Annotated in this window: 64 protein-coding genes and 1 tRNA gene (2 of these 65 running past the window's edge); 33 read left to right on the forward strand and 32 right to left on the reverse strand. The window is 70.6% G+C overall.

The features are described 5' to 3' along the window. Positions 1–594 carry the 5' portion of a site-specific integrase gene (locus PH203_RS18270; protein WP_289921137.1) on the reverse strand. 576 nt of this gene lie to the left of the window's left edge, so only the first 594 of its 1,170 coding nucleotides appear in the window; it begins with the start codon at positions 592–594; the stop codon falls past the left edge of the window. Then, complete coding sequence (locus tag PH203_RS18275) at positions 587–1,138, reverse strand: helix-turn-helix transcriptional regulator (protein ID WP_289921139.1); 552 nt, start codon at positions 1,136–1,138, stop codon at positions 587–589. Before PH203_RS18275 ends, PH203_RS18270 begins: the two co-directional genes overlap by 8 nt. 130 nt (positions 1,139–1,268) lie before the next feature. Between PH203_RS18275 and PH203_RS18280 the strand changes: the two genes are divergently transcribed. The 7 genes from PH203_RS18280 (at position 1,269) to PH203_RS18310 (ending at position 5,625) form a co-directional block, all read left to right on the forward strand. After that, complete coding sequence (locus tag PH203_RS18280) at positions 1,269–1,472, forward strand: DNA-binding protein (protein WP_289921140.1); 204 nt, start codon at positions 1,269–1,271, stop codon at positions 1,470–1,472. A 322-nt stretch (positions 1,473–1,794) separates the two neighbouring features. Beyond that, positions 1,795–2,271: a hypothetical protein gene (locus PH203_RS18285; protein ID WP_289921141.1), complete on the forward strand. Its 477-nt coding sequence runs from the start codon at positions 1,795–1,797 to the stop codon at positions 2,269–2,271. After that, positions 2,261–3,397 (forward strand): AAA family ATPase, encoded by a 1,137-nt coding sequence (locus PH203_RS18290; RefSeq protein WP_289921142.1) that lies wholly within the window; start codon positions 2,261–2,263, stop codon positions 3,395–3,397. The genes PH203_RS18285 and PH203_RS18290 overlap by 11 nt, the downstream gene beginning before the upstream one ends. 121 nt (positions 3,398–3,518) lie before the next feature. Further along, positions 3,519–4,034 carry a hypothetical protein gene (locus PH203_RS18295; protein WP_289921143.1) on the forward strand — a complete coding sequence of 172 codons (516 nt, stop codon included), beginning with the start codon at positions 3,519–3,521 and terminating at the stop codon, positions 4,032–4,034. Continuing rightward, positions 4,034–4,693 carry a hypothetical protein gene (locus PH203_RS18300; RefSeq protein WP_289921144.1) on the forward strand — a complete coding sequence of 220 codons (660 nt, stop codon included), beginning with the start codon at positions 4,034–4,036 and terminating at the stop codon, positions 4,691–4,693. The genes PH203_RS18295 and PH203_RS18300 overlap by 1 nt, the downstream gene beginning before the upstream one ends. A gap of 192 nt (positions 4,694–4,885) precedes the next feature. Beyond that, on the forward strand, positions 4,886–5,260 hold the full coding sequence (locus tag PH203_RS18305) for a hypothetical protein (RefSeq protein ID WP_289921145.1): 375 nt from the start codon (positions 4,886–4,888) through the stop codon (positions 5,258–5,260). After that, positions 5,257–5,625 (forward strand): HNH endonuclease signature motif containing protein, encoded by a 369-nt coding sequence (locus PH203_RS18310; RefSeq protein WP_289921147.1) that lies wholly within the window; start codon positions 5,257–5,259, stop codon positions 5,623–5,625. The genes PH203_RS18305 and PH203_RS18310 overlap by 4 nt, the downstream gene beginning before the upstream one ends. Before the next feature lie 234 nt (positions 5,626–5,859). Here PH203_RS18310 and PH203_RS18315 read toward each other — a convergent pair whose 3' ends face one another. Beyond that, entirely contained in the window at positions 5,860–6,612 is a 753-nt protein-coding gene (locus tag PH203_RS18315) for a GntR family transcriptional regulator (protein ID WP_289921148.1), read from the reverse strand. A gap of 105 nt (positions 6,613–6,717) precedes the next feature. Here PH203_RS18315 and PH203_RS18320 point away from each other — a divergent pair, with 105 nt between their 5' ends. Then, positions 6,718–7,026 (forward strand): hypothetical protein, encoded by a 309-nt coding sequence (locus PH203_RS18320; RefSeq protein WP_289921150.1) that lies wholly within the window; start codon positions 6,718–6,720, stop codon positions 7,024–7,026. Positions 7,027–7,042: 16 nt separating this feature from the next. Further along, the gene (locus PH203_RS18325; RefSeq protein ID WP_289921151.1) at positions 7,043–7,633 is read left to right on the forward strand and encodes a hypothetical protein; all 591 of its coding nucleotides are present in this window, start codon (positions 7,043–7,045) and stop codon (positions 7,631–7,633) included. Between the two features lie 65 nt (positions 7,634–7,698). Here PH203_RS18325 and PH203_RS18330 read toward each other — a convergent pair whose 3' ends face one another. The 7 genes from PH203_RS18330 to PH203_RS18360 all read right to left on the reverse strand — a co-directional run bounded on the left by PH203_RS18330 (position 7,699) and on the right by PH203_RS18360 (position 11,121). Beyond that, on the reverse strand, positions 7,699–7,953 hold the full coding sequence (locus PH203_RS18330; protein WP_289921152.1) for a hypothetical protein: 255 nt from the start codon (positions 7,951–7,953) through the stop codon (positions 7,699–7,701). 184 nt (positions 7,954–8,137) lie between these two features. Next, positions 8,138–8,425 carry a hypothetical protein gene (locus tag PH203_RS18335; RefSeq protein ID WP_289921153.1) on the reverse strand — a complete coding sequence of 96 codons (288 nt, stop codon included), beginning with the start codon at positions 8,423–8,425 and terminating at the stop codon, positions 8,138–8,140. Next, a complete protein-coding gene (locus tag PH203_RS18340) occupies positions 8,422–8,679 on the reverse strand; it encodes a hypothetical protein (protein WP_289921154.1) in 258 nt (85 codons plus the stop codon). Before PH203_RS18340 ends, PH203_RS18335 begins: the two co-directional genes overlap by 4 nt. Next, on the reverse strand, positions 8,676–9,047 hold the full coding sequence (locus tag PH203_RS18345; protein WP_289921156.1) for a hypothetical protein: 372 nt from the start codon (positions 9,045–9,047) through the stop codon (positions 8,676–8,678). Before PH203_RS18345 ends, PH203_RS18340 begins: the two co-directional genes overlap by 4 nt. Before the next feature lie 428 nt (positions 9,048–9,475). Beyond that, positions 9,476–9,661 (reverse strand): hypothetical protein, encoded by a 186-nt coding sequence (locus PH203_RS18350; RefSeq protein ID WP_289921157.1) that lies wholly within the window; start codon positions 9,659–9,661, stop codon positions 9,476–9,478. A gap of 231 nt (positions 9,662–9,892) precedes the next feature. Continuing rightward, positions 9,893–10,417, reverse strand: a complete 525-nt coding sequence (locus PH203_RS18355; protein ID WP_289921158.1) for a hypothetical protein — start codon at positions 10,415–10,417, stop codon at positions 9,893–9,895. Positions 10,418–10,638: 221 nt separating this feature from the next. After that, positions 10,639–11,121 carry a MarR family transcriptional regulator gene (locus PH203_RS18360; RefSeq protein ID WP_289921159.1) on the reverse strand — a complete coding sequence of 161 codons (483 nt, stop codon included), beginning with the start codon at positions 11,119–11,121 and terminating at the stop codon, positions 10,639–10,641. A 100-nt stretch (positions 11,122–11,221) separates the two neighbouring features. On the opposite strand from PH203_RS18360, the gene PH203_RS18365 reads away from it, so the two are divergent. The 10 genes from PH203_RS18365 (at position 11,222) to PH203_RS18410 (ending at position 22,448) form a co-directional block, all read left to right on the forward strand. Next, a complete protein-coding gene (locus tag PH203_RS18365; RefSeq protein WP_289921160.1) occupies positions 11,222–11,614 on the forward strand; it encodes an HGxxPAAW family protein in 393 nt (130 codons plus the stop codon). A 105-nt stretch (positions 11,615–11,719) separates the two neighbouring features. After that, positions 11,720–12,601 carry a DUF2797 domain-containing protein gene (locus tag PH203_RS18370; RefSeq protein ID WP_289921161.1) on the forward strand — a complete coding sequence of 294 codons (882 nt, stop codon included), beginning with the start codon at positions 11,720–11,722 and terminating at the stop codon, positions 12,599–12,601. 140 nt (positions 12,602–12,741) lie between these two features. Beyond that, entirely contained in the window at positions 12,742–13,149 is a 408-nt protein-coding gene (locus PH203_RS18375) for an antibiotic biosynthesis monooxygenase (protein WP_289921162.1), read from the forward strand. Positions 13,150–13,251: 102 nt separating this feature from the next. After that, the gene (locus PH203_RS18380; protein WP_289921163.1) at positions 13,252–13,992 is read left to right on the forward strand and encodes a response regulator transcription factor; all 741 of its coding nucleotides are present in this window, start codon (positions 13,252–13,254) and stop codon (positions 13,990–13,992) included. Further along, entirely contained in the window at positions 13,989–15,587 is a 1,599-nt protein-coding gene (locus tag PH203_RS18385; protein WP_289921164.1) for a HAMP domain-containing sensor histidine kinase, read from the forward strand. Before PH203_RS18380 ends, PH203_RS18385 begins: the two co-directional genes overlap by 4 nt. 14 nt (positions 15,588–15,601) lie before the next feature. Continuing rightward, positions 15,602–17,074: a bifunctional glycosyltransferase family 2/GtrA family protein gene (locus tag PH203_RS18390; RefSeq protein WP_289921165.1), complete on the forward strand. Its 1,473-nt coding sequence runs from the start codon at positions 15,602–15,604 to the stop codon at positions 17,072–17,074. Continuing rightward, positions 17,071–19,257, forward strand: a complete 2,187-nt coding sequence (locus PH203_RS18395) for a glycosyltransferase family 39 protein (protein ID WP_289921166.1) — start codon at positions 17,071–17,073, stop codon at positions 19,255–19,257. Before PH203_RS18390 ends, PH203_RS18395 begins: the two co-directional genes overlap by 4 nt. 126 nt (positions 19,258–19,383) lie before the next feature. Beyond that, positions 19,384–20,871: an MFS transporter gene (locus PH203_RS18400; RefSeq protein ID WP_289921167.1), complete on the forward strand. Its 1,488-nt coding sequence runs from the start codon at positions 19,384–19,386 to the stop codon at positions 20,869–20,871. 89 nt (positions 20,872–20,960) lie between these two features. Beyond that, positions 20,961–21,725 carry a TetR/AcrR family transcriptional regulator gene (locus PH203_RS18405; RefSeq protein ID WP_289921169.1) on the forward strand — a complete coding sequence of 255 codons (765 nt, stop codon included), beginning with the start codon at positions 20,961–20,963 and terminating at the stop codon, positions 21,723–21,725. A gap of 198 nt (positions 21,726–21,923) precedes the next feature. Then, positions 21,924–22,448 (forward strand): hypothetical protein, encoded by a 525-nt coding sequence (locus PH203_RS18410; RefSeq protein ID WP_289921171.1) that lies wholly within the window; start codon positions 21,924–21,926, stop codon positions 22,446–22,448. A 24-nt stretch (positions 22,449–22,472) separates the two neighbouring features. Here the strand turns inward: PH203_RS18410 and PH203_RS18415 are convergent, their stop codons facing one another. From PH203_RS18415 to PH203_RS18430, 4 genes are all read right to left on the reverse strand, one after another. Beyond that, positions 22,473–22,946 (reverse strand): PPOX class F420-dependent oxidoreductase, encoded by a 474-nt coding sequence (locus PH203_RS18415; protein WP_289921172.1) that lies wholly within the window; start codon positions 22,944–22,946, stop codon positions 22,473–22,475. Positions 22,947–22,955: 9 nt separating this feature from the next. After that, the gene (locus PH203_RS18420) at positions 22,956–23,798 is read right to left on the reverse strand and encodes a YceI family protein (RefSeq protein WP_289921175.1); all 843 of its coding nucleotides are present in this window, start codon (positions 23,796–23,798) and stop codon (positions 22,956–22,958) included. A gap of 144 nt (positions 23,799–23,942) precedes the next feature. Next, positions 23,943–26,498 (reverse strand): MFS transporter, encoded by a 2,556-nt coding sequence (locus tag PH203_RS18425; protein WP_289921177.1) that lies wholly within the window; start codon positions 26,496–26,498, stop codon positions 23,943–23,945. 13 nt (positions 26,499–26,511) lie between these two features. Beyond that, a complete protein-coding gene (locus PH203_RS18430) occupies positions 26,512–27,006 on the reverse strand; it encodes a MarR family transcriptional regulator (protein ID WP_289921178.1) in 495 nt (164 codons plus the stop codon). Positions 27,007–27,270: 264 nt separating this feature from the next. On the opposite strand from PH203_RS18430, the gene PH203_RS18435 reads away from it, so the two are divergent. After that, entirely contained in the window at positions 27,271–27,465 is a 195-nt protein-coding gene (locus tag PH203_RS18435) for a hypothetical protein (protein ID WP_289921179.1), read from the forward strand. Positions 27,466–27,477: 12 nt separating this feature from the next. Here PH203_RS18435 and PH203_RS18440 read toward each other — a convergent pair whose 3' ends face one another. The 9 genes from PH203_RS18440 to PH203_RS18480 all read right to left on the reverse strand — a co-directional run bounded on the left by PH203_RS18440 (position 27,478) and on the right by PH203_RS18480 (position 32,860). Next, positions 27,478–28,233, reverse strand: a complete 756-nt coding sequence (locus tag PH203_RS18440) for a hypothetical protein (RefSeq protein ID WP_289921181.1) — start codon at positions 28,231–28,233, stop codon at positions 27,478–27,480. A 69-nt stretch (positions 28,234–28,302) separates the two neighbouring features. Continuing rightward, positions 28,303–29,190 (reverse strand): RNA polymerase sigma factor SigF, encoded by an 888-nt coding sequence (locus PH203_RS18445; RefSeq protein ID WP_289921182.1) that lies wholly within the window; start codon positions 29,188–29,190, stop codon positions 28,303–28,305. Positions 29,191–29,552: 362 nt separating this feature from the next. Continuing rightward, positions 29,553–30,446 (reverse strand): RNA polymerase sigma factor SigF, encoded by an 894-nt coding sequence (locus tag PH203_RS18450; RefSeq protein ID WP_289921183.1) that lies wholly within the window; start codon positions 30,444–30,446, stop codon positions 29,553–29,555. A 91-nt stretch (positions 30,447–30,537) separates the two neighbouring features. Next, on the reverse strand, positions 30,538–30,831 hold the full coding sequence (locus PH203_RS18455; RefSeq protein ID WP_289921184.1) for a Dabb family protein: 294 nt from the start codon (positions 30,829–30,831) through the stop codon (positions 30,538–30,540). A 27-nt stretch (positions 30,832–30,858) separates the two neighbouring features. After that, entirely contained in the window at positions 30,859–31,035 is a 177-nt protein-coding gene (locus PH203_RS18460) for a hypothetical protein (protein WP_289921185.1), read from the reverse strand. 232 nt (positions 31,036–31,267) lie between these two features. Continuing rightward, a tRNA-Ser gene (locus tag PH203_RS18465) sits at positions 31,268–31,352 on the reverse strand. A 44-nt stretch (positions 31,353–31,396) separates the two neighbouring features. Next, a complete protein-coding gene (gene tadA / locus PH203_RS18470; RefSeq protein ID WP_289921186.1) occupies positions 31,397–31,822 on the reverse strand; it encodes a tRNA adenosine(34) deaminase TadA in 426 nt (141 codons plus the stop codon). 56 nt (positions 31,823–31,878) lie between these two features. Then, positions 31,879–32,412, reverse strand: a complete 534-nt coding sequence (locus PH203_RS18475) for a hypothetical protein (protein WP_289921311.1) — start codon at positions 32,410–32,412, stop codon at positions 31,879–31,881. 253 nt (positions 32,413–32,665) lie between these two features. Then, positions 32,666–32,860 (reverse strand): hypothetical protein, encoded by a 195-nt coding sequence (locus PH203_RS18480; RefSeq protein ID WP_289921188.1) that lies wholly within the window; start codon positions 32,858–32,860, stop codon positions 32,666–32,668. Between the two features lie 129 nt (positions 32,861–32,989). Between PH203_RS18480 and upp the strand changes: the two genes are divergently transcribed. After that, positions 32,990–33,625, forward strand: a complete 636-nt coding sequence (upp, locus tag PH203_RS18485) for a uracil phosphoribosyltransferase (protein ID WP_289921189.1) — start codon at positions 32,990–32,992, stop codon at positions 33,623–33,625. Positions 33,626–33,695: 70 nt separating this feature from the next. Here the strand turns inward: upp and PH203_RS18490 are convergent, their stop codons facing one another. Together PH203_RS18490 and PH203_RS18495 are read right to left on the reverse strand one after the other, a co-directional pair. Further along, on the reverse strand, positions 33,696–34,349 hold the full coding sequence (locus PH203_RS18490; RefSeq protein ID WP_289921191.1) for a LytR C-terminal domain-containing protein: 654 nt from the start codon (positions 34,347–34,349) through the stop codon (positions 33,696–33,698). A gap of 99 nt (positions 34,350–34,448) precedes the next feature. Next, on the reverse strand, positions 34,449–34,745 hold the full coding sequence (locus PH203_RS18495; RefSeq protein WP_289921192.1) for a type II toxin-antitoxin system VapB family antitoxin: 297 nt from the start codon (positions 34,743–34,745) through the stop codon (positions 34,449–34,451). Positions 34,746–34,849: 104 nt separating this feature from the next. On the opposite strand from PH203_RS18495, the gene PH203_RS18500 reads away from it, so the two are divergent. Further along, the gene (locus PH203_RS18500; protein ID WP_289921193.1) at positions 34,850–36,457 is read left to right on the forward strand and encodes a helicase HerA-like domain-containing protein; all 1,608 of its coding nucleotides are present in this window, start codon (positions 34,850–34,852) and stop codon (positions 36,455–36,457) included. A gap of 29 nt (positions 36,458–36,486) precedes the next feature. Here the strand turns inward: PH203_RS18500 and PH203_RS18505 are convergent, their stop codons facing one another. The 6 genes from PH203_RS18505 to PH203_RS18530 form a co-directional block, all read right to left on the reverse strand. Next, on the reverse strand, positions 36,487–36,651 hold the full coding sequence (locus PH203_RS18505; protein WP_289921194.1) for a hypothetical protein: 165 nt from the start codon (positions 36,649–36,651) through the stop codon (positions 36,487–36,489). 69 nt (positions 36,652–36,720) lie between these two features. Then, on the reverse strand, positions 36,721–37,023 hold the full coding sequence (locus PH203_RS18510; protein WP_289921195.1) for a hypothetical protein: 303 nt from the start codon (positions 37,021–37,023) through the stop codon (positions 36,721–36,723). A 69-nt stretch (positions 37,024–37,092) separates the two neighbouring features. Then, positions 37,093–37,749, reverse strand: a complete 657-nt coding sequence (locus PH203_RS18515) for an HdeD family acid-resistance protein (RefSeq protein WP_289921196.1) — start codon at positions 37,747–37,749, stop codon at positions 37,093–37,095. 55 nt (positions 37,750–37,804) lie between these two features. After that, the gene (locus tag PH203_RS18520; RefSeq protein ID WP_289921198.1) at positions 37,805–38,407 is read right to left on the reverse strand and encodes an HhH-GPD-type base excision DNA repair protein; all 603 of its coding nucleotides are present in this window, start codon (positions 38,405–38,407) and stop codon (positions 37,805–37,807) included. A 25-nt stretch (positions 38,408–38,432) separates the two neighbouring features. Continuing rightward, positions 38,433–39,917, reverse strand: a complete 1,485-nt coding sequence (locus PH203_RS18525) for an FG-GAP-like repeat-containing protein (protein ID WP_289921201.1) — start codon at positions 39,915–39,917, stop codon at positions 38,433–38,435. Between the two features lie 73 nt (positions 39,918–39,990). Beyond that, a complete protein-coding gene (locus tag PH203_RS18530) occupies positions 39,991–40,695 on the reverse strand; it encodes a siderophore-interacting protein (RefSeq protein ID WP_289921203.1) in 705 nt (234 codons plus the stop codon). 78 nt (positions 40,696–40,773) lie between these two features. Here PH203_RS18530 and PH203_RS18535 point away from each other — a divergent pair, with 78 nt between their 5' ends. The 11 genes from PH203_RS18535 (at position 40,774) to PH203_RS18585 (ending at position 53,613) form a co-directional block, all read left to right on the forward strand. Beyond that, complete coding sequence (locus tag PH203_RS18535; RefSeq protein ID WP_289921204.1) at positions 40,774–42,831, forward strand: penicillin acylase family protein; 2,058 nt, start codon at positions 40,774–40,776, stop codon at positions 42,829–42,831. Then, a complete protein-coding gene (locus tag PH203_RS18540; RefSeq protein WP_289921206.1) occupies positions 42,824–43,429 on the forward strand; it encodes a GNAT family N-acetyltransferase in 606 nt (201 codons plus the stop codon). Before PH203_RS18535 ends, PH203_RS18540 begins: the two co-directional genes overlap by 8 nt. Beyond that, positions 43,426–43,893, forward strand: a complete 468-nt coding sequence (locus tag PH203_RS18545) for a cupin domain-containing protein (RefSeq protein ID WP_289921207.1) — start codon at positions 43,426–43,428, stop codon at positions 43,891–43,893. The genes PH203_RS18540 and PH203_RS18545 overlap by 4 nt, the downstream gene beginning before the upstream one ends. After that, positions 43,890–44,642, forward strand: coding sequence for an SDR family NAD(P)-dependent oxidoreductase (locus tag PH203_RS18550; RefSeq protein WP_289921208.1), 753 nt, complete (start codon positions 43,890–43,892; stop codon positions 44,640–44,642). The genes PH203_RS18545 and PH203_RS18550 overlap by 4 nt, the downstream gene beginning before the upstream one ends. Before the next feature lie 99 nt (positions 44,643–44,741). Then, entirely contained in the window at positions 44,742–46,649 is a 1,908-nt protein-coding gene (locus tag PH203_RS18555) for a copper resistance protein CopC (protein WP_289921312.1), read from the forward strand. A gap of 184 nt (positions 46,650–46,833) precedes the next feature. Further along, the gene (locus tag PH203_RS18560) at positions 46,834–48,132 is read left to right on the forward strand and encodes an ABC transporter substrate-binding protein (RefSeq protein ID WP_289921209.1); all 1,299 of its coding nucleotides are present in this window, start codon (positions 46,834–46,836) and stop codon (positions 48,130–48,132) included. A 12-nt stretch (positions 48,133–48,144) separates the two neighbouring features. Further along, positions 48,145–49,119, forward strand: coding sequence for a sugar ABC transporter permease (locus PH203_RS18565; protein ID WP_289921210.1), 975 nt, complete (start codon positions 48,145–48,147; stop codon positions 49,117–49,119). Continuing rightward, positions 49,116–50,000: a carbohydrate ABC transporter permease gene (locus PH203_RS18570; RefSeq protein ID WP_289921211.1), complete on the forward strand. Its 885-nt coding sequence runs from the start codon at positions 49,116–49,118 to the stop codon at positions 49,998–50,000. Before PH203_RS18565 ends, PH203_RS18570 begins: the two co-directional genes overlap by 4 nt. Positions 50,001–50,027: 27 nt before the next feature. Further along, positions 50,028–51,350, forward strand: a complete 1,323-nt coding sequence (locus tag PH203_RS18575; protein WP_289921212.1) for a glycoside hydrolase family 36 protein — start codon at positions 50,028–50,030, stop codon at positions 51,348–51,350. Then, the gene (locus PH203_RS18580) at positions 51,347–53,347 is read left to right on the forward strand and encodes a beta-galactosidase (RefSeq protein ID WP_289921213.1); all 2,001 of its coding nucleotides are present in this window, start codon (positions 51,347–51,349) and stop codon (positions 53,345–53,347) included. The genes PH203_RS18575 and PH203_RS18580 overlap by 4 nt, the downstream gene beginning before the upstream one ends. Positions 53,348–53,406: 59 nt before the next feature. Next, positions 53,407–53,613 (forward strand): DUF4287 domain-containing protein, encoded by a 207-nt coding sequence (locus tag PH203_RS18585; protein ID WP_289921214.1) that lies wholly within the window; start codon positions 53,407–53,409, stop codon positions 53,611–53,613. 36 nt (positions 53,614–53,649) lie between these two features. Here the strand turns inward: PH203_RS18585 and PH203_RS18590 are convergent, their stop codons facing one another. Next, positions 53,650–54,299: the 3' portion of a winged helix-turn-helix domain-containing protein gene (locus tag PH203_RS18590; protein ID WP_289921215.1), read on the reverse strand. 337 nt of this gene lie beyond the right edge of the window; 650 of the gene's 987 nt are visible here — the last part of the coding sequence; its start codon lies beyond the right edge, outside the window; its stop codon occupies positions 53,650–53,652.

Genomic DNA, 54,299 nt, shown 5'->3' on the forward strand with positions numbered 1-54,299 from the left:
CGCCTTCACCTCGTCCTCGTTCCACGGCTTCCGTGCGCGTCGGCGCGCCTTGTCCTCCTTGCGGGCCTGCCTCGGGACCTTCGCGTAGTCGGCGACGTTCCGCACCACCAGGCGGTCACGTATCGCCATGTTCAGCGCCGCCCGCAACCGTCCCAAGGTGAGGTCAACCGTGCGCACGGACAGGCCCGTTCCCGGCTTCCCGCCGATCCGCCGCGCGCTCGTCAGCATCCACTCGATGAGCTCTTGGACGTCCGCGGTCGTCACCTCCTGCACCGGCTTGTCGCCGAGCCTGGTCCGTACGTACCGCATCGCGTCCTCGTATGAACGCTTCGTGGCCGCCTCCACGTCAACGGTGGCCTCCTTCAGCCACGCGTTGACGAGGTGCGCCATCGTCATCTTCGACGGCACCACCAGCGTTCCCGCCGCGCGCTCGTGACGCAGACGCGCGTACTCGTTCTTGGCCTCCGTCACCGTGTCGAAGGTGCCCGTCACCTGCTTGCGCTTGCCCGTATCCGGGTTCAGCCCGACATCGATGACGAACCGGTACCGCACCTTCCCGCTCGCCAGCGTGATCTTCTTGATCGGATCAGCCATCGGTGCCGCCGTCCGGATCACGCCTGAGTACGATCACCGGCAGCCCCGTAGCAGGGTCCGTCTCGATCTGCCCCGGGAAGTCCGCCGACACCCGCTCGTGCAGCTCGGTGCGGTAGCTGCGCAGCCACTGAGGCATGCCGAACAACTGATGCTCGAGCAGTTCCGTCTGCTCTTTGCCGGGCGTCAGCTTCAGTGGACGCTGTCCGTTCGCCCACTGCCACGCATCGACAGCAGGCACCTCACCAGCGCCCGTGACGTCGACGGACGCGGTCGGCTCATCGGCGAGCGGTACCAGGAGCGCCGATGGCGAGACGCCCAAGACGGCAGCGAGCGCGGCGAGATCGTCGGCCGTGACGACCCGCTCCCCCTTCTCCATCCTGGTGATGCCCGATGGCGGGATGGGGCGCCCGACGCGCTCCAAGGCTCCGGACAGTTGGCGCGTGGTGAGGCCGCGCCGATCACGCAGACGGGCCAGGTTCACCGCCACAGTCTTGCCCGTGGGCCCTACCTCGATGGCGCGCCGGCCCTTCTGCTGCTCAGTCATGGGAGCCAGGGTAAGGAGCAAAGATCTCCTTGTAATCCCGTCACTGGCCCTTATCATCTTGGTCATGGGTCTATCTAACAACAGATGATGCTAACGTGCAACACATGTTCCGAGAAGAGGAGCGTGGCTCATGCCCGACGAACTACTGAAGCCCACACAGGTGCAAGCCGAGTACGGCTTGAACGTGCAGCTTCTCGCCAACTGGCGGTGGGCGGGCACTGGCCCCGACTACATCAAGACGTCTCCCGCCAAAGCCGGACGCGTCTTGTACCGCCGTGCCGCCATCGAGCGGTTCTTGCAGGAGCGCACCGTCAGCCAAGGCGGTGCGGCATGACGGGGGGCGAAGCAAGGCCGACGCTCGCTGAGGTCCAGTCTTGGCCGGCCACTGTGCGCGTGCCTCAGGCAGCCCTCGCGTTGGGGTGCAGTCGGTCGGAGCTGTACGAGCAGATCAAGCGCGGTACGGCGCCCATACGGACCCTCGAGTTCGGGCGACGCCGCGTCGTGATCACTGCCGACCTCGTACGCCTGTTGTCGGGGGAAGGGCAGCCAGCGGCATGACCTGGAACGCAGAGAAGGGCCTGCGGCAAACAGGCCCTTCTCGGGAAGTCCTCGCGGCGAGCGGTGGGACTGCGACGGTCAGCGTAGCGCCGTCCGGGGTGTCTCCGGGCGATGTCGCCGAACTGTGGGCGCAAGCCCAGGTGTCGAGCCTTCTCGGCTGTGTGGACGGCGAACCGCCGGCCTACGGCTCCCTCGTGTGGCTGCGCCTGGCCCCGGGCGACCCCCGGAAGGTCGCAGCGATCATCACGGCCGCCGAGGCGTATCGGCGGCAGGTCGACGAGGAGGCCCGGTTGGACAGGCTCGCCGAGGAGGACCCCGAGGCATACCGCCGTGAGATCTACGCCGAGGCGAACGCGTACGCGTCCAGCATCGCGCGGGACATCGCCCTCAGGCCCACCGCCGAGGAGATCCGCCGCCGCGCCGTACGTGGCCCCGCGCGCGAGGTGACTGCCACCGCCGGTTGGCCGCCGGTCGCCATCCCCGGGCGCCCCGGCTGGTACCGGCACCTCGTCGACGGCCACCAGGTCGACCGCCCCACCAACGCCCCGCAGAACGGCCCCGCTCGTGACCACTGACCCCACCGTCCACGGCCTGGCGAACGGACTCCCCGAACTGCCCGCGCCACGCCGTATCAAGCTCACCCCCGCCGCGGCGATCGAGCCCGAACCCGTCATCTGGGCATGGGAGCCCGAGCCGGGCGCCGGACGCATCCCCGCCGGCGCACTCACCCTCGCCGCAGGCCGCGAAGGCACCGGTAAGTCGTCGTTCGGTATCTGGCTTGCCGCGAGGCTCTCGCGCGGGCAGCTCCCGGGTACCTTCCACGGCCGCCCCCGGAACGTCTTCTACGCGGCCGTCGAGGACTCGTGGTCCCGCACCCTCGTACCGCGTCTCATCGCGGCAGACGCCGATCTCGAGCGCGTCTACCGCGTCGACGTCGAGACGACCCGGTTCGAGGACGGACGGCTGATCACCGGAGAGACGATGATCTGCCTGCCCGCGGACATCGAGCCTCTGGCCCTCGCCATCGATGAGTACGACGTTGCCGCGCTCATCGTCGACCCGCTCATGTCCACCCTGGGCAGCCGGGTCGACGCCCACCGCTCCCAGGACGTGCGCCAAGCCCTCGAGCCCCTCGTGCGAATGGCGGAGCGGACCAAGGCCCTGACGCTGGGCATCGCGCACTTCAACAAGGGAACGAGCACGGATGCCTCGCAGCTCATCACCGGCTCAGGCGCCTTCAAGGATCTCGCCCGTGCCGTCCTGGCGTTCGCGCGCGACGGCGAGAGCGACATGCAGGTGATGACGCAGACGAAGAACAGCCTCGGGCGCCTCGACCTGCCCTCCCTCGCCTACCGCATCGAGGGCTACGACGTGCCCACCCCGAAGGGCATGGCCAACGTCGGTCGCCTCACCTTCACCGGAGTGTCTCAGCGCACCGTCGAGGACACCTTGGCCGCGCCCGTCGACCGCGAGGAGATCAGCGAGCGGGACGAGGCTGCCGAGTGGCTGCGCGGCTACCTCACCGACGCCGGCGGCGAGGCAGCAACGCGCGATGTCTTCAGGGACGCCGAGCGCGACGGCATCGCCAAGCGCACGCTCCAACGCGCCCGGTCCCGTCTCGGGGTGACCTCCCGACAGTCCGGATTCGGCGAGAAGAAGGCTTGGGTCTGGACACTCAGCGTGACTGAAGGCGACCCGTGAACCCCCTCTCGCGCCCTCTCGTGCCTCTCGCGCCAACCCCTGAGTGCTGGCGCGAGAGGCACGAGAGGCGCAAGAGCGCGGCATCTGAGAACAGAGAGTGACGATCGAAAGGAAGATCACCATGAGTACCCCTGAACCCTCGCTCGCCGAGCGAATCGCCACGGCCGAGCAGGCCGGCGACTGGCGAGAGGCCGGACGGCTGAAGGCCGCGATGCTGCTCGAGCGGTCGGCCCGTACCGACCACAACGGCCGGTACCGGCCCGAGCCCGAGGCGGTACCGGCCGCCGTCGCCGAGCCCACCGCACAGGGCGCCGAGCCGTCCCCGGGGCAGACCTACCCGGGGCGTCCCCGCGAAGCCCTGCGCCCCGCCGCGATGCCCACCGCGCCCGTTGACCCGGGCCCCGGCATCGTCGGCATGCTCAACGCCCCGCAGCCCCCCGCGCAGGACGCCCCCGCAGCGGCCGCCGGTACGCCGGTTGAGCAGCTGCACGCGCCCGGGCAACTCCTCGCGCCGCCCGAGCCGACCATCCCGCAGCAGATCGCCGCCGCCGAGAAGGCAGGCGACTGGGGACGTGCCGGACGCCTCAAGGCCGCCCAACTGCACCAGATCCACGACGAAATGAACGGACTCGCCTGATGACCACCACGACGAACACGCAGCTTCCCAAGCCCGCAGGCCCCCGCCGCCTGATCCCCGCCTTCCTCGACACCTCGCCCGCGGCCCCCCTCATCGACGAGTACCGCACGATGCTCACCACCTACAACGAGCGCGTGGCCGAGCACACCGCCGCAGAGAAGGCCGTGACCACCGCAGCCGAGACGGACATCCAGGCCCGCGCCGCCGCCCTCCGGGCCGGACGCACGGACCCCGGCCCCCAGGGCGAGGCCACGGCCCGCGAAGCACTCCAAGACGCGCACAGCAACGCCCTGGTGGCCGCCGAAGCACTCGCACAGGTGTGGTCCGACCTCCGCCGGCGCCTCGCCCAACCGGACATGCAGGAGTGGGCTCAGACCCGCGGCCACGACGTACGCCAGGACGCAGGCGAGCGGCTCGCCGCCGCCCTGGCCGACGCCAGCACCGCGATCGCCGAACTCGCCCAGCATGCCGGGGAGGACGAGTGGCTCAAGCGGGCCCTGGCCTACGCCCGCGGTGAAGCCTCCGCCGGCCACAGCGTCATGTGGCCACAAGGCGGCGTCCGCCAGGACCTCATCAGGATCAACGTGCAGGGCAACGAGATGAACCCCGCCGACATCCTGTCCCTGCTCGCCCACGCGGCCAGGGAAGCCACCGCCTGACAGACCCCCGGGCAGGGGCGTCAAAGCCACCACCACGGCGCACGTGCCCGCGCCAGCGTGGAGCCATGGAAGCGAGGCACCCGGGCCCACCTTTGCCCGCCACAGACCTTCCAGCGCCCCGCCCGGACTCCATCCGCGCCCCCTGGTCCACCCGCGGCCAGGGGGCGCCCACCACGTCAAGGAGATACCCCCATGCTCGTACTCGCCGCACCCCGCGGTGAAGACCCCCGCGATGGCGGATTCGTCCACACCGTGGCCGGAGAACTCGTCATCCGCCCGTTCGTCTGCGGCGCCGGAGAACACGGCGCCTGCGGGTGCGAACGCTCTTGGGCCGGAGTCACCAGCTACGCCGCAACCACGCTCGTTGAAGTCGTCGACCGCCCCGACCTCACCCCCGCCACGTACGCCGACCTGATCGCCCGCTACTTCACCGACGTGTGGCAGTGGAAGGCCGACGACGCCCGCGAAGAAGCGCAGGAACTCGCCGACATCGCCGACGACTTCGGCCCCGGCGCCCTGCTCTACATCGAGGGCGAGTACATCCACCGACTGGAGCCCCGCCCATGAGCCCACCCCGCCGCCCCGGCAACACCCCCCGCCCCCGCGCCCTGTCCGCCACCGCCCGCCGCACCACACCGCTTCCCGCCAACTGGGAAGAGCTCAGAGCACAGGCCATGCAGCGCGACGGCAACCAGTGCACATGGATCGAGGACGGCCAACGCTGCCCCGAACGAGGCACCGACGCCGACCACATCGGCGACCGAGACGACCACAGCTTGGACAACATCCGCATCCTGTGCGGCTACCACCACCGCAAGCGCACCGCCATCCAGGCACGCGCCGCACGCGGACCGATGCCGAGCCGCGAACGACCACGCGAGCCGCATCCTGGTCTGCTCACCGATGCCGAGCGAGAGCCGCCGCCGTACTGACCGAAGGGGGTGGCGGGGTGCCCCCGCCCACCCCCGATTTTCCGGAACGGTGCGGCATAGCAACTCGCGCCCTGTACGGGTTCCGGAGAACAGCCCGCCTCGGGGCCCCACGGGGCTCGTCAGTGCCGACCAGCGCCCCGCCGGGGTGATCCGACCCCGGAAACGGCAGAACGGCACACAGCCTTTCGACCCCTGTCACACTTCGAATCGCCGCAGGTCAGACGCCTAATACCGTTACACGCGCGGGGCCTGCCCGTAGATCGCAACCCAGCGGTCGCCCCGCATCACGATGTCCGCGGTTTCCACCGGCTGGCCGGTGGCTTGGTCGTAGTAGGTGCGCTCGATTGCGAGCACCGGTGCGGTGGGATTCGTGCCGAGTTGCTGCGCCTCGGCGCGCGTCGCGCCGCGCGCCCGTACCCGCTCGACAGGTTCGCCCACCTCGATGCCGATCACGCGCATGCGTGCGGCGACGCCGACGCCGGCGTACGGGCCCGCCTCGGGGAGCACGATCATCGACTGTCCAGTGACCGCCATCGGTTCCCACGACGTGGCCAGCTGCACGGGCTCGCCGTTGGCGAGGTAGACGTACTCGGTGCGCATGACGGGATCGCCCTCGGCGACGTCCAGGCGCGCGGCGGTGCGCGCGTCCGCGGCCGCCGTGACGGACTCGTGCCGCCATGTGCCCTCGGTGCCCTGCTCGGCGGCGCCCTGGGCGAACGGGGAGTCCTCGGAGAGGCGTCGGTGCCGACGTACGAGGAGTTCGGCGGGCTCGGGGCCGCGGACGTAGTGGCCGGCGCCGTGGCGGGAGATGACGAGACCGTCTTGGGCGAGGACGGAGTAGGCGCGGGCGCCGACCGAGGGTGAGACGCCGTACTCGCGGCCGAGCTCGGCGACGGACGGCAGGCGGGTTCCGGGCGCGAGTTCACCGCCGGCGATCCGTTCGCGTAGGGCCTCGGCGATGGCGAGGTACGGCGCCGGGGCAGCCACGGGGCCTCCTGTGGTTCGGGTGTGACGCACCTGACAGAGTACGAGGTTCCCAGCTACTCTTCGAGATGAGTTGGACTCTCCTCAATGAGTCTCGGGGGTTCCGTCATGCCTGCCCGCCTACGCGCCGCAGAACTGCGCACCGACATGGAGCGCGCCACGGGAAGCGCTGCGGAGATCGACGAGTACCCGACCCATCTGCGCGTATCCGTACCGGCCCCGGTCGGTGAGGAGATCTGGCAAGCCCTCCTCGGCGTGCTGGCCTCCGCGGACCGCTGGGGCAGCAGCGACGCCAGCGGACAGGTACGCGTGTGGGCCTCGGTCACGTCCGAGACGGCCCCGCTGGCCTCTGCCCCGCCCAGCCCCACGACAAGGCCCCGGCGAGGTGCTGGCCTCCCGGGGCGCGGCCAACGCTGAGAAGGAACGTCGACCCATGAAACGTACTGCCCGACCGCGTACCCCGGCACTGCGGCCGGTCGAACCCGAATCCGGGGTGCTCGTGCACACCCACGCGGACCGCCAGTTGGCCACGGAACACTGGCTCCTGTCGACACACCCCGCCCCCGAGAAGGCGCGCCGGGAATGGTCGGAGCCGGGCAAGGTGGCGCTGCTGCCCCTGGGGACCCTGTTCTCTGCCGTCCGCCTCCCCGGGCGCCTGGTGCTCGCCGTGGCCGGCACCCCGGTACCCGCGGACGTCGACGGCTTCCTTGACGAGGTCCTCGACGGCGGCCCCGTCATCTGCGACATGTACCAGCACCGCTACTACGCGCTCGTGCCCGGCAGCATGCCCGAGCGATGGCGCCAAGCGGCCGACGACTGGCGCCCGTTGGGGGTCGACTGCCTCGGCCGCGGTACCTACCTGGGGGTGCCGAAGCTGGATGCCGTGGAGCACAACCCGCGGGCCTACGCCTCGTACTGGTCGGTCCCGATGCCGTCCGCAGCGGTGCTGTGCACGCCGCTGAATGTGGCGCGGCTGATCGCGGCAGGGAAACGCGCGCTCGAGGGCGCCCTTGAGAGGCCCTGAGCGGCCCATTGACGGCTCCGGTCACCCATCCTGCTGCCACGCGGGGGTGACCGGAGCCTTTCGCGTCATACGCCCTGGTCACGCCCGTCATACGGTGCCCGCCGCCCGTACAGGGCACCGGTCGGGATGGACAGGGCGCCGGGCCGCCGGCCGCCGTCGTTCTGCGCCAGCCTCTCGGCCGTGCCCTGGCCCTGAGCGATGAGCCGCACCGCATGGCGGACCGCGTCGGACGCGCTCATGCCGCCGCGCTGCAACACCTCGAGGTCCGCGGCGAACTGGTCCGTCATCCGCACGGACACCACGGTCGGCGTACCGCTCACCGACCCACCCCCTGACGGGCCAGAGCGCGAGAGAACAGCCGCACGCCATGCCGGTCACCGGTCGCGTACGCGACCGTGAGGCAGGCGAGAAGCACCGCCGCCGGTACGTCCGGCGCCGGTCGCCGTGCGACCCGCTCAAGGGCCTTGCGCTCGGTCGGGCGGGGCACCGGGAACCGTCGACTCCTCACCGGCCCTCACCTCGCGCGGCACGCACGCGGCGCAGGCCTTCGTCGAGGAACTGGCCGTCGACACTGGCGTCGTCGACGAGGCGCAGATGCCGGCGGCCGCCACGCCGCGGCGAGGCTTCGAACAACGTCGCGGCAGCCTGCGCGACCCGTTCGACATTCGCGTCCGCCGGACGGTCCGCCTGCATCAGGACGCCGACGAGGACGTTGAGCTTGGCCACCTCGATGCGCAGCTCGGACAGCTGCCGCTCGGCCACCGCCAGGCGCCGCTCAGCGGTCTGCGTCATACCTCCCACCCCCACTCCACGGCCTGAGCCTTCATGAGCTCTGCCGACTCTTCGGTAGGCCGGTCCGCGATGACCAGGAGCCGCGATCTGTGGTCCGTCTCGGCGTGTTTGCGCAGTCCGACGCGCACACCATCGAGGCCCACACGGAAGGCGTCCGCCTGCTGTTCGAGGAGCAGCACGCGCCGCCACAGCCACACGAACGCGACGGCCAGCACGAGGACCAGGAGCAGCAGCACGTATTGGAGCGCGGTCATCGGCCCTCACCCCGCTCGGCGCGGTCGCGGGCGAGGAACGCAGCCACGGCGGGGAACTGAGCGTCAACCGAGCGCCGGACGGCTTCCGCTTCCTGCTCGGCGCGCGCGTGGCCCGCGGCTCGGTAGCCGGTGGCCGGCTTCTCGCCGAGCCGAGCCCGCAGGTAGTCAGCGGACCATCCCGGGTTGTCGCCACGCTGTAGAGCGCCTTCGAGGGCGACCCGAGCGTCCATGACGCGGTTGAGAAGGATGCGGTCGTGGGTCTCCGCGTCGCCCACGGTCGCGGGGTGGGGGATATCGAGGGCCTCGAGGACGGCGGCCAGGAGCACGCGCAACTCGCGCGCCTCCCCGGACTCGGTACGGTTCTGCATGGGTCTGGACTCCTTGATCACGAAGGGTTCTGGATCAAGGCGCCGTCCGGTGTTGCGATCACCGGGCGGCGCCGCCGCGTCTCACACGCGTCTCACAAACGGCGTGGGAGGGTCGGTACGGCGAGCCTGTGACCTGGACTTGGGGCGCAGCGTCCCGGACGGCATGGACGGCCCGGACGGCTTTCGGATCACTACGGATCAGAAGGTTGCAGGTTCGAATCCTGCCGAGTGCACAGCAAGCCAGAGGCCCTGTGGAGCAATCCACAGGGCCTCTGGCTTTTGGCTTGATACGCGGCTACGGCCATGACGGCGACGGAGATCAGGGTGAGTGCCGCGCCCGCGTAGAGGCGGCCGGTACGAGAAGAGGCCCCGGCGGGTTTCTCCGGGGCCTCTTGCGCGCTGGGCGGGGTGGTCAAGAACGTTCGGGTTCAAGCTGCGGCTCCCGCCAGGCGCTGGAACGCCTCCGTGGTCCGGGGATGGACCAGTTCGTCCAGGAGATGGCGCCACTCGGGATCGGCGGTGGCGGGGTGGGTCTGGTCCCAGACGGTGAGCAGCGGGGCGAGTTCGCTCTCGTGGGAGGTGGTGTTCTGCTCGGGAGACGGCAGCGAGATCATGGGATCTTCCTTCCGGGAAGGGGGTCTGTGCCTCGCGGATCCTCTGGTGCCCTGTTCGTCCGTGCGTCCGTGCGTCCGTTCCTGTGTTGCTCTGTTTTTCTCTGTCTTCCACGATGCCCCCGCCGCCCTGCCGACGCCATGGAGGGACCTACCGGACCGGGGGTGGCGCTAGCCGTACCGCAGTAGGTGGCTAGCCCCCCTTGAGCCGGACTCCAGCGTTGTCGGAGGGGATCAGCGGGCGAGCAGGAGGTTGCCGCGTCGGACGTGGTCGGCCTGCACCGGGCGGACCGTGGCCGTCGTCTTCTCCTTCTGCTTCCGGTTCTCGTCCTGCTTCCGGCCGCCGCCGGCGAAGACGAAGAGCCGCAGCACCAGGAACCGGCCGATGCCCGCCAGGCCCGAGGCGCCGAGGTAGACGGCCTGCTCCCAGACCAGGCTCGGCGAGGACTGCACCGCGTGCAGGACGAACATCGCGGTGCAGGTCACCACGTAGGCGGCGGTCGCCGAACCGGCCGACTGAAGGTGGCGGCGCAGCCCCGCGCGGCGGCCCGTGCCGAAGGTGAACAGGGCGTGCAGCTCGGTGCACAGGAGCGTCGACGCGATCGTGATCACCGCGTTCGCCGCCGCCCAGGGCATCAGCATCGCCAGCAGCGGGACCGCGGCGCTGGACAGGACGCCGACCCCGCCGCCGCACACCACGAACCGGACGAAGGAGGCGAGCGGGCCCACCGGCTTGGTTTCCGTGCGCTGCGTCTCCATGACGGTTCCTTCCGGGCGGGTCGCGAGTTTCTGACGGAACTCAGTTGACCCGGGCCCGGATTCAGTGGGGTTTCACGTCGGCTTCAGCCCGGATCAGCTGGGTTCAACGATCTCGTCGCGCGCCCTTGGGCACGAGGGTGTCCCCCACCGAACCGGGGGTGGAGCCAGCCCCACCCCCACCCTCCGCCTGGCCCTACTCGACCCCCGTACTCCGCCCTGCCCTACTCGCCGTCCTGGACCCGGAGTTCCTCGATGTACTCCAGTGCCAGACCCGTCGTACGCGTGAACCAGTCGTTGAGTACGGCGATCTCGGCCGCGGAGTAGTCGGCGAAGAGGTCGTTGAGGCGGGCGTAGTAGGGGCCGTACAGGGACTCCACGCGAGCCACCGCGGCCGGGACCGCGGCGACGCGGACGCGGCGGCGGTCCTTCGGGTCGGGGCGGCGGGTGATGAAACCGCCGCGCTCCAGACGGTTGAGGATGCCGGTCATCGCGCCCGTCGTGACATGGGCGTGCTCTGCGAGGTCGCCGGCGGTGAGCAGGTCCTCGCCGGCCTTCAGTACGCAGGCGAAACAGAGCAGGTCCGTGACGTTCAGGCCCAGCCGCTGGGCCATCTCCTGCTGGCCCAGCAGATGCGTCGCGATGAGGGAGTCCATCGACGTCAGCGCCTGGGCCGGGGTGGCGGCGGGGCGCGGCTTGGCTGGCATCTTCGTAATTACCTTAGATTGTGAGAGATTTCGGTGCTAAATTTCTTACGTCGTGAGAGGTTCTGCTGCGGGTGCGCAGCGAGGGGTGAGGGGCGGGTGCATGAGCGCACACCAATATGACCACGGCCATACGGTCGCGGGGTGGACCGGATTCGGGATCGCGACCGCCGGGACGGTGGTGCTGGGGGCGGGGGTCGTGACCGTCTCGGCCGCACTCGTGGCGGGTGGGCTCGTCATCGTGGCCGTGAGTGTTCTCGTGACGTGGCTGCTGCATCTGGCCGGGTGGGGAAAGCCGTCGGGGCGCAGGCCTCGGGAGCAGTGGGGGTGGCGGGTGCGGGATCTGTCGGCGCGGGAGGGGCATCCGGGGTGTGTGGGGTGCCGGCTTGCGGGGCGGGGACGGGGGCGGGGCGGACTGGTCGCCGGGGGTACGGCGGTGGAAGCCGGGGTGGGGGCAGGGGAGCCGGAGTTCGCGCGGGCGCCGGGCGGGCGCTGAGTGCCGCGTCGTGCGTCGCCGGGCTGCCCGTTTGCGCAGCTCAGCCGCCCTTGTCAGTGCCACTGTCAGTGCCCTTGTCAGTGCCACCCCCTACTCTCGTGAGCGATGGCACAGGCATGGAAGTGCTCGGGGCTGCGGTGGTCGGCGGACGGTCCCGTGCTGGCGTGGGAAGGCGGTCGGCGCAGTGCGCTGACCTGGGGGAAAAGGGTGGCCTTCGGGGTCGCGGACGGGGGTGTGCGGACATGTGTGGGAGCGCGGGGGCATGCGTGTCCGATACGGGTGGCCGTGTCGGCGCGCAGTACGGGGGCGCGATGCGAGGAGTGTGCGCGGCTGGACCGGGCGCACTCCGTGGCCGCCGACACCATCGCGGACGATCCCCGGCCGTACCACGTCTATCTGGCCTGGTTCGGCCCCGGTATGACCAAGGTCGGGATCACCGCCGAAGAACGGGGCTCCGCGCGGCTGCTTGAGCAGGGCGCGGTCTCTTTCACCTGGCTCGGCGTCGGCCCGCTCATGGCGGCCCGGCGGACGGAGGAACTGCTGCGGGCGGCCCTCCGGGTCCCCGACCGGATTCCGTACGCCGACAAGCGCGCGGTGCGCTCCGCGTTGCCCGGCACCGAGGCGGAGCGGGCGGCCGAGATCACCGAACTGCATGCGCGGGCCGTGACGTTGGGAGGGTGGCCCGAGTCGCTCCGCGCCGAGCCCTGCCAACCCGTCGACCATGTGCGCGAGTTCGGGCTCGCGGAGGCGCCGGCCGCCGTCGGTGAGGTGACCGAGCTGGTCGCCGGCGGTGCGGTGGGCGGGCGGTTGGTCGCGGCCGCCGGGCCCGATCTGCATCTGGACACCGGGGGCGGGGTGGTCGTGGTGGACACACGGTTGATGAGGGGGTGGGGGCTGATTCCCGTCGACGCCGATGAACTTGCCGTGCCGGTGCGGGAGTTCAAGGGGGCGCTGAAGGAGAGGGGAGTGCAGGACGGGCTGTTCTGAGAGCGGGACGGGTTGGTCTGCGTGCAGGACGCGCTGGTCTGCGAGATATGAGACTCGGCCGGTAAAGATTCGGATCCCTCTCGGATCCCTTTGGGTAAGGGGCCTGGACGCGACTCGGGGCGGGGCCGATCGTGGACGACATGAGTGATCACCACATTGCGCCTGACGCGCCGGATACGTCTGACACGCCGGACGCGGCCGGGGAGCCCGTCCCGCGCATCCTCCCCGTCGCCGCCCACGAACCCCCGTACTACGCGGTCGTCTTCACCTCCCTGCGTACCGAGCAGAACACCGGATACGGTGCCACCGCGGCGCGCATGGGCGAGCTGGTCAAGGAGATCCCGGGGTTCCTGGGCGAGGACTCGGCCCGGACGCCGGGTGGGCTGTCGATCACCGTCGCCTACTTCCGGGATTTGGCCGGCATCGAGCAGTGGCGGCAGAACGCGGCGCACCGGGAGGCCAAGGCGTACGGGCGGGAGCACTGGTACGAGCGGTACTCCCTGCACATCGCCAGGGTCGAGCACAGTCATGGGTTCGAGAGGGCCTGAGCCGACTTCCCAGGGATTCCCTGAGAAGCGTCTGTGAGTTTCTCAGGGAAATCACAGCTTGCCGAAAGGGTGCTCTCAGAGGGCGCCGACAGTGTGTCCACCATGACCACGACCTCGCCCCAGGGGCGCACCGAACTGCTGAGGCCGGACGGGAGCCCCGTCCGAGTGCTTGTGGTGGACGACGAGCTGTCGATCACCGAGCTGCTGTCCATGGCCCTTCGCTATGAGGGATGGCAGATCCGGAGTGCGGGAGACGGCACCGGTGCCCTCCAGACCGCTCGGGACTTCCGGCCCGACGCCGTCGTACTCGACATGATGCTGCCCGACATGGACGGGCTGACCGTTCTGGGGCGGCTGCGGCGGGAGCTGCCGGACGTGCCGGTGCTCTTCCTCACCGCCAAGGACGCGGTCGAGGACCGTATCGCCGGGCTCACCGCCGGTGGCGACGACTACGTCACCAAGCCGTTCTCCCTCGAGGAGGTCGTGGCCCGGCTGCGCGGGCTCATCCGCCGCTCCGGTGCGGCCGACCGGCGGTCGGACTCCATGCTGGTCGTCGGGGACCTCACCCTCGACGAGGACAGCCACGAGGTGTCGCGGGCCGGTGAGTCCATCCACCTCACCGCGACCGAGTTCGAGCTGCTGCGCTTCCTGATGCGCAACCCGCGGCGCGTGCTCAGCAAGGCGCAGATCCTCGACCGTGTCTGGTCGTACGACTTCGGGGGGCAGGCCAACGTGGTCGAGTTGTACATCTCCTACCTGCGTCGGAAGATCGACGCCGGTCGCGAGCCCATGATCCACACCCGGCGTGGTGCCGGTTACCTGATCAAGCCCGCGGTGTCATGAGCGGACGACGACGGCCGACGCGCACGCAGCGGAAGCGACTGGGCCAGCCGCGCACCCTGCGGGCCCGGCTCGTCGTCGCGTCCCTGGTGCTGATCGCGGTGGTGTGTGCGGTGATCGGTACGGTGACGACGCTTGCGTTGCGGTCCCATCTGTATGAGCAGCTGGACAACAAGGTGGGCGAGGCTGCGGCGTGGGCCGCCGGAGTGAACGCACCGCCCGGCAAAGAGGACAAGGGCCGCCAACTGCCCCAGGGCGTGCCGGCCTTGACCGACCTGGTCAAGGGAGGACCGCAAGCGGGCACCATCGTGGCCTCGGTGAAGAACCGCATCATCACCGATGCGAAGGTCGGTGAGAAGGACGACAGGTACGAGCCGACGGCCGAGGACCTGAGCGACGAGGCGATCGACGCGCTCAACGAGGTCTCCCAGGACAATTCCACGCACACTGTCGACATCCCCGGACTCGGTGAGTACCGCGTCAAGTTCCGCTCCGGTCCCAAGGGCGATTTCTACGTCGGTATCCCTACCGCGGAAGTCAACAACACCCTCAACACCCTCATCGCCGTGGAAGCCAGCGTCACCGCGGCCGGTCTCGGTGCCGCCGGTATCGCCGGTACCGTCATCGTCGGTGTGGCCACCCGCCCCCTCCGACGGGTCGCCGCGACAGCGACCCGTGTCTCCGAACTCCCCCTCCACACCGGCGAGGTCAACCTCAGCGAGCGCGTCCCCGAGTCGGAGTGCGACCCGAACACCGAGGTCGGCAAGGTGGGCGTCGCGCTGAACCGGATGCTGGACCACGTCCACGCGGCCCTGCACTCCCGTCAGCAGAGCGAGATGCGGGTACGCCAGTTCGTCGCCGACGCCAGTCATGAACTCAGAACCCCCCTCGCCTCCATCCGCGGCTACGCCGAGCTGACCAGGCGCGGCAGAGAGCAGATCGGCCCCGACACCCGGCACGCGCTCGGACGTATCGAATCCGAGGCGGGCCGTATGACGTTGCTGGTCGAGGACCTGCTCCTGCTCGCGCGGCTCGACGCCGGGCGGCCGCTCCAGTTCGAGCAGACCGATCTCATCCCCCTCGTCGTGGACACCATCAGCGACATCCGCGCGGCCGGCATGGAGCACAGCTGGCGGCTCGATCTGCCCGATGAGCCCGCTCTCGTCTCCGGCGATGCCGCACGCCTGCAGCAGGTGCTCATCAACCTTCTCGGCAACGCCCGCAAGCACACCGCGCCCGGGACCACGATCACCGCACGCATCCAGCGGCGCGGACCCTGGATGTGCGTGGACGTCGAGGACAACGGGCAGGGAATCCCGCCGGATCTGCTGCCGCATGTCTTCGAACGCTTCGCGCGCGGCGACTCCTCCCGCTCCCGTGCCTCCGGTTCCACCGGGCTCGGTCTCGCGATCGTGCAGGCGGTCGCGGCCGCGCACGGCGGTGCGGTGACCGTGGACAGCGTTCCGGGGCGGACCGTGTTCACGGTCCACCTCCCCGCGCTCACCCCCGTGACGCCCCGCCCGGCGCCCGAAACGAACTGGCAACCGGACTCACAGGCTCAGCACAGTGTCAACACATGGGTGCAACAGGGCACTTGACGACAGTCGATGCCATGCAAACCGACTCTTCTCCCGGCACTCTGCCGGCGCGGGAGCACCTCCCGGCCGGCGACGCCGGCACGCCAGTCCTGGACGTAGTGATCCCCGTCTACAACGAGGAGAAGGACCTCCAACCGTGTGTGCTGAGACTGCACGACCACCTCAAGCACACCTTCCCGTACGCGTTCCGCATCACCATCGCGGACAACGCGTCGACGGACACCACCCCACAGGTGTCCCAGCGGCTGGAGGCGGAGATCGCCGAGGTCCGGGCCTTCCGTCTGGAGCAGAAGGGCCGTGGTCGCGCCCTGCGCACCGTGTGGTCCGCCTCGGACGCGCCGATCCTCGCCTATATGGACGTGGACCTGTCCACCGACCTCAACGCCCTGCTCCCGCTGGTGGCCCCGCTGATCTCGGGCCACTCCGACCTGGCGATCGGATCCCGGCTCGCCCGCTCCTCGCGAGTGGTGCGCGGCCCCAAGCGGGAGTTCATCAGCCGCTCGTACAACCTCATCCTGCGCGGTTCGCTGCAGGCCCGCTTCTCGGACGCGCAGTGCGGATTCAAGGCGATCCGGCGCGATGTGGCGCAGGCGCTGCTGCCGATGATCGAGGACACCGGCTGGTTCTTCGACACCGAGATGCTGGTCATCGCCGAGCGCGCGGGACTCCGTATCCACGAGGTGCCCGTCGACTGGGTCGACGACCCCGACTCCACCGTCCACATCGTGAAGACCGCGACCGAGGACCTCAAGGGGGTGTGGCGCGTGGGCAAGGCCCTGGCCACCGGCTCGCTCCCGCTGGACCGGATCGCGCGGCCCTTCGGTGACGACCCGCGCGACCGCGAGATCAAGGACGTACCGAAGGGGCTGGCCCGCCAGCTCGTCGGGTTCTGTGTGGTCGGCGGGCTGTCGACGCTCTTCTACCTCCTCCTCTACACCGTCTTCCGGCAGTTCGGAGGCTCGCAGGTCGCCAACGCGCTCGCCCTGCTGGTCTCGGCCGTCGCCAACACGGCGGCCAACCGGCGGCTGACCTTCGGGGTGCGCGGCCGTGGCGGTGCCGTCCGGCACCAGGCGCAGGGCCTCGTCGTCTTCGGTATCGGCCTCGCCCTGACCAGCGGTTCGCTCGCCGCCCTGAACGCCGCCAGCAGCAACCCGGCCCACTCCACCGAGCTGGCGGTCCTGATCGCCGCCAACCTCGCGGCGACCGTGCTGCGCTTCCTGCTCTTCCGCGCCTGGGTCTTCCCCGAGCGCCGCGAGTCGACGGTCGTGGCCTCCCACACACCGGCCGTGCCGTCCTCGCCGACCTACTCCACCACCGCACATCGGCAGCCGCTCCACGCGCCCCTGCCGACGCGCGCAGGCGGCAGCCACTTCTCGTACGACGACCAGGTCCGCGCCGGTGAAGCCGCGGACCACAGCCAGCGGGACGCCACCATGCGGCTGCAGCCGGTGCGCCCCTGCGACAACACCCCGGGGGACCCCCGATGACCACCACCAGTGCGGCCGTGCAGGAGCCTTCCGCTGCCGCGGCCCCGCCCGCACCCGAGGCCGGCGAGCCCAGGCAGCCCTTCGTGAAAAGACTGTGGCGCGGCCGACCCGAGGACCCCCGCTGGGTGCGCCCCGCGTTCTGGGGCCTGCTCCTCGCCACCGCGGTGCTCTACTTCTACAACCTGACCTCCTCCGGTTACGCCAACTCCTTCTACTCCGCGGCCGTTCAGGCCGGCAGCCAGTCCTGGAAGGCGTTCTTCTTCGGCTCGCTGGACGCGGGCAACGCGATCACCGTCGACAAGCCCCCGGCCTCGCTGTGGCCGATGGCCCTGTCGGTGCGGGTCTTCGGACTGAGCTCGTGGGCGATCCTGATGCCCGAGGTCCTCATGGGCATCGGCACGGTCGCCGTCGTCTACGCCGCCGTGCGCCGCCGCTTCAGCCCCGCGGCCGGTCTGATCGCGGGCGCGGTGCTCGCGCTCACCCCCGTCGCGGCGCTGATGTTCCGGTTCAACAACCCGGATGCGATGCTGGCCCTGCTGCTGGCCGTGGCCTGCTACTTCGTGGTCCGCGCCCTGGAGGACGGCCGTACGAAGTGGCTGCTGTGGGCGGGTGCCGCCATCGGCTTCGCCTTCCTCGCCAAGACCCTCCAGGCCTTCCTGATCCTGCCGCCGCTCGCGATCGTGTACGCGGTCTGCGCGCCGGTGCCGGTGAAGAAGCGGTTCGGACAGCTGGCCGCGGCGACCGCCGCCCTGGTCGTCTCCGGCGGCTGGTGGGTCGCGATCGTCGAACTGTGGCCCGCGTCCTCCCGCCCCTACATCGGCGGCTCCCAGAACAACTCCTTCCTTGAACTGACCTTCGGCTACAACGGACTCGGCCGCCTCAACGGCGAGGAGACCGGCTCGGTCGGCGGCGGTGGCGGCGGCATGGGTGGGGGCGGGCAGTGGGGCGAGACCGGCTGGGACCGGATGTTCAGCTCCGAGACCGGCGGCCAGATCTCGTGGCTGCTCCCGGCGGCCCTGATCCTGCTGGTCGCGGGGCTGTGGGCGACGCGGAAGGCGCGCAGGACGTCCGTCACCCGTGGTTCGTTCCTCGTCTGGGGCGGCTCGCTGCTGGTCACCATGGTCGTCTTCAGCTACATGGCGGGCATCTACCACCAGTACTACACGGTCGCCCTCGCGCCCTACATCGCCGCCGTGATCGGCATGGGCTCGACCCTGCTGTGGGAGAAGCGGTCCGAGGTCTGGGCGTCGCTCACCCTCGCGGCCGCGGTCGTGGCCGGCGTGGCCTGGGGGTACGTCCTCCTCAACCGCACGCCCGACTACCTGCCCTGGCTGAAGTGGCTGGTGCTGATCGGCGGCCTGGTCGCCGCGCTCGGCCTGGTCTTCGCGGGCCGCATCAACCGTCAACTCGCCTTCGCGGCGGCGTCGGTGGGCCTGGCGGCCGCGCTGGCCGGTCCGACCGCGTACACCATCAGCACGCTTCAGGAAGGCCACACCGGTTCCATCGTGACGGCCGGTCCGGCCGGCGCGAGCATGATGGGCGGCGGTGGCCGGGGTGGTGGCCCCGGTGGCGGCGGCTTCCCGGGTGGCGGCCAGAACCAGCAGAACGGCAACGGCAACACCCAGGGCCAGGGCCAGCAGGGCAACGGCTTCCCCGGTGGCGGCGGCACCGGCGGCTTCGGCGGCGGGATGCCGGGCCAGAACGGCAACGGCAACGGCAACTCCCAGAACCAGCAGGACGGCATGCCCGGCGGCATGACAGGCGAAGGCGGCGGCATGGGCGGCGGCGGTATCGGCGGCCTCCTCAACGGCGCGAGCGTCACCGACGAGGCCAAGAAGCTCCTCGAAGCCGACTCCGACGACTACACCTGGGCCGCGGCGGCCATCGGCTCCCAGAACGCGGCGAGCTACCAACTCTCCACCGGCGAACCGGTGATGGCGATCGGCGGCTTCAACGGCACGGACCCGTCCCCGACGCTGGCGCAGTTCAAGCAGTACGTCGAGGACGGCAAGATCCACTACTTCATCTCCAGCGGCTCCGGCGGCTTCGGCGGCATGGGCGGCGGCAGCGACGGCACGTCCTCGCAGATCACCGAGTGGGTCGAGGCCAACTTCAAGAAGGTGACGGTGGGTTCGTCCACCTTCTACGACCTGACACAGAAGGCGAGCGGCAGCGACAGCTGACGGCCGGGCGAGACCCGAGGGCGGTGACCACTCACGGTCGCCGCCCTTCTCGTCGTGTCCCGGTCCCGCCGTATGGCCGGAAAACCGCGTTGTACGCCGTATAGGAACTGTTCTACGGTGTACAGCATGTCGGCTTCCGCACCCGCACCCGCCACCGTCGCCCAGGGCCATCCCCAGCGCTGGCTCATCCTCGGCGTGATCTGTCTCGCGCAGCTCACCGTCGTCCTCGACAACACCGTCCTGAACGTCGCGATCCCCTCCCTCACCAAGGAGCTGGGCGCGGCCACCTCGGACATCCAGTGGATGATCAACGCGTACTCACTGGTGCAGTCCGGGCTGCTGCTCACCGCGGGCAGCGCGGCCGACCGCTACGGCCGCAAGAAGATGCTGACAGCGGGTCTCACCCTGTTCGGTGCCGGCTCGCTGGCGGCCGGACTGGCCGACAGCACGGGCCAGTTGATCGCCGCGCGGGCCGGGATGGGCGTCGGCGGCGCGCTGCTGCTGACGACCACGCTCGCCGTGGTGATGCAGATCTTCACGCCCGAGGAGCACGCCAAGGCGATCGGAATCTGGGCGGCGATCAACGCGCTCGGGTTCGCCTGCGGCCCGCTGATCGGCGGGTTCATGCTGGACCACTTCTGGTGGGGTGCGATCTTCCTCATCAACCTCCCGGTCGCCGCAATCGGCCTGATCGCCACGATCACCCTGGTCCCCGAGTCCAAAAACCCGCGCGGAGACCGGCCCGACCTCCTCGGTGCCCTGCTGTCGACGATCGGCATGGCCTCGCTGGTGTTCGCGATCATCTCGGGGCCCGGGCACGGCTGGTCCTCGGGGCGTGTGCTGACCTCGGCGGGTGTCGCGGTCGTGGTGCTGGCCGCGTTCGCGTACTGGGAGAGCCGGATCGAGTACCCCATGCTCGACGTGCACTTCTTCAAGAACCCCCGCTTCACCGCGGCCATCGCGGGTGCGGTGCTGATGACCTTCGGGATGGGCGGCTCGCTCTTCCTGCTCACCCAGCACATGCAGTTCGTGCTCGGCTACGACCCGCTGGAGGCGGGCATCCACACCGCGCCGCTCGCCGTCACGATCGTGGCGCTGAACTTCTCCGGACTGGCGGCCAAGTGGGCGACCAGGCTGGGGAATCCGGCCGCGATCGGACTGGGCATGGTGTTGATGTCCGGTGGGCTCGTGTCCATCGCGATGCTGGCGTCCGGAGGATACGCCGGGACACTGCTGGGGCTGGTCCTGATCGGTGCGGGCGCCGCGATCGCCAACCCGGCCATGGCGCACACCATCATGAGCTCGATTCCGCCGGAGAAGGCGGGGATCGGGGCGGGGATCAACGGCACGGTGGCGGAGTTCGGGCAGGGGCTGGGGGTCGCGGTGCTGGGGGCGGTGCTGAGCTCGCGGTTCGCGGCGCTGGTTCCCGTGGCGGCGTCCAGCCTGCCGGCGGCGCTGGCGGTGGCGGGGTCGGAATCCGAGAAGGCGCGGATCGTCGACGCGTACTCCTCCGGCCTTGAGACCAGCCTGTTGGTGGGGTCGGTGGCTGTGTTGCTGGGTGGGTTGGTCACGGCGGCGTTGCTGCGACGGGTTGAGCGGGAAGAGGTCGCCTAGGAGCCCGGGGGTGCGATCGTCCTGCGAACAGTCCCGCCCTGCCGGGGCGCCTAAGCTGATCGGCAATTGCAAGGCTAGGAAGGTGCGCCATGGTGAAAACAGGCCAGCGGGCGGCGCGGACCAGCGTGTGGCTGGAGGACAAGACCCGGCGGGGCACCCGGGGTGGCGGTCAGCCGTCCGGCCTCGACCGCGAGCGCATCACCTCGGCCACCGTCCGGCTCCTCGACGCCGAAGGACTGGCCAAGTTCTCCATGCGGCGGCTCGCGGCCGAGCTGAACGTCACCGCGATGTCCGTCTACTGGTACGTCGACACCAAGGACGACCTCCTCGAACTCGCCCTCGACTCGGTCTTCGGTGAACTCGCCCTGCCCGGCCTGGAGTCGGAGGCGGACTGGCGTGACGATCTGCGCACGCTGGCCCGGGGCTACCGCGCGCTGCTGGTCCGGCACCCCTGGATGTCCCCGCTGGCCGGGACCTACCTCAACATCGGCCCGAACAACACCGCGTTCGCCCGAGTCGTGCACCGCGTCATCCGCAGCACCGGACTCCCCCCGCGGGGAATCGCCGCCGCCATCTCCGCCGTCTTCCAGTTCGTCTACGGCTTCGGCACGATCGAGGGCCACTTCAACGCCCGTTCCAACGCCGTCGGCATGACCCCGGACGAGTACTTCCAGCACGCCATGAGCGAGGTCAACCGGGCCCCGGAGACCACAGAGCTGGTCCGGCAGTCCGAGGACATCATGGCGGCCCGCGGCGGCGACACGGTCCAGGAGATGTGGGAACGCGACTTCGACTTCGCGCTCGATCTGCTGGTGGCGGGGATCGAGGCGATGGTGAAGCGAGAGGGCGGCTGACGGGACGTGGAGGCGCCCGGGCCGCGCGGCGCCGGCCCGACCCCACGATCCACGCGCCCACGAGTCCCCGCCCGATCCACGCACCCACCGGGACCTCCCGCCCCCCCCCGATTAATTCGCAGGCCCACCCCCCACCCCGCCCCCTATCGTGAACCGCCGCCGTCCACGTCAGGACGGCCGGAGGGGAGAGACTGCCGAGTGGCGGATGCGTACGAGGCTTTGCTGGACGCCGAGTTGGCGAAGGCGTTGGACGTGTGGTCCAGCTATCTGGACGCCCGGACGGGCGAGGACCCCGAGGTCAGGGCCGGACTGCGGGTCATGCTCGACCGGGCCCGCCGGGCCGTCGAGGAGCGCGATCACGCGGGGGCCCGCCGATGGGTGGCGGACCTGTACGAGGAGGCCCGCCGCGCCGCCCTGCCCTGGGCTCCCGAGCGCCCCCGCCCCCACGAGGCGGACGCCCAGGCCCGCGACTACGCCAAGGACGCCAGGCCGCACGCGGTCGGCCAGGGCCGACGGGACCGGCTCGACACCATCGAGCTGTTCCTCTGGTCCACGGGCCGTCGTCTGCGGACGGTCCCCGGCCTCGTCGAGTCGACCCTCCACGACATCCACTACATCACCGCCCGCGCGGGCATGGCTCTCGACCTGGCCCACCCGGTCGCGGCCCAGCGCGAGCTGGACCGTCTCAAGGAGATAGCCCGCCGCGTCGGCGCGGAGGACTGACCCGCTACCCCGGCCCGCCGTCCATCACGCGTCCGGCGAGGCCAGCCGCGCCGGGAACCCGCCCGTGGCCACCGGCCCCCACTTCACCGGCGTGACGCGAATGATCGACTTCCCCTGCTTGACCATCGCCTCCCGGTACTCGTCCCAGTCCGGGTGCTCGCCGGAGATGTTCCGGAAGTACTCCACCAGCGGTTCCACGGAGTCCGGTGAGTCGATGACCTCGGCGGTGCCGTCGATCTGCACCCACGGCCCGTTCCAGTCGTCGCTCAGCACGACGACACTGACCCGCTCGTCCCGCTTGGCGTTGCGCGTCTTCGCCCGCTCGGGATACGTGGAGACAACGATCCGCCCCGAGTCGTCGACCCCGCAGGTCAGCGGCGAGGCCTGCGGGCTTCCGTCGGCCCGGCGCGTCAGCAGCAGGGCCCGGTGCCGGGGCCGTACGAAGTCCAGCAACTCATCCAGAGAGACAGCGGTGTTGGTCGCGATGTTCGGTGCCATGAGGACACCCTAGGCCTGCGGAGGCAGCGAATCCCCTTGCACCGCCTGGATGTCCAGCTCCACCTTCAACGTCGTACCGATCGCAGCGATCCCCGCCTGCACGACCTGGTTGTAGTTCATGGCGAAGTCCTCGCGCCGCAACTGCGCGCTCGCCCGGAAGGCCGCCCGGGTCCCACCCCAGGGATCGGCGCCGGTCCCGAGGTAGGCGAGGTCGAGGTCGACCGGCCGTACGACCCCGTGCAGCGCCAGCTCCCCGTGCACGGTCCACCGGTCCGGCCCGGCGACCGTCAGCCCGGACGACCGATACGTGATCTCCGGGAACCTCTCCACGTCCAGGAAGTCCGCCGACCTCAGATGCCCGTCCCGCATCGCGTTCCCGGTGTCGATCGAGTCGGCCCGGATCACCGCCTCCACCCGCGACTTGGTGACGTCGTCCGGAGCGACCTCGATCGAGGCGGCGAACTCCGTGAACCGCCCGTGCACGCTGGAGATCCCCAGATGCCGGGCCACCGCCCCCACCGTCGAGTGCGCCGGATCCACCGTCCACGGCCCCGGCGGCGGCAACTCGGCCCCGCCCTGCCGCGCCAGCGTCACCGTGCCCACCTCGGCACGACCTCCCCCGGAGGGGGTGCCCCCAGCCGTCACGATCACGCTCGCGGCGGCGGGCGCGTACCCGACGGCGGTGACGATGACGGTGTACGCCCCGGCCGGCAGCGGCTGGGGCTCCCGTACCGTCCCCTCCGCGTCGGCCTCGGCCCGCAGCACCTGCGCGCCCGTCATGTCGACCAGCGTGACGACCGCGTGCGACACGGCCCATCCGTCCCGGGTACGGATCCTCGCGGTCAGTCCCATTTCACGTACTCCTCAAGAATGCGACCGGCCCGCGGCGGGACGCGCAACCTCCGCTCAGAGCGCGCGCCCACCCGCCGCGGGCCGGGGTCTTTTCCGTCCTCGGGTGAGCGGGGCCCAGGTGCGGGCCCCGCTCACCGGCGGGCCCTACTCGCCGGGGTGGGCGAGCTCGATGTCATGGCCGTCGGTTCCGCGACCGCCCACCGTCAGGGCCGTCGCCACCGGGGGGTAGCCCGTGGCGATGACCGTGTAGTCGCCGGCGTCCAGGTCGGTGAAGGCGTACGCCCCGTCCGTCCCGGTCGTCGCGGTCCCCACGACATTCCCGGCCGCGTCGACGAGCGTGACCCGCGCATCGGCCAGCGGCCCGTGCGGAGCCCGTACGACGCCCTGGACCTGGGCCCCGGGCTCCAGCTCGACCTCGATCCGGGTGACCCCGGTCCCGCCGACCTCGACGGGCAGGGCGCGCGGCCGGTACCCGGCGGCGTTCACGGCGACGGTCACCACCCCGGGCACCAGCTCGGCGAACCCGAACTCGCCCTGCTCACCGGTGGTCCCGGTGGCCAGCAGATCCCCGCGCACATCGGTCACGATCACCATCGCGTCCTTGACCGGCAGCGCACTGTCCGCGGCCCGCACGACCCCGCTCAGCCCACTCGTCCCGCTGAGCAGGATGTCGTACGCCACCGGCTCACCGTGGACCACGACCGTGGACGCCTGCGGCTGGAACCCGTCCGCGGAGGCGATCAGGACGTACGAGCCCACGCTCGGCGCGTCCACGCCGTACGAACCGTCCGCCTGGGTCACCGACCGGCCCAGCTGCTGTCCCGCGAGGGAGATCAGCGTGACCGCGGCCTGGGGGACCGGTTCGCTCTCGGCGCCGCGGACGTGGCCGCGGACCGGGATGCCACCGGAGGCGGCGGTGGGCGCTTCGACGGTCGCCACGGCGGCGAGCCTCTGCGTGCCGTCGGCCGCGGCGGCCTGCGTCTGAGAGACGGCCCAGCTCGGGACCCGCTCCTCGGCGGCGGACGCGGGAGCCGGAGCCCCGGCCTGGGCCGAAGAAGCGGCCTCCTGAGGGGTGGCCTCCTGGGGAGCGGCTTCCTGAGCAGTGGCCTCCTGCGCCATCGCGCCCTTCGTCCGCAGCGGGACCTCCTTGATGAACAGCGTGATGAGGAAGGCGACCGCGGCCAGGACCGCCGCGATCAGGAACACGTCCGCGATGCCGTGCCCGTACGCGCTCTCCATGACCGTGCGCAGTGGCGCCGGCAGCTTGTCCATGTCCGGGATCTCGCCGGAGGAACTCGAACCGCCCGCCGACGAGGCGTACTTGGGGCCGAGGTCGGTGAGCCCGTCCTTGACGTAGTCGGTGATCTTGTTGGCCATCACGGCACCGAGCACCGAGACGCCCATCGCGCCGCCGAGGGACCGGAAGAAGGTGACCGTGGAGGACGCCGATCCGAGGTCCTTCGGCTCGACCTGGTTCTGCGTGCACAACACCAGGTTCTGCATCATCATGCCGATGCCGAGACCCAGCAGGGCCATGAAGACCGCGGTCTTCCAGTAGTCCGTGTCGTAGCGGATGGTGCCCAGCAGACCGAGGCCCGCCGTGATGAGCACACCACCGCTGACCAGCCAGGCCTTCCAGCGCCCGGTGCGGGTGATGAACTGCCCGGAGACGGTGGAGGAGACGAACAGTCCGCCGATCATCGGGATGGTCAGCACGCCGGACATGGTCGGGGACTCGTCGCGGGCCAGCTGGAAGTACTGGGCGAAGAAGACCGTGCCGGAGAACATCGCCGTACCGACGAACATCGACGCGATCGACGACAGCGTGATGGTCCGGTTGCGGAACAGCCGCAGCGGGATGAGGGGTTCGGAGGCCTTCGACTCGACGAGCACGAAGATCAGGGCGAGCGCGATCGACCCGCCGACCATCGCGTACGTCTGCCAGGAGATCCAGTCGTACTTGTCACCGGCGAAGGTGACCCAGATCAGCAGCAGCGAGACCGCCGCCGCGACGAAGAACGCGCCGGCCCAGTCGACCTTCACGTCCCGCTTCACGACCGGCAGATGCAGGGTCTTCTGCAGCACGATCAGCGCGATCACGGCGAAGGGCACACCGACGTAGAAGCACCAGCGCCAGCCGAGCCACGAGGTGTCGGTGATGACACCGCCGAGCAGCGGGCCGCCGACGGTGGCGACGGCGAAGGTCGCGCCGAGGTAGCCGGAGTAACGGCCGCGCTCGCGCGGGGAGATCATCGCCGCCATCACGATCTGCGCGAGGGCCGACAGACCGCCGACACCGATGCCCTGGACGACTCGGAAGGTGATGAGCATCCCGGCGTTCTGCGACAGCCCGGCGGCCGCCGATCCCAGCACGTAGACGACGAGCGCTATCTGGACGAGCGCCTTCTTGCTGTAGAGGTCGGCGAGCTTGCCCCACAGGGGAGTCGAGGCGGTCATCGACAGCAGGGCGGCGGTGACGACCCAGGTGTAGGCGGACTGGCCGCCGCCGAGGTCGCCGATGATCTCCGGGAGGGCGTTCGAGACGATCGTGGACGACAGGATCGCCACGAACATCCCGAGCAGCAGCCCGGAGAGCGCCTCCATGATCTGCCGGTGCGTCATGGGGGCGTGCTCGGCGTGCGCGGTGCCTCCCCCGTGCTTGCCGTGGGCCCGCACACCGGCTGGTGTGGTCGTTGCCATGGGTTTCCTTTGCTTATGTGTTCGCGGGTGTACGGGTGGTCTGGGTGGGCTCGTCGCATACGCGGTGGGCGGCGGCGGTACGGCAGTCGTCGAAGCTGGTCCTCAGCCGGGCCATGAGCCCGCTCAGCCGGGCCACGTCCTCGTCGCTCCAGTCGCTGAGCCGCTCGGCGAGCAGCTCGCAGGTCCGCCGCGACAGCTGCTCCAGCTGGGCCAGGCCCGCCGGGGTGAGGTGCAGGATGCGGGAACGCTTGTCCGCCGGGTCGGGGGACCGGTCGATCCAGCCGCGCTCGGCGAGATGCCCGGCATGGCGGCTGGTCACCGACATGTCGACGGCGAGCAGCTCCGACAGCTTGCTCATGCGCATGTCCCCGTGCCGCCCGAGCAGCGTCAGCACCGCGGCGGAACCGCTCGAGCAGTCGGGCGGCATGATCCGCCCCAACTCCCGCTTCACGGCTCCGAAGGCACTGAACTGACGCATCAGCTCCTCGTACTGCGCCTGCCCGGCCATCGCACCTCCCGTATTCGTTGCTTGGGGCAACCATAGGAAGTGTTGGTTGCTACAGGCAAATAAATAGGAGCGGGCGGGCCGCAAAAACTTGGCAAAGGCAAGTATTGCGAGAGTAAATGTGCAGGTGGTGGTGGGTGCCGGGGTACTGCACCCACCTCAGGGGCGCGGGGAACTGCGCGACCAGCCCCAACGGCGCCGCACCCGGCATCAAACCTGAGAGCCCCCACTTGGGCCGCCCCCGCACATTCGCTAGGGTCTCAGCCCATGGCTAACACCCAGGACCCCCAGGGCAACTACGACCCCGCCGGCAGCACGCAGATGTTCCGCGCGTTCGTGGATGAGTCCCCGCAGACCCAGCAGCAGACGGCGGCTTCCTCCGGCCCCCGCATCGGCCTGATCCTCGGCGTCGTCGCCGCCGTGGCGATCGTCGCGGCCGTGGCGTGGCTGGCGCTCAAGTAACCGACCGTCGGCTCAGTTCCACCGCACATCGACGTCCCGCGTCTCGATGTGCATCCCGAGCGGCACCCGCCACGCGTCGACACACACCGTCCAGGTCCTCTCGCTGCGCGCCCCCGCCTCGATCGGCGCCGGAAGCGCCACCTCGGACTCGACGGTCCCCCAGTCGATCCCGAGCGCCCCGATGATGTGCGTCCCGAAGGTCACCGTGCCCGAACGCACCGCGGTGCCACCGGAGTTGCGGAACACCAGCGTCACCTTCTCGCACCAGCGCTGATCGGCGGCCGCCCGCTCCGGATCGCTCACGGTCAGGACGGCGGGGGCGGGTGACGCGCCGGGCGTCCCGGCGGGCGGCGAACTCGTAGGCGTACGACCGGAATCGGCGCCGCCTGCCGAGGAGGGCCCGGGGCCGCCCGGGGTGCCCTGAGCTCCCTCCGGGCCCGGACCGCCGCTTCCTGGCACGCTCGACAGCGAAGGCCCGCCCGGAGCGCCCGCCCCCGGAGCCCCCGTCCCCGCGGACGGGCTCTCTCCCGAACTCCCCTCCGGCTCGGAAGAGTCGGCCCCGTCCAGCGGTACGACCTGCACGCTCCCCGTCGGCCGCACCGACATCCGGGGCTGCCCGCCCGCCGCTCCGACGGCGACGTACCCGCCGTCACCGCTCGCGTTCCCACCGCCGCAGGAAGCCAGCAGCGCGCCCAGACAGGCGACGGCCGCCGACGCACCGACGGCGGCGCCTCGACGGCCATGTGTCCATACGGTCGCCCGGAGCATCGCGCCAGTGTGGCTGACGCTCCGTCAGTAAGGAAGCCCCATGCGGAACTTCCGTGGGCCGGGGCCCCTTCAGTCCGAGATGAGACCTTCCCGCAGCTGGGCCAGCGTGCGGGTCAGCAGCCGGGAGACGTGCATCTGGGAGATGCCGACCTCCTCGCCGATCTGCGACTGGGTCATGTTGGCGAAGAAGCGCAGCATGATGATCTGGCGCTCACGGGGCGGGAGTTTGGCGAGCAGCGGCTTCAGGGACTCGCGGTACTCGACGCCTTCGAGGGCGGTGTCCTCGTAGCCGAGCCGGTCGGCCAGGGAGCCCTCGCCGCCGTCGTCCTCCGGGGCCGGGGAGTCCAGCGAGGAGGCGGTGTACGCGTTGCCGACCGCGAGGCCGTCGACGACGTCCTCCTCGGACACGCCCAGGACCGCGGCGAGTTCGGCGACCGTCGGGGAGCGGTCCAGCTTCTGGGAGAGCTCGTCACTGGCCTTGGTGAGGGCCAGCCGCAGCTCCTGGAGCCGGCGCGGGACGCGCACCGACCAGGACGTGTCGCGGAAGAACCGCTTGATCTCGCCGACGACCGTCGGCATCGCGAACGTCGGGAACTCCACGCCGCGTTCGCAGTCGAAGCGGTCGATCGCCTTGATCAGGCCGATGGTGCCGACCTGGACGATGTCCTCCATCGGCTCGTTGCGCGAGCGGAAGCGGGCCGCCGCGTAGCGCACGAGGGGGAGGTTGAGCTCGATGAGGGTGTCCCGGACGTACACGCGCTCGGGGCTGTTCTCGTCGAGGGCGGCGAGCCGCAGGAAGAGGGAGCGGGACAGGGTCCGGGTGTCGATGGCCCCCGAGGTCTCCGGAAGGGCCGGGGCCTCTACGGCGGCCTCGACAGCCGTGTTGTCGTCGAGCGCGGGCGCAGCCTCGCTCTTGGTGAGCGTGAGCACCTTCGAGCTGCCCTGGTCTGCGGACATGCCACCCCCTTTGGGTCGCGGGACGGTCGTGGCGAACGCTCCGTCGAGGAACGTCAGCCTTCACCTGAATACCGGAGCCGAAGCCCCGGCAAACGCTCTGCCGGAAGAATGTCACATGTCGGCAACACGCTGTAGTGACATGTCGACATGCGAGACGTGAATCCGCCCTGGATAAAGGGGGTCTGACGGTTTTTCGGCGCAGAAGTGTCGGGAACAGCGCTGGTGAGCGATTCGCTCGCGCCGGTTACGCCTCGATCCTGCTTGCGAACTGCGGTGTTCCGGAACGCGCTCCCGTGCGCCCCTTATGCCCCCGCCCATGCACCCCGCTATGCACCCGACTATGCGCCCCGCTATGAGTGCGACTATGCGTCGATCCGATTGGCGGACCGCAGCCGCTGGAAGCTACGCGCGAGTAGCCGCGAGACATGCATCTGGGAGACACCGAGTTCCGCGCTGATTTGCGACTGGGTGAGATTGCTGTAGTAGCGCAGCAACAGGATTCGCTGTTCCCGCTCGGGCAGTTGGACCAGCAGATGCCGTACGAGATCCCGGTGCTCCACGCCGTCGAGGGCGGGGTCCTCGTAGCCGAGCCGGTCCAGCAGTCCGGGCAGTCCGTCGCCTTCCTGGGCGGCCTCCAGCGAGGTCGCGTGGTACGAGCGGCCGGCCTCGATGCAGGACAGCACCTCGTCCTCGCCGATCCGCAGCCGTTCGGCGACCTCGGCGGTGGTGGGGGTGCGTCCGAAGGCGGTCGTCAGATCCTCGGTCGCGCTGTTGACCTGGACCCACAGTTCGTGGAGCCGGCGCGGCACATGGACGGTCCGTACGTTGTCCCGGAAGTACCGCTTGATCTCGCCGACGACGGTCGGCATCGCGAACGTCGGGAACTGCACGCCCCGCTCCGGGTCGAACCGGTCGATCGCGTTGATCAGCCCGATGGTCCCGACCTGGATCACGTCCTCCATCGGCTCGTTGCGGGAGCGGAAGCGGGCGGCCGCGTAGCGCACGAGCGGGAGGTTGGCCTCGATGAGCGCCCCGCGCACCCGGTTGTGCTCCGGAGTGCCCGGGCGGAGCTCCTTGAGCTGGCCGAAGAGCACCTGGGTCAGCGCCCGGGTGTCGGCACCACGGCTGCGCGGCGCGGCTTCCTGGGGGGCCGGCTGAGGAGCCGGCTGAAGAGCCTGCTGGGGGGCTTCCTGAAGTGGCGCAGTACTGGCCGACACGGTCAACGCCACCTCTTCATCGGTCAACTCATCCGTCAAAAGCGGTCATAGCATCACAAGACATGTGCACTGTGTGCAAGCACCGCATAACGTTGCGTTACGCCGTGTTGGTGGGGAAGTCGGGGTGAGGTCAGTACGCGTAGTCCGCGATCACCCAGGTGGCGAACTCCTTCCAGAGCCCCACCCCCGCCTGGTGCTCCGGGTGCTCCACGTACCGCCGCAGCGCGTCCGCGTCCTCGAACCCCGAGTTGATGGCGAAGTCGTACGCGATGGGCCGGTCGCTGAGGTTCCAGCCCAGCTCCCAGAAGCGGATCTCCTCGATCTTGCCGTCCAGGGCGCGGAAGGCCTCGACGCCCGCCACGACCTGCGGGTCGTCGCGCTCGACGCCCTCGTTGAGCTTGAACAGGACGAGGTGGCGAATCATCTTGCGCTCCCAGCTTCCGATCAGCCGCTACTGCGCCCCGTCGGCGAGCCAGGTGAAGAAGTCACCGATGGCCTTGGCGGCGTCCGATATGCCCTCGAACCCTATCTGGACGTAGTCCGCGGCCCCGTCGGGGTCCGTGATGATCACATACATCACGAAGACCACGAGTACATAGACGGCGACCTTCTTCGCATTCACCGCCATGGCGGCCTCCCCCGTGACTGTCGTGTCCGTCGTGCCTGTCGGGACTCCTGTGCCGGCGGCGAGTGTAACTTCCGCACATCACATTTAAGGACCAACGACCTGCAGTTCCGGGTCCTTTGCCGGACCGGCGACGCCCTCGCGGGCCGCAGCATTGAGCTCTCTTCTTCTCTTTTTCTTTTCTCCGGGACCTCACGCACGAAGGGCCCCGTCTGATGACGGGGCCCTTCTCAAGCGGTAGCGGAGGGATTTGAACCCTCGGTGACTTGCGCCACACTCGCTTTCGAGGCGAGCTCCTTCGGCCGCTCGGACACGCTACCGAGGGAGACCTTACAGCAAGGTGGGGCGTGCTCTGAAATCGGTATTACCGGCTCCGGAAGAAGTCCGTGAGCAGGGCCGCGCACTCCTCGGCGAGTACGCCCTCGACGACCTCCGGCCTGTGGTTGAGGCGGCGGTCGCGGACGACGTCCCAGAGGGAGCCGGTCGCGCCGGCCTTGTCGTCGCGGGCGCCGTAGACCACGCGGTCCACGCGGGACTGCACCAGGGCGCCCGCGCACATCGTGCAGGGCTCCAGGGTGACGACCAGCGTGCAGCCGGTCAGCCGCCACTCCCCGAGCTTCGCTGCGGCCCGGCGGATCGCCAGGACCTCCGCGTGGGCGGTCGGGTCGCCGACCGCCTCGCGTTCGTTGTGCCCGGAGCCGAGGACGGTCGTACCGTCCGGGGCCAGTACGACGGCCCCCACGGGGACGTCCGTACCGGCCCGCCCCGCCTCGTCCAGGGCGAGCCGCATCGCGGCCCGCCAGCGGTCGCGTACCGGGTCCGGGGGGCCCGTGTAGGAGTCCCCGGTCAGCGGACGGTCTCCAGGACCTCCGAGGCGCCCAGCGCGTCGGCGATCTCGGTGAGCGCGTCGTCCGACAGGGACTTCAGCTCCTTCTCGCTGACACCCAGGTCGTCGAGGATCCCGGGGTCGCCGACGGGACCGTGCGGCACGGCGTCGGCGGAGCCGCCGCCCTCGGTGTCGTCGCTCTCCTCCTCGTCCTCACCGTCCTCGGTGCCGTCGAGGTCGAGGGCGTCCAGGTCGGTGTCGTCGTCCCCGGGCTCCCTTCCGAGCAGTTCGTCGGTGAGCAGGATCTCGCCGTAACTGCTGCGGGCAGCGGCGGCGGCGTCCGAGACGTAGATGCGAGGGTCCTCCTCGCCGTCGATGCGGACGACGCCGAACCAGGCGTCCTCCTGCTCGATGAGCACCAGCACCGTGTCGTCCTCGGGCGAGGCTTCACGGGCCAGGTCGGCCAGATCCGACAGGGTCTCCACATCGTCGAGCTCTGTGTCGCTCGCTTCCCACCCGTCTTCGGTGCGCGCGAGCAGTGCGGCGAAGTACACCGTGACTCTCCCACTGGTCATAGGCGTGCCGGTTGGGGGTCCCCCCGGCGGAGGTTTTGGGCGGGAAGGCGTTGGCCCCGAGCCCCACCCACTCGGAATCGTGGCAGAAACGGAGCGTTCAGGGGACGTCTTCGGCTCCCTGTGTCCGCCCGTTTTGATCGTCCACCAGCGGGATCGTACGCGGCCGTGGGCGCGTTGCGTGCACCCGGGCGATATCTGGAGGGTCCGGCGGGCATCCGGCCGGGCCCGGCGGCTACCAGCGGAACGTGCGCATACGCATCGCGTGCCGCAATCGGGCCGTCTTGGCGCGCCGCGGCTGGACCCGGTCGCGCAGCTCACGGGCCTCGGCGAGGTCGCGCAGGAACTGGGCGCGGCGGCGGCGCCGCTCGGCGTCGGTCTCCTGCTGCTGCTCCTGTTGCGACGCTTGTTGCTGTTCCGGTTCCGGCATAGGCACACCACCCCGTCACGTCCCTCCCACTTTCCCTCCGACGGGCGGTTTGATGCCAGCGGGCGGGTGACGTGTGGTTTGGGCTGCGTCGGGACGTCCGGCGCAGCGGGCCCGGTTACTGTTGTGGACATGCGTCTCCATGTCGTCGACCACCCCCTGGTCGCTCACAAGCTCACCACGCTGCGCGACCAGCGCACCGACTCCGCGACCTTCCGCCGTCTCGCCGACGAACTGGTCACCCTGCTCGCCTACGAGGCCACGCGTGACGTGCGCACCGAGCAGGTCGACATCACGACGCCGGTCGCCGGGACCACGGGCGTCAAGCTCTCCTACCCGCGGCCCCTGGTCGTGCCGATCCTCCGCGCGGGCCTCGGCATGCTCGACGGCATGGTCCGGCTGCTGCCGACCGCCGAGGTGGGGTTCCTCGGCATGATCCGCAACGAGGAGACGCTGGAGGCGTCCACGTACGCCACGCGGATGCCGGAGGACCTCTCGGGGCGGCAGGTGTACGTCCTCGACCCGATGCTGGCGACGGGCGGCACGCTGGTCGCGGCCATCCGTGAGCTGATCAAGCGCGGCGCGGACGATGTGACCGCGGTCGTGCTGCTGGCCGCGCCCGAGGGCGTGGAGCTGATGGAGCGGGAGCTGGCGGGGACGCCGGTGACGGTGGTGACGGCGGCCGTCGACGATCACCTGAACGAGCACGGGTACATCGTGCCGGGCCTTGGAGACGCCGGGGACCGGTTGTACGGCGCCGCGGAGTAGGAACGCCTGCTGTTCCAGGGGTGCGGGTGTCCATCAGCCCCGCGCCCCTGAACCTTCTCCTGAACCTTCTTCAACAGGCCTTTTTCGAAGAACTCGGCTCCGGCTGGGGCTTCCCCAGCGCGGCCAGCGCCTTGTCCGCCGCCGCCTTTGCCGTCAGGGACTTGAAACCCGTCCCGATGATCAGGTCCACGTCCTTGCCCTTACGGCTGTCCGCGCGCGCCTCCGCGCCTGCGAGCTGCGTGCCGAGGACCGGCAGCGACGTGCTCACCGCGGACGTCGGGCCGAGCAGCAGCCCCGTGCCGTCGACGTTCTTGTCGAACTGGGCGCTCGCGTTGCCGACGTCGCCGATCTTGAAGCCGCGCTTCTTCAGCTCGTCCGCCGTCTTCTTGGCCAGACCCGCTCGGGGCGTGGCGTTGAAGACGTTGACGGTGATCTGGGCGGGCCTGGGATACACGGTCGTGGAGGCCGGCGCCGATGCCGATGCCGACGGGGACGCCTGCGTGGCGCAGTCGGCCTTCGGGCCCGCCGCGGATGCCGTCTCGTCGCCGCCCGTGAAGATGCCGATGAGCTGCAGGGTGCCCCAGCCGACCAGGCCGAGCGCGGTGACCGAGGCCAGCAGCGCGAACACGAGCCTGCCGCGCCGCCGGGGGCGGCGCATGCGTGGGTATTTGTCCCCCGTGATCCGGTACTTGCCGCCCATGCCCGGGGGAGTCAGCATGCTCATGGGCGCAGCGTAGTGCGCCCGGGCGGCGATGCCTACTAAATGATCATTGGATCCGGGTCAGGTGAACCCGAAAGGGCGAACCCTCTACAGGGACGCCACTTAATCCAGCTCCAGTACACGTGCGTGCAGCACCTGGCGCTGCTGCAGCGCCGCTCGTACCGCGCGGTGCAGGCCGTCCTCGAGATACAGGTCGCCCTGCCACTTCACGACGTGCGCGAAGAGGTCGCCGTAGAACGTGGAGTCCTCGGCGAGCAGGGTTTCCAGGTCGAGCTGGCCCTTGGTCGTCACCAGCTGATCGAGGCGGACCGGGCGCGGCGCGACGTCCGCCCATGCCCGGGTGCTTTCCCGGCCATGGTCGGGGTATGGCCGGCCGTTTCCGATGCGCTTGAAGATCACACGGAAAGCCTACCGGTCAAGACCTTCCGGGCGCAGCCATGGCGACGGAGTGCGACGCTGGAAAAGATGCAGTAAACGGGGGCAAATCAGAACAGGTGCCTGAGATGAGTGACAGCGAGACCATGCCGCAGGCCGCCGCTCCCGAGGCTCCGGGCAGCGCCCCCGCCCTCCCGAAGGAGGCCCTGGAGATCGCCTCCGGGTACGCCTTCACCGGGCCGGCGCTGGATCTCGGCGCCCTGCTGTGGGACGGAGCGTGTCTGCCGGACGCGCAGGTCAGGATCCCGTTGCCGATGCTGAACCGGCACGGGCTGGTCGCCGGCGCCACCGGCACCGGCAAGACCAAGACGCTCCAGCTGATCGCCGAGCAGCTCTCCGCGCAGGGGGTGCCGGTGTTCCTCGCGGACATCAAGGGCGATGTGTCCGGGATTTCGGCGCCGGGCACGCGGAACGACAAGGTGCAGGCCAGGGCCGCGGACGTCCACCAGGAGTGGACGGCGACCGGATTCCCCGCCGAGTTCTACGCCCTCGGCGGCCTCGGCCACGGCATTCCCGTACGGGCGACCGTCACGGACTTCGGCCCGTTGCTGCTGTCCAAGGTGCTCCAGCTCAACCAGACCCAGGAGCAGTCGCTCGGGCTGATCTTCCACTACGCCGACACCAAGGGACTGGAGCTGGTCGACCTCAAGGACCTCAGGGCCGTCGTCACCTTCCTGACCTCGGACGAGGGCAAGGCGGAGCTCAAGAGCATCGGCGGGCTGTCCACCGCCACGGCGGGTGTGATCCTGCGGACCCTCACCGCCTTCGAGGCGCAGGGCATGGCCGACTTCTTCGGGGAGCCCGAGTTCGACACCGGCGAGCTGCTGCGTACGGCGCAGGACGGGCGGGGCATGGTCTCCGTCCTCGAACTGCCCGCCGTACAGGACAGACCGCAGCTGTTCTCGACGTTTCTGATGTGGCTGCTCGCGGATCTCTTCCACGACCTGCCCGAGGTCGGGGACGCCGACAAGCCCAGGCTCGTCTTCTTCTTCGACGAGGCTCATCTGCTCTTCAACGGCGCCTCGAAGGCTTTCCTCGACTCGATCACCCAGACCGTCCGGCTGATTCGCTCGAAAGGGGTCGGCGTCTTCTTCGTGACGCAGACCCCGAAGGACGTACCGGCCGATGTCCTCGCCCAGCTCGGCAATCGTGTCCAGCACGCGCTCAGGGCCTTCACGCCGGACGACCAGAAGGCGTTGAAGGCGACGGTGAAGACCTTCCCGAACTCGGCGTACGACCTGGAGGAGCTGCTCACCGGGCTCGGTACCGGCGAGGCCGTGGTCACCGTGCTCAGCGAGAAGGGGGCCCCGACGCCGGTCGCCGCGACCCGGCTGCGGGCCCCGGAGTCCCTGATGGGGCCCGTCGACGCCGCCGCCCTCGACGCGGCCGTGAAGTCGTCGCCGCTGTACGGGCGCTATGCACAGGCCGTGGACCGCGAGTCGGCGTACGAGAAGCTGAACGCGTCGCGCGGGGCGAAGGGGCCGGACGAGATGACGGCGCCGCCCGAGAAGGCCGAGGCCAGGAAGGCCGGGGCCGGGAAGTCCGAGGAGCGGCCCTCCATGGTCGAACAGGTCGTCGGCAGCGGGGTGTTCAAGTCCCTCGCCCGGTCGCTCGGCACCCAGATCGGCCGGGAGATCAGCCGCTCGATCTTCGGTACGGCACGGCGGAGGCGGTAACCCCCGGCGGGCCCGCCTCCGCCGTCGGCTCAGCCGCGCTTCATGTCGTTCACCGGCGGCTTCTCCTCGTGGGACGGGGACGGGGACGGGGACGAGGACGACGGGGACGGGGGCTGGGTCTGCGGCTCGGGCGTGTTGCGGGCGGCCTCGGCGCGCACCAGGGCGCGCAGGACGGCGTAGGGGTCGATGGGCATGGTGGTCCTGCTCCTTGCGTTTCGTTCCTTGCGTTGTGTTGCTGAATCGGCCTCGGTCGCGAGGGCCGGTCAGCAGCGCAGGACCGTCGAGCGCAGGGCGGGCAGGGCGTACGGAGGCCGGGGCGGCGCCGGGGCGGGGCGTACGGCCCGGGCGGGGAAGGCCGGGGCCGGGCCGGGTGCCGGGCGCAGGGGTACGGCGGGGCGGAGGGCGGCGCGGGCCGGTGGCCGCAGGGCCGTGTCCAGGACGTCGTACTCGGCGATCTCGGCGACGACCGGCGTGAGGGTGGTGGCCGCCGCGTCGGCGTGCGCGCCCGGTACGAGCAGCGCGAGCAGTAGGACGAAGGCGCGGAGCCAGGTTCTGGTACTGCTCATGGTTGCTGGTCTGCCCCGGGGCGTACGACGTTCATCGCGTCGCCTGTCAGATCCGCTCGCATGGGTTACTCAGAGCTCGTGCGGCACCCGGGCGGCCCGGCCGCGCATCCGTACCGCCGTGACGATCTCGACGATTCCCACGGCGACCAGCCAGATCCCGCCGACCACGGTGAGGACGGCGACCGACTCGAAGGGGGAGTCGATCAGGACGATGCCGGCGATGAAGGTGAGGACACCGAGGAAGATCTGCCAGCCGCGGGCGGGCATGGACGGGTCGGAGACGGCGGCCAGGGTCTGGGTGATACCGCGGATCAGCCAGCCGATGCCGATCCACAGGGCGAGCAGCAGGATCGACTGCATGGGGCCGCGGAAGCAGAACAGGCCGAGCAGGATCGACAGGGCGCCGCTGATGAAGGCGAGCACGCGCAGGCCGGTCGTCTTGTGGGTGCCGAAGGCGGAGACCAGCTGGAAGACACCGCTGATGACGAGGTAGACGCCGAAGAGGACGCCGGTGGCGAGGAGGGTGGAGCCCGGCCAGACCAGGACGAGGACGCCCAGGATCAGCGAGGCGATCCCGGTGATCAGGACGACCTGCCAGGCCGCCTTGGACAGCGCGTGCAGGGGCCCCTCGATGGGCGGCTCGGGCTCACGGGCGTGCTGCCTCGCGTGAACCTTGCGGTCGTCGTACTCCGGGCCCCAGGTGGAGCCGCTCGGTGCCTCGGTCATGGTCCATGCTTGGACCGCGCGCGGCCGGCCCGCGCGGTGGGCTGGGCCGTACGGCTTACTTCTCGGCGGCCTTGGCTGTCTTGGCCGCCTTCGCCGCGGCCTTCATCTCCTGCTTGTGCGCCCGCACCTTGGTCAGGGACTCCGGGCCCGTGATGTCGGCGACGGACCGGAAGGACCTGGCCTCGCCGTACGCCCCGGCCGCCGTCCGCCACCCCTTGGGCTGTACGCCGAGCTGCTTGCCGAGCAGGGCGAGGAAGATCTGCGCCTTCTGCTTGCCGAAGCCGGGCAGTTCCTCCAGGCGGCGGAGGAGTTCGCGCCCGTCGGACACGCCTTTCCAGACGAGCTCGGCGTTGCCGTCGTAGTGCTCGACCAGGTACTGGCACAGCTGCTGGATCCGCTTGGCCATGGACCCGGGGTAGCGGTGCACGGCCGGCTTCTCCGAGAGGAGGGCGGAGAAGGCCTCCGGGTCCTGCGCGGCGATCTCGTGCGCGTCCAGGTCGTCGGCGCCCAGCCGGTCCGCGATGGTCCGGGGTCCCTTGAACGCCCACTCCATCGGGACCTGCTGGTCCAGCAGCATGCCGACGAGCGCGGCGAGCGGGGACCGCCCTAGGAGCTCGTCGGCCTCGGGGTCCTGGGCGAGGTGCAGGGTGACGTCCATGACCCCGATCATGCCTCCGGTGCGGTCACATCTCCACGTGGGGACTGGTCAGCGCGGCGCCGAAGTAGCCCTTCACGCCGCGCACGGTGATTCCGGCGCTCTTGCCGCACAGGTTCACCGAGCCGTTGAGGACGGGGCCGGCTGCCGCGCCACGGGCGATCCAGAGGCAGCCGTCGCTGTTCTCGGTGGGTGCCCCGACGACCGTCTCGGCCTTGCCGTCCCCGTTGAGGTCGGCGAGGTGGACGGCGGCCCCGAACTGGTCGCCCTTCTCGACGGCACCGGGCACACCGGCCGTGTCCTGGGTGTATCCGGCGGCCTTCGCTGTGCCGAGGCCGGTGGCGGAGCCGCGCAGCAGCACGGCCGTACCGGCGGCCTCGCGCGAGCCCACGGCCTCGAAGGGGGAGCCGACCAGGACATCGGCGTACCTGTCGCCGTTCACGTCCCCGACGCTGAGCGACTGGCCGAACCAGTCGCCCCACTCCGCGGCGCCCGGTACGCCCGCGGTGTCCTGGTGGAAGACCTTGGGCTTCTGGTCGGCGGTGATGCCCTGGGCGCTGCCGTAGAGAACCTGGATCTCGCCGCCCTTGCGGGCCGCGCCGGATTCGTTGAAGTGGGCGTCGTCGCCCGCGATGCCGGTGACGAGGTCGCCGTAGCCGTCGCCGTTGACGTCGCCGATCTGGCCGGTGTGGCCGTCGGCGTAGGGGAGTTCGATCCCCTGGTTGATCAAGGGGTCCTCAGAGTCGGGGGCGCCCGCGTCGAGGGTCACGGGGCCGCGGATGTCGCCGTCCGTCGGTCCGGCGAGGTAGAAGCGCTCGGACCTGCCGTCGCCGTTGACATCGCCCATCACCACGCCCCGGGCGTTCTCCCGCCACTCCAGGTACTTCGCGGCGGGCTTGCCCGTGCGCGTGAAGGGCCCGGTGTAGGAAGCCGTGTTGCAGGCGGAGCCGATGCCGAGTTCGGGGGCGCCGTCGCCGTTCATGTCACCGGCGGCCACGGACATGCCGAAGCGGCAGTACGTCATGCCCTCACCGAACCCGGCCGGCGGGGCGATGCTCGCGCCGCCCTTCAACCCGTTCGGCCCACCCCAGACGACGGTCACGGCACCCCGGGAGTCGGCGCCGCCGACGTCTTCGTGCGGGGTGCCGACGATCAGGTCGGCGTAGCCGTCCCGGTCCAGGTCGGCGCTGGTCACGGTCCGGCCGAACTCGTCCCACTTCTCCGGGTCGCCGGGGATTCCGGAGGTCGCCTGGGTGAGGACGGCCCGACGGGTGCTGCTCACGGACGACTTCGACCCGTACAGCACGACGACGGCACCGGCCTCCTCCACACTGCCGTTCGCCGCGTTCGGCGCCCCGACCGCCAGGTCCCGGTACCCGTCACCGTTGAAGTCGTCCTGGACGGCGGCCGTGTTGGCGCCCTTGTAGGGGGCGGCGGCGGACGACGTCACCGGGGTGAGGGTGACGGCCGCGGCCGCGGTGAGCACGGCGGCCGCGGTGACTGCTCTGCGCAACGGGACTCCTCGACATGCGGGTTGACGCACCAGACGTCCCGCATGACACACGAACCCCGTGAATGGTTGTACGTCAGGCCGCCCGCCAGTACCCCAGCGCATGCATCCGGTCCTTGGGGACGCCCAGCTCCTTGCGGACGTACGAGGAGAGCGCGCGGGTGGTCCTCGTGTCGGTGGCGATCCAGACGTACGCGTCCGGGTGGGCCCTGAGGAGGTCGGGGAGGTCGGCCTTGACCCGGTCGAGGAGGCCGTCGCCGTCGCGTACGTCGTGGCGCGCCGGGTCGGTGCGGAAGGGGAGGCCGTCGGGGGTGCCCTCGAACCAGATCGTCGCGGGGGACGAGTCGAGGGCTTCCAGGAGGGAGTTGATGGCGGGGAGGGAGGCCGGGTCGCCGATCGCGAAGACGTGGGTGGGGGCCGGGTCGGGGTGTTCGAAGCCGGTGCCGTGGACCGTCGCCTCGATCATGTCGCCGGGCTTCGCCGCCCGGGCCCAGTCGCTCGCCACGCCCTCGTGGAGGGCGAACTCCAGGCTGAAGGTGCCGGCCTCCGGGTCCGCGTCGACCAGGGTGTACGCCCGCTGGTGGGGCTTGCCGGCGTTGTCGAACCACAGGCGGACCCACATCGTCGGGTGGACGCCGGTCTCGGCCAGCATGCCGCCGTCGGTCAGGTGGACGCGCCGGTAGAGCGGGGTGACGTCCTCGGCGCCGGTGACGGTGAAGACGTAGTCCTTCGCGCGCAGCAGTCTGAGGACCGCGCCCTCCCAGCCGTGCCCCTGCCCCATCGACTCTTCACTCCTCGCGTACGATTCCAGCACCGATTACTTAGGTGAGCCTAACCTAAAGCACAGGAGAGACACAGGGTGAGTGCCGAGATCTACCGGGATGCCTGGGGTGTTCCGCATCTGCGCGCCGACAGCGTGCGCGAACTCGCCCGTGCCCAGGGCCGGGTCACCGCCCGGGACCGGGCCTGGCAGCTGGAGGTCGAGCGGCACCGGGCCCGCGGCACCTCGGCATCCTTCCTCGGCGTCGACGCCCTGCCCTGGGACCGGTTCATCCGCAGGGCCCGCCTCGACGACACCGCGAGACGCTGCTTCGGGAACCTGGAGAGACAGGACCCGGAGACCGCGGACTGGGTGCGGGCGTACGTCGACGGGGTCAACGAAGGGCTGGCCGGCGCGAGCCTGCCCCTCGGTGCCCCGGGGCGCTGGGAGCCCTGGACCCCGCTCGGCGTCTGGCTCTCCACCCACATCCTGTTCGCGGGCTTTCCCGCCAAGCTCTGGCGCACGGAGGCGGTGAAGCACCTCGGCGAGGACGCCGTCGGACTCTTCGCCGTCGACGGGCCCGGCACCTCCGGCAGCAACGGCTGGCTGGTGAGCGGCGAGCGGACCGTGACCGGACAGGCCGTCATCGCCGGTGACCCGCACCGCTTCATCGAGGACCCCGGCGTCTACCAGCAGATCCACCTCTCCTGCCCGGAGTTCGACGTCGTCGGCCTCGCCGTCCCCGGCATCCCCGGCATCGCCCACTTCGGCCACACCGGCACGGTCGCCTGGGCCATCACCAACGCCATGGCCGACTACCAGGACCTGTACAGCGAGCGGCTGCGGCGGACCGGGGCAGGTGTCGAAGCCCTTGCTCCGGACGGGAGTTGGACGCGCGCCACCCGGCACACCGAGACCGTCGAGGTCGCCGGCGAGGAGTCCGTCGAGGTCGAGGTCATCGAGACCGAGCGCGGGCCCGTCATCGCCGGCGGCCCGGAGGGGCTCGACGACGGCACTCCGATCGCGCTCAGCCTGCGCATCCCGCCCCGCGTCACCGGCGACCTCGGCTTCGGCACCCTCCTGCCGCTTCTGCGCGCCCGCCGGGTCGAGGACGTCGACCGCGCCTTCGACGGCTGGGCCGAGCCGGTCAACGTCGTCCAGGCCGCCGACACCGAGGGCGGGCTGCTGCACCGCGTCGCGGGCAAGGTGCCGGTGCGGGCGCAGGCCAACCGGACACGTGTCGTGCCCGCGTGGGAACCCGGGCACGAGTGGCAGGGCTGGCACGACATGCCCCGCGCCGGACTCACCGAGGACGGCGTCGCCGTCATGGCCAACCAGCGCGGCCCGGCGGCACCGCTCGGCGTCGAGTTCGCCCCGCCGCACCGCGCGAACCGCATCGCGACCCTGCTCGGGGAGAAGGAGAAGTGGTCCGCGGACGACATGTCCGCCCTCCACATGGACACCCGTCTCGCCTCCGCAAAACCCCTGCTGGACCACCTCGCGAAGCTGGCGGACCTCAGCCCCGAAGCCGAGAAGCTGCGCGGCGTCCTGCTGCGCTGGAACCGCCGTATGGACGCGGACAGCACCGACGCCGCCCTCTACTCGACCCTGCGCGGCGCGGTCGTCCGCCGGCTCGCCGCCCACCCCGCCTTCGCCGCACTGACCTCCCCGCCCGCGTACCCCGAGGTCCTCCTCCCCTGGCTCGCCCTGACCCCGCGGATCGGCTACGCCCTCGAACACCTGCTGCGCGCCGAGGAGTTGTACGGCATCGACCGCCCCGCCGAGATCCGCGCGGCCGTCGAGGAGGTCGCCGCGTCCACCGCTCCGCCCGTGACCTGGGGCGAGACCCACCGCCTGTTCGCGTGGCGGGCGCTGCCGGACCCGGAGTTCACGGGACCCGGGCTGTCCGGCGACCACGACTGCGTGCTGTGCACCTCCGCCGTGCCGGGCCTGACCGACCTGGCCGCACGCGGACCCGCCGCCCGGTACGTCTGGGACCTCGCCCGGCGTGAGGACAGCCGCTGGGTGGTGCCGCTCGGTGCCTCCGGAGAGGCCGGCTCGCCCCATCACCGTGACCAACTGCCCCTGTGGCTCGCGGGCGACCTCGTCCCGGTCGTCACCGACTTCGAACAGCTCAGCAAGGAGAGCGATGTCTGACCCCCGCATTCCGGCATACGTCCACGAGGAGACCGTCGACGGCTACGGCACCGTCCGGATCCGCCCGCTCGACGCCAAGGGCGACGCCGGGGTCCTGCACGGCTGGGTCAGCGAGGAACGCGCCGCGTTCTGGGGCATGAACGGCCTCACCCAGGACCAAGTGGCCGGGATCTACGCCCACATGGACACCCTCGACACCCACCACGCCTATCTGATCGAGAAGGACGGTGAACCGGCCGGGCTGCTGCAGACCTATGAGCCGGAGGCCGACCGGGTCAGCGAGTGCTACCCCGTCGAGCCCGGGGACATCGGCCTCCACCTGCTCCTCGCGCCCGCGGGAGCCGACGGAGCCCGGGTGGGGTGGTCCTCCGCGCTGCTGCGTGCCGTCGCCTCGTTCGTCCTGATCGGCCTCGACCGCAAGCGCGTCGTCGTCGATCCCGACGTGCGCAACGAGAAGGCGATCGCGCGATTCCTGCGGCAGGGGTTCACGGCCGGGGAGAAGGTCGTGCTGCCGGAGATCGACATCCCGGATGTGTACCTGCCCGAGAAGCACGCTCAACTCGCCTTCCTGGACCGGGAGGTAGCCTTCCCGGGGTGACTCCAGAAGACCTCGTCGCCCACTACGGACTGGAACCGATTCCGCGCGAGGGGGGCCTGTTCCGCCGTACCTGGGCGGGCCCCGAACGCGCGGACGGACGGCCCGAGGGCTCCGCCATAGTCGCCCTCCTCACCGCGGACGACTTCTCCGCCCTGCACCGGCTGCCCAGCGACGAGGTCTGGCACTTCTACCTCGGCGACCCCCTGGAACTGCTGCTCCTGGCCCCCGACGGCACATCCTCGACCGCCGTCCTGGGCCCGGACGTCGTCGCAGGGCAGCACGTCCAGCTGACCGTCCCCGCCGGCACCTGGATGGGGGCGCGGCCCCGCGGTGCCTGGACCTTCTTCGGGTGCACGATGGCTCCCGGGTTCACCTACGAGGGGTACGAGCACGGGGAGTTCGAGGCTCTGGTGGCGCGTTACCCGGCCGAGGCGGAGCGGATCGCGGGACTGTGCCGTCCATGAGACTCCTCGAAGGACAGATCGCCCTCGTCACGGGCGCGGGCGGCGGCATCGGGCGGGGGATCGCGCTGCGGTTCGCCGAGCAGGGGGCGGCCGCGGTCGTGGTGCACTGCCTTACGGCGGTGGCGGCGGCGCAGGAAGTGGCGTCCCGCGTCCGGGAGTCCGGCGCGCGGGCCGCCGTGCTTCAAGCCGATCTGCGGGACGAGGACGCCTGCCGGGAGCTGGTCCGGGAGGCGGCCGAGTGGGGCGGCGGGCTGACCGCGCTGGTCAACAACGCGGGGGTGCAGCCGGTGCGGGAGCTGCCCGGGATGACGGCCGCCGAGTGGCGGGACGTCGTCGACACCAACCTGACCGGCGTGTTCGCCTGTACGCAGGCCGCGGCCGAGGTGATGGAGGGGGGTTCCGTCACACACATCGCCTCGATCGAGGCGCACGCTCCCGCCGCCGGGCACGCCCACTACAGCGCCTCCAAGGCCGCCGTCGTGATGCACGCGCGGTCGGCGGCCCTGGAGTACGGGTCCCGCGGCATCCGCGTCAACAGCGTCTCGCCCGGCCTCATCGACCGGGAGGGGCTGGCGGAGGACTGGCCCGAGGGCGTGGGGCGGTGGCTGCGCAAGGCGCCCCTGGGCCGGCTCGGCCGCCCCGAGGACATCGGGGACGCCTGCGCGTTCCTCGCCTCGCCGCTCGCCTCCTGGGTCACCGGGCAGGACCTGGTCGTGGACGGCGGGGTGTCGGCGCAGCCGGCCTGGTGAGTGTTCCGGCCCTCGCGTACGTACATGTACCGAGCAGCGAGACGGAGTACTGACGTGGAGCGTGGCGGTGGCCGAGGACGGCGGCGAGTTCAAGGGCTGGTGCTGCTGGGCACCATGCTGGTCCTGCTCCTCTTCGGCGGCGCGGGACCGGCACAGGCCCATGCCGCCCTCCGCTCCGCCGACCCCGAGGACGGAACCGTCCTCAAGTCCGCTCCCGGCCACATCACCCTGACCTTCACCGAGTCCGTCGGCCTGCTCGACGACTCCTTCCGCGTGCTGAGCCCGAAGAACGAACGGGTGCGCACGGGAGAAGCCGAGCACGTCCCCGGCCGCTCGGACACGGCCCGCGTCTCCCTCCCCGCGTCGGGGCTCGGCGAGGGCACCTTCACCGTGGCCTGGCGGGTCGTCTCGGCGGACAGCCACCCGGTCTCGGGCGCCTTCACCTTCTCGATCGGCGAGCCCTCGGCGACGACCGCGGCCGTGGACCCGGGACCCGTGGAGAACCCGGCGACCACCAGCCTCTACAACATCGCCCGCTACCTCGCCTACCTCGCGGCGGCCCTGCTCATCGGCACGGCGGTGTTCCTCGCGTACTGCCGCCCGGCGGACCCGGACATCCTGCCCCGGCTGCTCCGGGCGGGCTGGTGGACACTCCTGGGCGCCACGGTCGCCCTCTTCGTCCTCAGGGCCCCCTACGAGGCCGGCACGGGCCCCACGACGGCCTTCGACGCGGCGGCCTTCGAGCGGACGGTGACGAGCCGCCCGGGCGTGGTCCTGCTGGCCCGGCTGGCGCTGCTGGGGCTGACGGCGGTGTTCCTGCTGCGGCTGGGGAAGGTCCGGGGCGCGGTGGGCTCCGGGGCCGGGGGTGCCGCTGACGCGGCGGATTCCGGGTTCGGAGGCGGGGGCGGTGCGCTCGCCGTCGGCTCCCGTACGTCCACGTCAGGCACCGCCCTCCCCGGCACCGCCCTCCCCGTCGGCTCCCGTGCCGTCGGTACCGTCCTCGCCCTCGGGCTCGCCCTCACCTGGGCCGCCGGTGAGCACGCCTCCGCCGGGATCCAGGTGCCCGTGGCGATGGCCTCCTCGGTGCTGCACGTCCTCGCGATGGCGGCGTGGCTGGGCGGCCTCGCGGCCCTGGTGGTCACGCTGTACCGGGCGGCGGTCGTCGAGCCGGAGACGGTCACCCGGTTCTCCCGGCTGGCCTTCGTCTCCGTGGTCGTGCTGGTCGTCACCGGCGTCTACCAGTCCTGGCGCGGCCTCGGCTCCTGGTCGGCGCTGACGGACACGTCGTACGGCCGGCTGCTGGTTGCCAAGCTGATCGCGGTGGTCGTGCTGCTGACGGCGGCCGGGTTCTCGCGGCTGTGGACGGTGCGGATGGCGACGGAGGGGGCGCGGACCGGCGTACGGGAGGAGGAGCGGGTGCCGGAGGCGGTGGGCGGGCCGGCGTTGCCCGCACCGCCGCACAAGGAGCCGGACGAGGGGGCGGACCGGGGGCCGGACCGGGAGCCCGGCGACGAGCCGGCCCCCGTGCCGGACCGTCGTGGCCTGCGTCGTTCCGTGCTCGCCGAAGTCACCGTCGGGGTCGTGGTGCTGGTCGTCACGACCGTGCTCACCGGGACCGTGCCGGGGCGGGCCGAGGCGGAGGCGGCGCAGAGCCCCGCGACCGCCGGGCTGCCCGCCGCGTCCGTCTCCTACGTGCCCTTCGAGGTCGGCGGTGCCCGGGGCAAGGTGCAGATCACCCTCGACCCCGGGCGGGTCGGCCGGAACTCCGTCGAGGCGGTGGTGCTCGGGGCGGACGGCGGTTTCGCCATCGTCCCCGAGCTGCGGCTCTCCTTCACGCTCCCGGCGCAGGACATCGGCCCGCTGGACGCCGGGCTGACCGACAAGGGCGGCTACTGGGGCACCGGCGACCTCGATCTGCCCATCGCCGGGACGTGGGAGATGAAGGTGACCGTCAGGGTCTCCGAGATCGATCAGGTCAGCGAGACCAAGTCCGTCGTGATCGGTTAGAGCGACTCGATCTTGGATGTGTCGGTCACATTTCAACAAAAGTGACCGGCCCCTCTTGACGTATGACAGGACATGCGGCTGTCATTACGCCACCGTGTTTGGTCAAGTTGATTTCTGATCGGTTTCGACGGACTTCGACGTTTCTCCACCCTGCCTGGCCGAACCCTGTCTTCAGGAGCCGTTCATGCCCGACTTCGCCCTCCCCTCCGCGAGCCGCCGGTCCGTCCTGCGCGGAATAGGCGGCGCCGCCCTGCTCGGCGCCGGTGTCCCCTTGCTGAGCGCCTGCGGTGGCAGCGGAACCGCGTCCGACCCGAAGACCGTCACCCTCGGGTCGAAGGCGTCCGACCCGGTGCCGAAGAAGGCCTTCGCGGACATCTACGCGGCCTTCAAGAAGGAATCCGGGCTCACGGTCGACGTGAACACCAAGGACTCCAACACCTTCCAGGAGCAGATCAACGCCTACCTCCAGGGCACGCCGGACGACGTGTTCACCTGGTTCGCGGGCTACCGCATGCAGTTCTTCGCGGCGAAGGGCCTCGCCACCCCGATCGACGACGTGTGGAAGACGATCGGCGGCAACTTCCCCGAGGCGATGCACAAGCTCAGCAAGGGCGAGGACGGCAAGTACTACTTCGTGCCGCTGTACTCCTACCCCTGGGCGGTCTTCTACCGGAAGAGCGTCTTCCAGCAGTACGGCTACGAAGTCCCCACCACCTGGGACGCCTTCGTCGCCCTGTGCAAGCAGATGGAGAAGGACAAGCTCGTCCCGATCGCCTTCGGCGACAAGGACGCCTGGCCCGCCCTCGGCACCTTCGACCAGATCAACTTCCGCCAGAACGGCTACGACTTCCACGTCGACCTGATGGCCGGCAAGGCCGCCTGGACCGACGCCAAGGTGCGCAAGGTCTTCGACCTGTGGGCCGAGATCCTCCCCTACCACCAGGAGGGCGCGGTGGGCCGCACCTGGCAGGACGCGGCCCAGACCCTCGCCTCCAAGAAGGCCGGCATGTACGTCCTGGGCACCTTCGTGGCCCAGCAGTTCACCGACAAGGCCGCCCTGGACGACCTCGACTTCTTCGCCTTCCCGGAGATCGACCCGGCGTACGGCCAGGACACCGTCGAGGCCCCGACCGACGGCTTCATGCTGAGCAAGAGCCCGAAGAACAAGGCCGGCGCCACCAAGCTCCTGGAGTACCTGGGCACCACGGCCGCCGAGGACATCTACCTCAAGGCCGACCCGAGCGTCGTGCACGCCGCCACCGGCGCCGACACCTCCGCGTACACCCCGATCCAGAAGAAGGCGTACGAGATGATCTCGGGCGCCAAGTCCCTGACCCAGTTCATGGACCGCGACAGCCGTCCCGACTTCACCTCGACGGTCATGCAGCCCGCGCTGCAGAAGTTCGTCCGGGACCCGAAGGGCGTGGACAGTCTGCTCTCGTCCATCGAGCGCCAGAAGAAGACGATCTTCGCGTCTTCCTGAGGCGGGCTGTCGATGACCATCACCCCCACGAAGTCCCCGGAGGCGGCCCCCGAGCCGCCTTCGGGCGCTGCCCCGGTGAACCGGGTCCCGCAGGGCCACAAGCGCCTGCTGACCCGCCGTGACCGGCTCACGCTCGGCTTTATGGCCGGCCTGCCGACGATCCTGCACGTGGCCCTCGTCTGGGTCACCGCGCTCGCGTCGATCCTCCTCGCCTTCACCTCCTGGAACGGCATCGGCTTCGACTCCATCCAGTGGGTCGGGCTCGAGAACTTCAAGGAACTGTTCACCAACAACCCGCAGTTCTGGCCCGCCGTCGAGCACAACGTCATCTGGTTCGTGGTGCTGATCTGCATCCCGACCCCGCTCGGGCTGTTCCTGGCCGTGCAGCTGGACAAGAAGATCCGGTTCAGCCGCGTCTACCAGACGGCCTTCTTCCTGCCGGTCGTGCTGTCGATGGCGGTCATCGGATTCGTCTGGCAGCTCGTCTACAACCCGGACACCGGCCTGATCAACAGCCTCATCGGCGCCAACGAGCCCGGCCACTACATCGACTGGATCGGCGACCCGGACCTCAACCTCTGGGCGATCCTCATCGCGGCCTCCTGGCGGCACACCGGCTACATGATGATCCTGTACCTGGCCGGTCTGAAGGGCGTCGACCCGTCCCTGCGGGAGGCCTCCGCGCTCGACGGGGCGAACGAGTGGCAGACGTTCAAGAACGTCATCTTCCCGACCCTGCGGCCCACCAACACCGTCGTCCTGGTCGTCACGATCATCGAGGCCCTGCGCGCCTTCGATCTGGTCTTCGTCTTCAACAAGGGCGCCGAGGGCACCGAGCTGCTGTCGATCCTGGTCACCAACAACATCATCGGTGAGTCGAGCCGCATCGGTTACGGCTCGGCGATCGCCGTCGTGCTCCTGCTGATCTCGCTCGTCGTGATCATCCCGTACCTGGTGGCGACCTTCCGGAAGGAGCGGCGCGCATGAGCACCCTTGCTCTGAAGAAGCCGAGGACACCGGTGCGCCCCGCCCGGATCCTGCTGCACGTCGTCCTGGTCACCATGGCCCTGGCCTGGCTCGCCCCGCTGCTCTGGGCGATCTACGCGGCCCTGCGCCCGTACTCGGAGACCAGCGAGAAGGGGTACGTGTCCTGGCCGGACTCCCTGAGCCTGGACAACTTCACCAACGCCTTCACGCAGTCGGACATGACGCACTACTTCGTCAACACGGTGATCATCGCCGTGCCGGCGGTCCTGCTGACCCTGTTCCTCTCCTCGATGGTGGCCTTCTACGTCAGCCGCTTCGACTTCCGCCTCAACCTCGCCCTGCTGCTGCTCTTCACGGCCGGCAACCTGCTCCCGCAGCAGGTCATCATCACCCCGCTGTACCGGCTGTACCTCCTGATCGACCTGCCGGGCATCACGATGAGCGGCAAGCTGTACGACTCCGCGCTGGGCCTGGTCCTGATCCACGTGGCGTTCCAGTCCGGCTTCTGCGCGTTCGTGCTGAGCAACTACATGCGCTCGCTCCCGCACGAACTGACCGAGGCCGCACTGGTCGACGGCGCGTCCGTGTGGCGGCAGTACTGGCAGATCACGCTCCCGCTGTGCAAGCCCGCGATGGCCGCGCTCGGGACCCTGCTGTCCATCTGGATCTACAACGACTTCTTCTGGGCACTGGTCCTGATCTCCACCGGCGAGAACATGCCGATCACCTCGGCGCTGAACAACCTCTCCGGTACGTACTTCACGGACCCGAACCTGGTGGCGGCCGGTGCCCTGCTGACCGCGATCCCGACCCTGATCGTCTACTTCGTGCTGCAGCGGCAGTTCGTGAGCGGTCTGACCCTCGGCGCCAACAAGGGCTGACCGCCCTTCACTTGAAAGAGAACCACCGTGTCCCACTCCTTCACCCCGGTCGCCTCCGTGCCCGTGGACGCGGCGAACGCCCGTGTCCACGAGGAGGGCTGGCAGTCCTGGAGCCCCAGCGGCGCCTACGCCCTCGGTGACAAGCCGTACCGCCCGACCAACGACAACTGGGCGACGGTCTGCTACCGGCCCGGCGTCACCGTGCCCGCGGGGACCTTCCAGGGCGAGGGCCTGCTGGCGCTCGACCCGGGGGACGGGTCGGCGGTCCGGCTCTGGGCCGCCGTGAACCCGGCCCGGGAGGTCCCGTCGATCCGTCTGGCCGTCTCCGGCGACCTGGCGGAGATCAGCGCGGACGGCCCGGTGAAGGAGTGGACCGGCACGGACATCCAGGAACTGCTGGGCAGTTGGGCCGCCTCCCTGGAGGTCGCGCCCCCGCGCCCGGCGCCCACCGTCTGGTGCTCCTGGTACGAGTACTTCACCCAGGTCACCGAGGACGACATCCACGAGAACCTCCGCGCGATGGACACCCTCGACCTGCCCATCGACGTCGTCCAGATCGACGACGGCTACCAGAAGGCCCTCGGCGACTGGCTCACCCTCTCCGGCCGCTTCCGCTCCCGCCGGGGCATCGCGGACGCCATCCGGGCACGCGGCCGCCGGGCCGGCATCTGGACCGCCCCCTTCCTCGTCGACCCGGCGAGCGACCTGGCCGCCGAACACCCCGACTGGCTGGTCAAGGCCCCGAGCGGGCAGGGCGGCGGCTTCCTGCACGCCGGCCGCAACTGGGGCCACGACCTGTGCGTCCTGGACACCACCCACCCCGAGGCGGCCGCCTACCTGACCGAGGTCTTCCGTACGCTCCGCTCCGAGGGCTACGACTACTTCAAGGTCGACTTCCTCTACGCGGGCGCCCTGGAAGGCGTACGGCACTCCGGCGCCGACCCGCTCACCGCGTACCGCCAGGGCGTCGAGCTGATCCGCGAGGCGATCGGCGCCGACGCCTACCTGCTCGGCTGCGGCGCCCCGATCCTCGCCTCCATCGGTCTCTTCGACGCCATGCGGGTCAGCCCCGACACGGCCCCGCACCGCCGCCCCGAGGCCGACGACTACAGCCAGCCCGGCCAGGACCCGGCCGAGTTCACGGGCGTCGGACGCCAGTGGCAGCACGGCCGGTTCTGGGTCAACGACCCCGACTGTCTGATGGCCCGCCCGTCCGTGGAGACGCGGGAACGCTGGGCCGCGCATGTCGAGGCGACCGGCGGCCTCATGGCGTCCAGCGACCGGCTGCTGTCCCTGGACCAGTGGGGCGTGGACACCACCCGCCGTCTCCTGGGCGGAGTCCGGGCATGAAGCCGAACGTCCCCGGTATCGCCTACGGCGGCGACTACAACCCCGAGCAGTGGCCCGAGGAGGTCTGGGCCGAGGACATGCGCCTCATGGCCGAGGCCGGGGTGAACATGGTCAGCGTCGGCATCTTCTCCTGGGCGCTGCTGGAGCCGAGGGAGGGCGAGTACGACTTCTCCCTGCTGGACCGCGTCCTCGACCTGCTCCACGCCCACGGCATCGCCGCCGACCTGGCCACCCCGACGGCGGCCCCGCCGGCCTGGTTCTTCGTGAAGCATCCCGAGGCGCTCCCCGTGGACAAGGACGGCAGGGGACTGTCGTACGGCAGCCGTCAGACGTTCTGCCCGTCGAGCCCGGCCTACCGGGAGGCGGCGCTGCGGATGGCGCGGGCGCTGGGGGAGCGGTACGCCGGGCATCCGGCGGTCGTGATGTGGCACGTCCACAACGAGTACGGCTGTCACAACGCGGAGTGCTTCTGCGAGGAGAGCGCGGCGGCTTTCCGGGTCTGGCTGCGAGAGAAGTACAGCGGCCTGGCGGAACTCAACGACGCCTGGGGCACCCGCTTCTGGAGCCAGTGGTACTACGACTGGGACGAGATCATCCCGCCGCGTGCCACGGGTGCCGTCCCCAACCCCACCCACCAGCTGGACTGGCGGCGCTTCTGCAGCGACGCGCTGCTGGCCCTGTGCGAGGCGGAGCGGGAGGTGCTGCGGGAGGCGGCGCCGGAGATCCCCGCGACCACCAACTTCATGGTGATGCACAACTTCGACGCGCTGGACTACTGGCGCTGGGCCCCGAAGCTGGACGTCGTCTCCAACGACCACTACCTCCGATCCACGGACCCCGAGTCGCACATCGACCTCGCGCTCAGCGGTGACCTGGTGCGCTCGCTGGCCGGCGGCCCCTGGCTGCTCATGGAGCACTCGACGGGCGCGGTGAACTGGCAGCCGGTCAACCGGGCGAAGGGGCCCGGTGAGCTGCGCCGGAACGCCCTCGCCCATGTGGCCCGCGGCGCCGACGGCATCGCCTACTTCCAGTGGCGGGCGGCGAAGGCGGGTGCCGAGCAGTGGCACTCGGCGATGCTGCCGCACGCCGGGACCGACAGCCAGATCTGGCGAGATGTCGTCCGACTGGGCGCGGATCTGCGGGCGTTGGCGGAGGTACGGGGGTCCACGGTCCCGGCGCAGGTGGCCGTCGTCTGGGACTGGAACGCGCGCTGGGCCCTGGAACTGCCCTCGCAGCCGAGCGAGGACGTCCGGTTCCAGGAGCTGGTGCGCGCCTGGTACGAGCCGCTGTGGCGGTCGGGCATCGCGGTGGACTTCGTCCGTCCGGAGGCGGACCTGTCGTCGTACCGTCTGGTGCTGGCGCCCTCGCTCTACCTGGTCGACGACGAGGGCGCGGCGAACCTGACCGGCTTCGCGGAGCGGGGCGGCACGCTGGCGGTCGGGTTCCACAGCGGGGCCGTCGACTCCAACTGCCATGTGAGGCTGGGTGGTTACCCCGGGGCGTTCCGTGCGGCGCTGGGCGTGCGCACGGACGAGCTGTTCCCGCTGCTGCCGGGGGAGTCGCTGGAGCTGAGCGCCGGTGGAGTGGCCTCCCTGTGGTCGGAGCGGGTGCGGCTGGAGGGTGCGGAGGCCGTGTCGGCGTATATGCAGGGCCCGTTGGCGGGCGTACCCGCGGTGACCCGCAACTCCTATGGTGCGGGCACCACTTGGTACCTGGCCACGCGACCGGACCCGGCGACGCTCGCCGCGCTGCTCGACCGGATGTGCACGGAGGCGGGCGTGATGCCGGTCCTCGATGCCCCGGAGGGTGTCGAGGCGGTGCTGCGGCGGGGCGCGGAGGCGGACTATCTCTTCCTGATCAACCACACCGGGACGAGCGCGGAGATCTCCGTGTCCGGGCAGGCCATCGAACTGCTCAGCGGGAAGCCGGTGCCGGGCGCGGTCACCGTCGCGGCGGGCGAGGTGGCGGTGGTGAGGAAGCCGCGGGATCCGCGATGAGTTCCGCCGTCCTCTCCGGTCATACCCGCGACACCTTGACCTGAGAGGACGCGACCGCCATGACCGAACCCGTGAAGGGCCCCGCCAGCTACTTCCCCTCCATCGAGAAGAAGTACGGCCGCCCGATCGCCGAGTGGGTGGACCTCATCCGCAGCTCCCCGCTGACCAAGCACATGCAGCTCGTCACCTGGCTCAAGACGGAGCACGGTCTTGGCCACGGGCACGCCAACGCGCTGGTGGCGCACACGCTGGCGGAGGGCAAGTGAGGCCTTCCTGAAGGACCTCGGGTCCTCGAAGGTCCCCTACCGGCGTCCCGCCAACCGCGCCCCCTCCGGCGTCCGCCGGTACAGCACCGCCCGCCCCGACCGGGCGCGGACGACCAGCCCCGCCCGGTGCAGCACACCCAGGTGGTACGACACCGTGGCGGGGCTGAGGAAATGACGGGCCGCCAGCTGCGCGGTGGACGCCGGCAGGGACAGCGCCGCCAGCAGCCCCGCACGGGTGGAGCCGAGCAGCCCGGCCAGCTCGGCGGAGGGCGGTACGGGCACGGTGGGCCGGTCCCGCACCGGGTAGGCCAGCATCGGCGGCCGCTGCCAGGGCGGGACGGGATCGACGGCCACCGCCGGCCGGGGCACCACGAGCGACGGCATCACGACGACCAGCGGCACGCTCACACAGACCGTGAACCGGCTCTCGACGCGCAGCGTCCCGTCCGCCCAACGGATCTCCGGATGCAGCGAGTCGAACATCCCGGCCGCCCCGCGCCGGGCCAGTACCCCGGCACACCGGTCGACCTCGGCGTCGAGCACGGCCCGCGCGGCCTCCCAGTGCGGGGCGAAGGCGAGCTCCCAGTACCGCCGCAGCTCGTCCGCGGCCTGCCGGGCGACCGAGGCCCCGCCCCGGGCCATGGCCCGCCGCACCTCCCCGGACAACTCGGCCCCCGCCAGCCCGT

This window comes from Streptomyces sp. S.PB5, from assembly GCF_030403745.1.
In the GTDB taxonomy this organism is placed as follows: Bacteria; Actinomycetota; Actinomycetes; order Streptomycetales; family Streptomycetaceae; genus Streptomyces.

Excerpts from the sequence above, each read along its gene's own strand:
- PH203_RS18275 (WP_289921139.1), bottom strand. The coding sequence starts at position 1,138 with ATGACTGAGCAGCAGAAGGGCCGGCGCGCCATCGAGGTAGGGCCCACG.
- PH203_RS18280 (WP_289921140.1), top strand. The coding sequence starts at position 1,269 with ATGCCCGACGAACTACTGAAGCCCACACAGGTGCAAGCCGAGTACGGC.
- PH203_RS18295 (WP_289921143.1), top strand. The coding sequence starts at position 3,519 with ATGAGTACCCCTGAACCCTCGCTCGCCGAGCGAATCGCCACGGCCGAG.
- PH203_RS18300 (WP_289921144.1), top strand. The coding sequence starts at position 4,034 with ATGACCACCACGACGAACACGCAGCTTCCCAAGCCCGCAGGCCCCCGC.
- PH203_RS18305 (WP_289921145.1), top strand. The coding sequence starts at position 4,886 with ATGCTCGTACTCGCCGCACCCCGCGGTGAAGACCCCCGCGATGGCGGA.
- PH203_RS18310 (WP_289921147.1), top strand. The coding sequence starts at position 5,257 with ATGAGCCCACCCCGCCGCCCCGGCAACACCCCCCGCCCCCGCGCCCTG.
- PH203_RS18320 (WP_289921150.1), top strand. The coding sequence starts at position 6,718 with ATGCCTGCCCGCCTACGCGCCGCAGAACTGCGCACCGACATGGAGCGC.
- PH203_RS18325 (WP_289921151.1), top strand. The coding sequence starts at position 7,043 with ATGAAACGTACTGCCCGACCGCGTACCCCGGCACTGCGGCCGGTCGAA.
- PH203_RS18335 (WP_289921153.1), bottom strand. The coding sequence starts at position 8,425 with ATGACGCAGACCGCTGAGCGGCGCCTGGCGGTGGCCGAGCGGCAGCTG.
- PH203_RS18340 (WP_289921154.1), bottom strand. The coding sequence starts at position 8,679 with ATGACCGCGCTCCAATACGTGCTGCTGCTCCTGGTCCTCGTGCTGGCC.
- PH203_RS18345 (WP_289921156.1), bottom strand. The coding sequence starts at position 9,047 with ATGCAGAACCGTACCGAGTCCGGGGAGGCGCGCGAGTTGCGCGTGCTC.
- PH203_RS18350 (WP_289921157.1), bottom strand. The coding sequence starts at position 9,661 with ATGATCTCGCTGCCGTCTCCCGAGCAGAACACCACCTCCCACGAGAGC.
- PH203_RS18355 (WP_289921158.1), bottom strand. The coding sequence starts at position 10,417 with ATGGAGACGCAGCGCACGGAAACCAAGCCGGTGGGCCCGCTCGCCTCC.
- PH203_RS18360 (WP_289921159.1), bottom strand. The coding sequence starts at position 11,121 with ATGCCAGCCAAGCCGCGCCCCGCCGCCACCCCGGCCCAGGCGCTGACG.
- PH203_RS18365 (WP_289921160.1), top strand. The coding sequence starts at position 11,222 with ATGAGCGCACACCAATATGACCACGGCCATACGGTCGCGGGGTGGACC.
- PH203_RS18370 (WP_289921161.1), top strand. The coding sequence starts at position 11,720 with ATGGCACAGGCATGGAAGTGCTCGGGGCTGCGGTGGTCGGCGGACGGT.
- PH203_RS18375 (WP_289921162.1), top strand. The coding sequence starts at position 12,742 with ATGAGTGATCACCACATTGCGCCTGACGCGCCGGATACGTCTGACACG.
- PH203_RS18380 (WP_289921163.1), top strand. The coding sequence starts at position 13,252 with ATGACCACGACCTCGCCCCAGGGGCGCACCGAACTGCTGAGGCCGGAC.
- PH203_RS18385 (WP_289921164.1), top strand. The coding sequence starts at position 13,989 with ATGAGCGGACGACGACGGCCGACGCGCACGCAGCGGAAGCGACTGGGC.
- PH203_RS18390 (WP_289921165.1), top strand. The coding sequence starts at position 15,602 with ATGCAAACCGACTCTTCTCCCGGCACTCTGCCGGCGCGGGAGCACCTC.
- PH203_RS18395 (WP_289921166.1), top strand. The coding sequence starts at position 17,071 with ATGACCACCACCAGTGCGGCCGTGCAGGAGCCTTCCGCTGCCGCGGCC.
- PH203_RS18400 (WP_289921167.1), top strand. The coding sequence starts at position 19,384 with ATGTCGGCTTCCGCACCCGCACCCGCCACCGTCGCCCAGGGCCATCCC.
- PH203_RS18405 (WP_289921169.1), top strand. The coding sequence starts at position 20,961 with ATGGTGAAAACAGGCCAGCGGGCGGCGCGGACCAGCGTGTGGCTGGAG.
- PH203_RS18415 (WP_289921172.1), bottom strand. The coding sequence starts at position 22,946 with ATGGCACCGAACATCGCGACCAACACCGCTGTCTCTCTGGATGAGTTG.
- PH203_RS18420 (WP_289921175.1), bottom strand. The coding sequence starts at position 23,798 with ATGGGACTGACCGCGAGGATCCGTACCCGGGACGGATGGGCCGTGTCG.
- PH203_RS18425 (WP_289921177.1), bottom strand. The coding sequence starts at position 26,498 with ATGGCAACGACCACACCAGCCGGTGTGCGGGCCCACGGCAAGCACGGG.
- PH203_RS18430 (WP_289921178.1), bottom strand. The coding sequence starts at position 27,006 with ATGGCCGGGCAGGCGCAGTACGAGGAGCTGATGCGTCAGTTCAGTGCC.
- PH203_RS18435 (WP_289921179.1), top strand. The coding sequence starts at position 27,271 with ATGGCTAACACCCAGGACCCCCAGGGCAACTACGACCCCGCCGGCAGC.
- PH203_RS18440 (WP_289921181.1), bottom strand. The coding sequence starts at position 28,233 with ATGCTCCGGGCGACCGTATGGACACATGGCCGTCGAGGCGCCGCCGTC.
- PH203_RS18445 (WP_289921182.1), bottom strand. The coding sequence starts at position 29,190 with ATGTCCGCAGACCAGGGCAGCTCGAAGGTGCTCACGCTCACCAAGAGC.
- PH203_RS18455 (WP_289921184.1), bottom strand. The coding sequence starts at position 30,831 with ATGATTCGCCACCTCGTCCTGTTCAAGCTCAACGAGGGCGTCGAGCGC.
- PH203_RS18460 (WP_289921185.1), bottom strand. The coding sequence starts at position 31,035 with ATGGCGGTGAATGCGAAGAAGGTCGCCGTCTATGTACTCGTGGTCTTC.
- tadA (WP_289921186.1), bottom strand. The coding sequence starts at position 31,822 with ATGCGGCTCGCCCTGGACGAGGCGGGGCGGGCCGGTACGGACGTCCCC.
- PH203_RS18480 (WP_289921188.1), bottom strand. The coding sequence starts at position 32,860 with ATGCCGGAACCGGAACAGCAACAAGCGTCGCAACAGGAGCAGCAGCAG.
- upp (WP_289921189.1), top strand. The coding sequence starts at position 32,990 with ATGCGTCTCCATGTCGTCGACCACCCCCTGGTCGCTCACAAGCTCACC.
- PH203_RS18490 (WP_289921191.1), bottom strand. The coding sequence starts at position 34,349 with ATGAGCATGCTGACTCCCCCGGGCATGGGCGGCAAGTACCGGATCACG.
- PH203_RS18500 (WP_289921193.1), top strand. The coding sequence starts at position 34,850 with ATGAGTGACAGCGAGACCATGCCGCAGGCCGCCGCTCCCGAGGCTCCG.
- PH203_RS18505 (WP_289921194.1), bottom strand. The coding sequence starts at position 36,651 with ATGCCCATCGACCCCTACGCCGTCCTGCGCGCCCTGGTGCGCGCCGAG.
- PH203_RS18510 (WP_289921195.1), bottom strand. The coding sequence starts at position 37,023 with ATGAGCAGTACCAGAACCTGGCTCCGCGCCTTCGTCCTACTGCTCGCG.
- PH203_RS18515 (WP_289921196.1), bottom strand. The coding sequence starts at position 37,749 with ATGACCGAGGCACCGAGCGGCTCCACCTGGGGCCCGGAGTACGACGAC.
- PH203_RS18520 (WP_289921198.1), bottom strand. The coding sequence starts at position 38,407 with ATGGACGTCACCCTGCACCTCGCCCAGGACCCCGAGGCCGACGAGCTC.
- PH203_RS18530 (WP_289921203.1), bottom strand. The coding sequence starts at position 40,695 with ATGGGGCAGGGGCACGGCTGGGAGGGCGCGGTCCTCAGACTGCTGCGC.
- PH203_RS18540 (WP_289921206.1), top strand. The coding sequence starts at position 42,824 with ATGTCTGACCCCCGCATTCCGGCATACGTCCACGAGGAGACCGTCGAC.
- PH203_RS18550 (WP_289921208.1), top strand. The coding sequence starts at position 43,890 with ATGAGACTCCTCGAAGGACAGATCGCCCTCGTCACGGGCGCGGGCGGC.
- PH203_RS18560 (WP_289921209.1), top strand. The coding sequence starts at position 46,834 with ATGCCCGACTTCGCCCTCCCCTCCGCGAGCCGCCGGTCCGTCCTGCGC.
- PH203_RS18565 (WP_289921210.1), top strand. The coding sequence starts at position 48,145 with ATGACCATCACCCCCACGAAGTCCCCGGAGGCGGCCCCCGAGCCGCCT.
- PH203_RS18570 (WP_289921211.1), top strand. The coding sequence starts at position 49,116 with ATGAGCACCCTTGCTCTGAAGAAGCCGAGGACACCGGTGCGCCCCGCC.
- PH203_RS18580 (WP_289921213.1), top strand. The coding sequence starts at position 51,347 with ATGAAGCCGAACGTCCCCGGTATCGCCTACGGCGGCGACTACAACCCC.
- PH203_RS18585 (WP_289921214.1), top strand. The coding sequence starts at position 53,407 with ATGACCGAACCCGTGAAGGGCCCCGCCAGCTACTTCCCCTCCATCGAG.